Origin of the sequence: Streptomyces chartreusis, assembly GCF_008704715.1 — a bacterium.
GTDB classification, from domain to species: domain Bacteria; phylum Actinomycetota; class Actinomycetes; order Streptomycetales; family Streptomycetaceae; genus Streptomyces; species Streptomyces chartreusis.
The window spans coordinates 6,801,359-6,857,551 of record NZ_CP023689.1; the positions used below are offsets into that span (position 1 = coordinate 6,801,359).

51 protein-coding genes and 1 pseudogene (2 of these 52 only partly in view) are annotated in these 56,193 nt (G+C 70.9%); 20 read left to right on the top strand and 32 right to left on the bottom strand.

Translation table 11 applies throughout. The features are described 5' to 3' along the window. Positions 1 to 578 carry the 5' portion of a TerD family protein gene (locus CP983_RS29885; protein WP_167537904.1) on the bottom strand. Its footprint begins 1,522 nt before the window's first position, so only the first 578 of its 2,100 coding nucleotides appear in the window; its start codon is at positions 576 to 578; its stop codon lies off the left edge, out of view. Between the two features lie 259 nt (positions 579 to 837). Here CP983_RS29885 and CP983_RS29890 point away from each other — a divergent pair, with 259 nt between their 5' ends. Both CP983_RS29890 and CP983_RS29895 read left to right on the top strand, forming a co-directional pair. Then, on the top strand, positions 838 to 1,611 hold the full coding sequence (locus tag CP983_RS29890) for an IclR family transcriptional regulator (protein ID WP_030967316.1): 774 nt from the start codon (positions 838 to 840) through the stop codon (positions 1,609 to 1,611). Beyond that, positions 1,608 to 2,456: an SMP-30/gluconolactonase/LRE family protein gene (locus CP983_RS29895; protein ID WP_150502973.1), complete on the top strand. Its 849-nt coding sequence runs from the start codon at positions 1,608 to 1,610 to the stop codon at positions 2,454 to 2,456. Before CP983_RS29890 ends, CP983_RS29895 begins: the two co-directional genes overlap by 4 nt. Before the next feature lie 37 nt (positions 2,457 to 2,493). Here CP983_RS29895 and CP983_RS29900 read toward each other — a convergent pair whose 3' ends face one another. The 7 genes from CP983_RS29900 to CP983_RS29930 form a co-directional block, all read right to left on the bottom strand. Continuing rightward, positions 2,494 to 3,894, bottom strand: coding sequence for an NAD(P)/FAD-dependent oxidoreductase (locus CP983_RS29900; protein WP_150502975.1), 1,401 nt, complete (start codon positions 3,892 to 3,894; stop codon positions 2,494 to 2,496). Between the two features lie 179 nt (positions 3,895 to 4,073). Beyond that, a complete protein-coding gene (locus CP983_RS29905; RefSeq protein ID WP_107906745.1) occupies positions 4,074 to 5,258 on the bottom strand; it encodes an MAB_1171c family putative transporter in 1,185 nt (394 codons plus the stop codon). Beyond that, on the bottom strand, positions 5,255 to 6,481 hold the full coding sequence (locus CP983_RS29910) for an MAB_1171c family putative transporter (protein WP_150502977.1): 1,227 nt from the start codon (positions 6,479 to 6,481) through the stop codon (positions 5,255 to 5,257). Before CP983_RS29910 ends, CP983_RS29905 begins: the two co-directional genes overlap by 4 nt. Continuing rightward, on the bottom strand, positions 6,478 to 6,978 hold the full coding sequence (locus CP983_RS29915) for a toxin (RefSeq protein ID WP_150502979.1): 501 nt from the start codon (positions 6,976 to 6,978) through the stop codon (positions 6,478 to 6,480). Before CP983_RS29915 ends, CP983_RS29910 begins: the two co-directional genes overlap by 4 nt. A gap of 133 nt (positions 6,979 to 7,111) precedes the next feature. Beyond that, positions 7,112 to 7,702: a helix-turn-helix domain-containing protein gene (locus tag CP983_RS29920; RefSeq protein ID WP_150502981.1), complete on the bottom strand. Its 591-nt coding sequence runs from the start codon at positions 7,700 to 7,702 to the stop codon at positions 7,112 to 7,114. A 385-nt stretch (positions 7,703 to 8,087) separates the two neighbouring features. Then, positions 8,088 to 9,323 (bottom strand): DUF6545 domain-containing protein, encoded by a 1,236-nt coding sequence (locus tag CP983_RS29925; RefSeq protein WP_107906749.1) that lies wholly within the window; start codon positions 9,321 to 9,323, stop codon positions 8,088 to 8,090. Then, positions 9,320 to 9,937, bottom strand: a complete 618-nt coding sequence (locus CP983_RS29930) for a toxin-antitoxin system, toxin component family protein (protein ID WP_107906750.1) — start codon at positions 9,935 to 9,937, stop codon at positions 9,320 to 9,322. Before CP983_RS29930 ends, CP983_RS29925 begins: the two co-directional genes overlap by 4 nt. A 214-nt stretch (positions 9,938 to 10,151) precedes the next feature. On the opposite strand from CP983_RS29930, the gene CP983_RS29935 reads away from it, so the two are divergent. From CP983_RS29935 to CP983_RS29960, 6 genes and pseudogenes are all read left to right on the top strand, one after another. After that, positions 10,152 to 11,507 carry an extracellular solute-binding protein gene (locus CP983_RS29935; protein ID WP_150502983.1) on the top strand — a complete coding sequence of 452 codons (1,356 nt, stop codon included), beginning with the start codon at positions 10,152 to 10,154 and terminating at the stop codon, positions 11,505 to 11,507. Then, positions 11,504 to 12,439: pseudogene (locus CP983_RS29940) on the top strand (carbohydrate ABC transporter permease). Before CP983_RS29935 ends, CP983_RS29940 begins: the two are co-directional and overlap by 4 nt. After that, entirely contained in the window at positions 12,436 to 13,284 is an 849-nt protein-coding gene (locus tag CP983_RS29945; protein WP_150502985.1) for a carbohydrate ABC transporter permease, read from the top strand. Before CP983_RS29940 ends, CP983_RS29945 begins: the two are co-directional and overlap by 4 nt. 114 nt (positions 13,285 to 13,398) lie before the next feature. Then, complete coding sequence (arfA, locus tag CP983_RS29950) at positions 13,399 to 14,913, top strand: arabinosylfuranosidase ArfA (protein ID WP_150502987.1); 1,515 nt, start codon at positions 13,399 to 13,401, stop codon at positions 14,911 to 14,913. A 91-nt stretch (positions 14,914 to 15,004) separates the two neighbouring features. After that, positions 15,005 to 15,889, top strand: coding sequence for a sulfite exporter TauE/SafE family protein (locus CP983_RS29955; RefSeq protein ID WP_150502989.1), 885 nt, complete (start codon positions 15,005 to 15,007; stop codon positions 15,887 to 15,889). A gap of 489 nt (positions 15,890 to 16,378) precedes the next feature. Further along, positions 16,379 to 17,038: a DUF4360 domain-containing protein gene (locus tag CP983_RS29960; RefSeq protein ID WP_107906756.1), complete on the top strand. Its 660-nt coding sequence runs from the start codon at positions 16,379 to 16,381 to the stop codon at positions 17,036 to 17,038. Between the two features lie 65 nt (positions 17,039 to 17,103). On the opposite strand, the gene CP983_RS29965 is transcribed toward CP983_RS29960, so the two are convergent. Both CP983_RS29965 and CP983_RS29970 read right to left on the bottom strand, forming a co-directional pair. Continuing rightward, the gene (locus CP983_RS29965) at positions 17,104 to 17,862 is read right to left on the bottom strand and encodes an intradiol ring-cleavage dioxygenase (RefSeq protein ID WP_107906757.1); all 759 of its coding nucleotides are present in this window, start codon (positions 17,860 to 17,862) and stop codon (positions 17,104 to 17,106) included. A 101-nt stretch (positions 17,863 to 17,963) separates the two neighbouring features. After that, on the bottom strand, positions 17,964 to 18,926 hold the full coding sequence (locus CP983_RS29970) for an alpha/beta hydrolase family protein (RefSeq protein WP_150502991.1): 963 nt from the start codon (positions 18,924 to 18,926) through the stop codon (positions 17,964 to 17,966). A gap of 174 nt (positions 18,927 to 19,100) precedes the next feature. On the opposite strand from CP983_RS29970, the gene CP983_RS29975 reads away from it, so the two are divergent. Further along, on the top strand, positions 19,101 to 19,691 hold the full coding sequence (locus CP983_RS29975; RefSeq protein WP_150502993.1) for a TetR/AcrR family transcriptional regulator: 591 nt from the start codon (positions 19,101 to 19,103) through the stop codon (positions 19,689 to 19,691). A 27-nt stretch (positions 19,692 to 19,718) separates the two neighbouring features. Here the strand turns inward: CP983_RS29975 and CP983_RS29980 are convergent, their stop codons facing one another. Beyond that, positions 19,719 to 21,743 carry a dynamin family protein gene (locus tag CP983_RS29980; protein ID WP_167537778.1) on the bottom strand — a complete coding sequence of 675 codons (2,025 nt, stop codon included), beginning with the start codon at positions 21,741 to 21,743 and terminating at the stop codon, positions 19,719 to 19,721. Positions 21,744 to 21,966: 223 nt separating this feature from the next. Here CP983_RS29980 and CP983_RS29985 point away from each other — a divergent pair, with 223 nt between their 5' ends. From CP983_RS29985 to CP983_RS45320, 3 genes are read left to right on the top strand one after another with little or no spacing between them, the layout of a single operon-like run. Then, on the top strand, positions 21,967 to 22,935 hold the full coding sequence (locus CP983_RS29985; RefSeq protein ID WP_150502997.1) for an arabinan endo-1,5-alpha-L-arabinosidase: 969 nt from the start codon (positions 21,967 to 21,969) through the stop codon (positions 22,933 to 22,935). Then, positions 22,917 to 23,084 carry a hypothetical protein gene (locus tag CP983_RS44115; RefSeq protein ID WP_167537779.1) on the top strand — a complete coding sequence of 56 codons (168 nt, stop codon included), beginning with the start codon at positions 22,917 to 22,919 and terminating at the stop codon, positions 23,082 to 23,084. The genes CP983_RS29985 and CP983_RS44115 overlap by 19 nt, the downstream gene beginning before the upstream one ends. Then, positions 23,063 to 23,122 (top strand): hypothetical protein, encoded by a 60-nt coding sequence (locus CP983_RS45320; RefSeq protein ID WP_483025213.1) that lies wholly within the window; start codon positions 23,063 to 23,065, stop codon positions 23,120 to 23,122. Before CP983_RS44115 ends, CP983_RS45320 begins: the two co-directional genes overlap by 22 nt. 90 nt (positions 23,123 to 23,212) lie before the next feature. Here the strand turns inward: CP983_RS45320 and CP983_RS29995 are convergent, their stop codons facing one another. The 8 genes from CP983_RS29995 to CP983_RS30030 form a co-directional block, all read right to left on the bottom strand. After that, positions 23,213 to 24,853, bottom strand: coding sequence for a pyridoxal phosphate-dependent aminotransferase (locus CP983_RS29995; protein ID WP_150503001.1), 1,641 nt, complete (start codon positions 24,851 to 24,853; stop codon positions 23,213 to 23,215). A gap of 204 nt (positions 24,854 to 25,057) precedes the next feature. After that, entirely contained in the window at positions 25,058 to 26,203 is a 1,146-nt protein-coding gene (locus CP983_RS30000; protein ID WP_150503003.1) for an aldose epimerase family protein, read from the bottom strand. A 63-nt stretch (positions 26,204 to 26,266) separates the two neighbouring features. After that, complete coding sequence (mmsB, locus tag CP983_RS30005; RefSeq protein ID WP_030950373.1) at positions 26,267 to 27,511, bottom strand: multiple monosaccharide ABC transporter permease; 1,245 nt, start codon at positions 27,509 to 27,511, stop codon at positions 26,267 to 26,269. Next, a complete protein-coding gene (gene mmsA, locus CP983_RS30010) occupies positions 27,508 to 29,058 on the bottom strand; it encodes a multiple monosaccharide ABC transporter ATP-binding protein (protein WP_150503005.1) in 1,551 nt (516 codons plus the stop codon). The genes mmsB and mmsA overlap by 4 nt, the downstream gene beginning before the upstream one ends. 32 nt (positions 29,059 to 29,090) lie before the next feature. After that, on the bottom strand, positions 29,091 to 30,203 hold the full coding sequence (gene chvE, locus CP983_RS30015) for a multiple monosaccharide ABC transporter substrate-binding protein (RefSeq protein WP_353957457.1): 1,113 nt from the start codon (positions 30,201 to 30,203) through the stop codon (positions 29,091 to 29,093). A 154-nt stretch (positions 30,204 to 30,357) separates the two neighbouring features. After that, entirely contained in the window at positions 30,358 to 31,320 is a 963-nt protein-coding gene (locus tag CP983_RS30020; protein WP_150503007.1) for a glycosyltransferase family protein, read from the bottom strand. A gap of 110 nt (positions 31,321 to 31,430) precedes the next feature. Beyond that, positions 31,431 to 32,435, bottom strand: coding sequence for a zinc-dependent alcohol dehydrogenase (locus CP983_RS30025; protein ID WP_150503009.1), 1,005 nt, complete (start codon positions 32,433 to 32,435; stop codon positions 31,431 to 31,433). Next, on the bottom strand, positions 32,432 to 33,595 hold the full coding sequence (locus CP983_RS30030) for a mandelate racemase/muconate lactonizing enzyme family protein (protein ID WP_107906764.1): 1,164 nt from the start codon (positions 33,593 to 33,595) through the stop codon (positions 32,432 to 32,434). The genes CP983_RS30025 and CP983_RS30030 overlap by 4 nt, the downstream gene beginning before the upstream one ends. Before the next feature lie 313 nt (positions 33,596 to 33,908). Between CP983_RS30030 and CP983_RS44120 the strand changes: the two genes are divergently transcribed. After that, positions 33,909 to 34,946, top strand: a complete 1,038-nt coding sequence (locus CP983_RS44120) for an SCO2400 family protein (protein WP_425282258.1) — start codon at positions 33,909 to 33,911, stop codon at positions 34,944 to 34,946. A 52-nt stretch (positions 34,947 to 34,998) separates the two neighbouring features. Here CP983_RS44120 and CP983_RS30045 read toward each other — a convergent pair whose 3' ends face one another. Then, on the bottom strand, positions 34,999 to 36,366 hold the full coding sequence (locus CP983_RS30045; protein ID WP_150506969.1) for a diacylglycerol/lipid kinase family protein: 1,368 nt from the start codon (positions 36,364 to 36,366) through the stop codon (positions 34,999 to 35,001). A gap of 218 nt (positions 36,367 to 36,584) precedes the next feature. Beyond that, entirely contained in the window at positions 36,585 to 37,043 is a 459-nt protein-coding gene (locus CP983_RS30050; protein ID WP_150503013.1) for a MarR family winged helix-turn-helix transcriptional regulator, read from the bottom strand. A 132-nt stretch (positions 37,044 to 37,175) separates the two neighbouring features. Between CP983_RS30050 and CP983_RS30055 the strand changes: the two genes are divergently transcribed. After that, positions 37,176 to 38,174: an NADP-dependent oxidoreductase gene (locus tag CP983_RS30055; protein ID WP_107906766.1), complete on the top strand. Its 999-nt coding sequence runs from the start codon at positions 37,176 to 37,178 to the stop codon at positions 38,172 to 38,174. Between the two features lie 97 nt (positions 38,175 to 38,271). Beyond that, on the top strand, positions 38,272 to 38,691 hold the full coding sequence (locus CP983_RS30060) for an organic hydroperoxide resistance protein (protein ID WP_107906767.1): 420 nt from the start codon (positions 38,272 to 38,274) through the stop codon (positions 38,689 to 38,691). 70 nt (positions 38,692 to 38,761) lie between these two features. Here the strand turns inward: CP983_RS30060 and CP983_RS30065 are convergent, their stop codons facing one another. Together CP983_RS30065 and CP983_RS30070 are read right to left on the bottom strand one after the other, a co-directional pair. Then, positions 38,762 to 39,913, bottom strand: a complete 1,152-nt coding sequence (locus CP983_RS30065) for a serine hydrolase domain-containing protein (RefSeq protein WP_150503015.1) — start codon at positions 39,911 to 39,913, stop codon at positions 38,762 to 38,764. Between the two features lie 9 nt (positions 39,914 to 39,922). Further along, positions 39,923 to 42,526: a M14 family zinc carboxypeptidase gene (locus tag CP983_RS30070; protein ID WP_150503017.1), complete on the bottom strand. Its 2,604-nt coding sequence runs from the start codon at positions 42,524 to 42,526 to the stop codon at positions 39,923 to 39,925. Between the two features lie 165 nt (positions 42,527 to 42,691). Between CP983_RS30070 and CP983_RS30075 the strand changes: the two genes are divergently transcribed. After that, on the top strand, positions 42,692 to 43,555 hold the full coding sequence (locus CP983_RS30075; protein WP_150503019.1) for a serine/threonine-protein kinase: 864 nt from the start codon (positions 42,692 to 42,694) through the stop codon (positions 43,553 to 43,555). Between the two features lie 69 nt (positions 43,556 to 43,624). Beyond that, positions 43,625 to 44,419: an EI24 domain-containing protein gene (locus CP983_RS30080; protein WP_150503021.1), complete on the top strand. Its 795-nt coding sequence runs from the start codon at positions 43,625 to 43,627 to the stop codon at positions 44,417 to 44,419. Here CP983_RS30080 and CP983_RS30085 read toward each other — a convergent pair. Further along, positions 44,409 to 45,671: a pyroglutamyl-peptidase I gene (locus CP983_RS30085; protein WP_150503023.1), complete on the bottom strand. Its 1,263-nt coding sequence runs from the start codon at positions 45,669 to 45,671 to the stop codon at positions 44,409 to 44,411. The two genes, CP983_RS30080 and CP983_RS30085, sit on opposite strands and share 11 nt — an antisense overlap. A gap of 83 nt (positions 45,672 to 45,754) precedes the next feature. Beyond that, on the bottom strand, positions 45,755 to 46,699 hold the full coding sequence (locus tag CP983_RS30090) for a LysR family transcriptional regulator (RefSeq protein WP_167537780.1): 945 nt from the start codon (positions 46,697 to 46,699) through the stop codon (positions 45,755 to 45,757). Positions 46,700 to 46,748: 49 nt separating this feature from the next. Here CP983_RS30090 and CP983_RS30095 point away from each other — a divergent pair, with 49 nt between their 5' ends. Beyond that, complete coding sequence (locus CP983_RS30095) at positions 46,749 to 47,159, top strand: RidA family protein (protein ID WP_150503027.1); 411 nt, start codon at positions 46,749 to 46,751, stop codon at positions 47,157 to 47,159. On the opposite strand, the gene CP983_RS30100 is transcribed toward CP983_RS30095, so the two are convergent. Continuing rightward, positions 47,122 to 47,712, bottom strand: a complete 591-nt coding sequence (locus CP983_RS30100) for a TetR/AcrR family transcriptional regulator (protein WP_125523761.1) — start codon at positions 47,710 to 47,712, stop codon at positions 47,122 to 47,124. The two genes, CP983_RS30095 and CP983_RS30100, sit on opposite strands and share 38 nt — an antisense overlap. Positions 47,713 to 47,814: 102 nt before the next feature. Between CP983_RS30100 and CP983_RS30105 the strand changes: the two genes are divergently transcribed. After that, a complete protein-coding gene (locus CP983_RS30105; protein WP_150503029.1) occupies positions 47,815 to 50,250 on the top strand; it encodes a glycoside hydrolase family 3 protein in 2,436 nt (811 codons plus the stop codon). An 80-nt stretch (positions 50,251 to 50,330) separates the two neighbouring features. Here the strand turns inward: CP983_RS30105 and CP983_RS30110 are convergent, their stop codons facing one another. Then, positions 50,331 to 51,308 (bottom strand): aldose epimerase family protein, encoded by a 978-nt coding sequence (locus tag CP983_RS30110; RefSeq protein WP_150503031.1) that lies wholly within the window; start codon positions 51,306 to 51,308, stop codon positions 50,331 to 50,333. A 10-nt stretch (positions 51,309 to 51,318) separates the two neighbouring features. Beyond that, positions 51,319 to 52,209, bottom strand: coding sequence for an SGNH/GDSL hydrolase family protein (locus CP983_RS30115; RefSeq protein ID WP_150503033.1), 891 nt, complete (start codon positions 52,207 to 52,209; stop codon positions 51,319 to 51,321). Positions 52,210 to 52,476: 267 nt separating this feature from the next. Here CP983_RS30115 and CP983_RS30120 point away from each other — a divergent pair, with 267 nt between their 5' ends. Next, positions 52,477 to 52,971 (top strand): DUF3145 domain-containing protein, encoded by a 495-nt coding sequence (locus CP983_RS30120; protein ID WP_030955030.1) that lies wholly within the window; start codon positions 52,477 to 52,479, stop codon positions 52,969 to 52,971. A 66-nt stretch (positions 52,972 to 53,037) separates the two neighbouring features. Here CP983_RS30120 and fabF read toward each other — a convergent pair whose 3' ends face one another. The 4 genes from fabF to CP983_RS30140 form a co-directional block, all read right to left on the bottom strand. Beyond that, complete coding sequence (fabF, locus tag CP983_RS30125) at positions 53,038 to 54,309, bottom strand: beta-ketoacyl-ACP synthase II (RefSeq protein WP_030955028.1); 1,272 nt, start codon at positions 54,307 to 54,309, stop codon at positions 53,038 to 53,040. A gap of 85 nt (positions 54,310 to 54,394) precedes the next feature. Next, a complete protein-coding gene (locus CP983_RS30130) occupies positions 54,395 to 54,643 on the bottom strand; it encodes an acyl carrier protein (protein ID WP_004001566.1) in 249 nt (82 codons plus the stop codon). Positions 54,644 to 54,745: 102 nt separating this feature from the next. Next, positions 54,746 to 55,747, bottom strand: coding sequence for a ketoacyl-ACP synthase III (locus CP983_RS30135; RefSeq protein ID WP_107906775.1), 1,002 nt, complete (start codon positions 55,745 to 55,747; stop codon positions 54,746 to 54,748). 15 nt (positions 55,748 to 55,762) lie between these two features. Continuing rightward, a protein-coding gene (locus CP983_RS30140; RefSeq protein ID WP_150503035.1) for an ACP S-malonyltransferase crosses the window boundary here: on the bottom strand, positions 55,763 to 56,193 show its final stretch. It continues 505 nt past the right edge of the window; 431 of the gene's 936 nt are visible here — the last part of the coding sequence; the start codon falls outside the window, past its right edge — the gene reads right to left on this strand; the stop codon is at positions 55,763 to 55,765.

Below are 56,193 nucleotides of genomic sequence, written 5' to 3' on the forward strand. Positions count from 1 at the left end.
GCCTCCACGGCGGATGCGGCCTCCGCCTCCGCCTCCGCGGCGTCGTCCTCGATATCGACACCGAAGTCCGTGGCGAGACCGGCCAGGCCGCTGTCGTAGCCCTGTCCGACGGCGCGGAACTTCCATTCCTCCCCGCGCCGGTACAGCTCCCCGAAGATGATCGCGCTCACCGCGTCGGCGTCGGCGATGGTGAACCGCAGGAGGCTCTCGCCGGCCGCGTCGGCGAGCCTCACCCGCACGTTCTCCAGCTCGCCGAAGCGGGCTCCGCCGTACCGGCTCGCGGCCACGACGATCCGCTCGACCTGTGGCGGCACCGCCGTGAGGTCGAAGCAGATGCGGTCCTCGTTGCCGTCCTCCGTCGGTGTCTTCCCCAGCAGCTGCACGCTGCCGTCGGCGGCCACGGGGTTGTTGTAGAAGTAGAAGTCGCCGTCGCTGCGGACCTTGCCGCCCGCGTCCAGCAGCAGGACGGACACGTCGGCGTCGCCCTCACCGGTCGGGCTGACCCAGCCCAGGCTGACGATCACCGTGCCGACGTCTTCGCTCAGGGCCGTCAGCGCCACGTTCGAGCCCTTGATCATTTCGCGCACAGAATCCCCCCAAATCGCTCACCCGGGGGCATGCATCAGCGATTCCCCCAGGTGCCTCCCCGTGCGGCAGATGTGACGAGCCGCACATGGGCAACGGTACTGGCCATCTATCGCGTCCGAGGAGCTTTCGGGCTCGTCCGCGCAGGGCCATTGCCGGGGTAAACGGACTTTGAGTAGCCTGTGTTCGTTATCCCGATCGGCTGTTGAAATATCGAACGCAGCCACATTGACGTAAGGGAGGGGGCCGGACGTGGGACGCCTCGTACCAGCCGTGACGCGGGCTCTGGACATTCTCGAGCTCTTCCTCGACGGGGACGGCACGCTCTCCGCCCCCGACATCGTGCGCAAGCTCCAGCTGCCGCGCACCACCGTGCACGAGCTCGTCACCACGCTCGCAGCCCGGTCGTACATCGTCCAGGTCCCCGGTCAGCCGGGACGGTACCGCCTGGGCGTACGGCCGTACCAGCTCGGGAGCCGATACGCCGAGCAGCTCGACCTCGCGGCCGAGGGCCAGCAGGTCGCGCGGTCCGTCGCCGAGACCTGCGACGAGACCGTGCACGTGGCGATCCTCGAGGGCACGGACGTCATCTACATCGCCAAGGTCGACTCCACGCACGCGGTGCGGATGGTGTCCGCCGCCGGCCGCAGGCTCCCCGCGCACTGCACGTCCGTCGGCAAGATGCTGCTGGCCTCCCTTCCCGAGCCGGAGCTCAGCTCCCGGGTCCCCGACGGGGCCGAGCTCGTCGCGATGACTCCGAACAGCATCACCGACCCGGTCGCCCTGCGCGAGGCCCTCGCCTCGATCCGGCAGCGGGGGATCGCCGTGGAGAGCCGGGAGTCCAACCCGGACGTCTCGTGTGTGGCCGCACCCGTGCGGGACCGTGCCGGGCAGGTCGTCGCCGCCCTCTCCATCTCCGTCCCCATGATCCGCTGGAGCGACGAGCGCCGTGCGGAGCTGGAGCAGCTCGCCGCCAAGGGCGCCGCCGAGCTGTCGGAGCGCCTCGGACACCGGAGCGTGGCATGAGCGCGGGCTACGAGGTCGCGGTCCTGGCGGAGGCCGAGCTCGGCGAGGGCCCGACCTGGGACGCGCGCGGCGGCCGGCTGCTCTGGATCGACATCCTCGGGGCGCGGATCCACACCTACGACCCCGTCTCCGGGCGGCGGAGCGTCCGTACGACCCCGCAGCACGTCGGCGCCGTCAAGCCCCGTGCCGGCGGTGGGCTCGTCCTCAACCTCCGTGACGGCGTCGGACTGCTCGACGCGGACGACAGCTTCCGCTGGCTGCACCACGAACCCGTCCCCGGCCGCCGTGCCAACGACGCCGCCGTCGCCCCCGACGGCTCCCTGTGGGCGGGCACCATGCGCTACGACGGGGCCCCCGGTGGCGGCAGCCTGTCCCGCATCACCGGTGACGGTTCGGTCGACCTCGTCCTCGACGACGTGGCGGTCAGCAACGGCACGGGCTGGAGCCCCGACGGCAGCCTCATGTACTACATCGACTCGCCCACGCGGCGTATCGACGTCTTCGACCACGCGGACGGGCGGGTCGGCGACCGGCGGCCGTTTGCCGAGATCGAGGACGGCGCCGGGTTCCCCGACGGGCTCACCGTGGATGCCGACGGCTGTGTGTGGGTGGCCCTGTGGGACGGCTCGGCGGTACGCCGCTACACACCGGCCGGCGAGCTGGACCGGGTCATCGAGCTCCCGGTGCCCCGGGTGACCGCGTGCGCGTTCGCCGGACCCGACCTGACCGACCTGTACATCACCACGGCCCGCGTCGGCCTGAAGTCCCCGCTCCCGCTGTCGGGCTCATTGCTCGTGGTCCCGGGCGCGGGGAAGGGGCTGACCCAGCCCGCCTTCGCCGGCTGACGGAAAGGTTGCGGACGGGTGCCCGTGGCGGTACCCGTCAGCGTCCCGTCCGGTCCAGCTCCCGCAGGATCTCCCGCTCCTCCTTCGTGAGCGGCGCGCCCACCGCCGGCGGCAGCGGCGGGCCGCTCAGCGTCGCCAGCACCGTCGACGGACGCAGCAGCCGCGTCGGCCCCGTGGTCATGCTCGTCACGTCCCACACCGCCGACGCCGCCGTGTACGAGGCGGTCGCCGTGCGGATCATGCGGCGGGTGTACGCGGTGACCAGACGGTCCGCGAACCCGGGCGAGCCGCCCCGGGTGCCGGGGAACCAGACGTCCTGGCTGACGGCCATCGTCCACGCCCCCTCCACCGACCGCGCCGCCGTCTTCTGCACCCGCCGGGCGAGGCCGTCCCCGGCCAGACCCGTGCGCCGCAGCTCCCGGCTCAGCACCTGCGCCCCCATCGCCGCCACCGACATGCCCTGCCCGTAGGCAGGGTTGAAGGTGGCCAGTGCGTCACCGAGGACGACGAAGCGCTCGGGCCAGTGCCGCGTCTTCTCCAGGTACCGCCGGTGGTTGCTGGTGCTGCGGCTGACGTGGACGTCGGTGAGCGGTTCCGCGCCTGAGATCAGCCGGCCCACGATGGGGTCCGGCAGGTCGAGGGCGTAGCGCAGGAAGTCGTCCGGGTCCGACGGGGGTTCGCCGCCGCCCCGGGTGCCGGCGAGGCTCACCATCCAGCGGTCGCCCTCGATCGGCAGCATCATCCCGCTGCGGCCGGGCAGGCCCAGGTAGGGGTTGGCCTGCACGATGGTCAGGGGGAAGCGATCGGCGCCGGCGGGCGTGCGGTAGAGACGGGTGGCGTTCACCAGACCGGCGTCCACCGTCTTCTCACGGACATCGGAAATGCCCAGTCCCGCCAGCCATTTGACGGCCCTTGAGCCGCGCCCGCTCGCGTCCACCACGAAGTCGGCCGGGAGTTCCTCGGTCCCCTCGGCGGTCGCGAGCCGTACTCCGGTGACCCGCTGCCGTGAGCCCGTCAGCTCCAGCGCCTGCGCCTTGCGGATCTCCACGCCGGTGTTGGCGAGCACCGCGACCCGTATCGCCCAGTCCAGCAGCGCCCGCGTGCTCGTCACCATCTGCGGCCCGGGATGCCGCCAGCGCCGGAACCAGCCCTCGGGGGTGAGGGCGACCATGCCGTTGGCGACCGGAACTTCGTGCGCGCCCGCGGCGAGCAGATGCTTGCGCATGCTCACGCCCGGCACCAGGTCCTCCATCGCGGCCAGGCCGCCCGCCATGAGGAGATGCGCGTGCCGTCCCTGCGGCAGGCCCTTGCGGTGCTCCGGTCCGTCGGGCAGCTCGTCCCGGTCGAGTACGACCACCTCGTCGGCGACCGTGGACAGGGCCGCCGCGGCCAACATGCCGGCCAGTCCCGCACCGATGACGACAGCTCTACGCGCCACTGCGACCCCTCGCACTCAGCGGCCACGAAGTCCGGCCGGCCCGGGCGCCCGGCTTGTCGACGGCAGTCCGGCAGCGCCCCCGAAAGGGCGCGGGGAACTGCGCGACAAGCCACGACGGCGCGGCACACGACCGACGGCAATTCGTGGCAACTCCCCTTCGCGGCGCTCCAGCGGAGCGCTCAGGCCCTCACCGTACCTTCACGCACCGTGTCCGCGGCAGGCGTTGCCCCCAGAGCCTGCGCCAACTCCACCAGACCGCCCGCACCGGACACCTCCGTGGCGTGCAGCCGGCAGGTGCTCGGCGTACGCAGCGGCTCCTCGCGGGCCGCCGCCCGACGGGCCGCCGCGGCGAGCATGGCGGCCTCCGCGGCGACACGCGCCTCGTGCGCGGAGGCACCCTCGGCCAGGGCGGCCGACCGCGCCCGCTCGCGCACCCGGTCGTCGAAGTACGGCGCCAGCGCCAGCAGGGCATCATGGATGGCCACTTCGCGCCAGTGCAGCCGCTCCGCAGGCGACTGCCACCAGGAGGACGCGGGCTTCGGGGCCGTCGACACGAACCCCACCCGCAGCCACAGCGGGTCCAGCCGCCGGTGGTCGCGCAGCCCGCGCCAGTGCCCGACGGCGGCCGGCAGCAGCCTCGGCAGCACGAACCCGGCGGAACAGATCAGCGCGGCCAGCGCGGCCATCGGCGGGGCGACCTTGGTGGACAGGAAGTCCAGGTCGTGGCCGGTCCAACGGGCCACCACGGCCGTGTACTTGGTCAGCTGGAACCCCACCAGGTCCAGCAGCGCGCCCACGCAGATCAGCCACAGCCCGGCCCGCAGCAGCCCGGTGACCTCCCGACCCCACCGCACGCACACCACCGACATCGCCACGATCGCCGCGCTGTGCCCGAGCAGATAGAGCACGATCATCTCGCGCATGCCGGGCGTGTTGGCGTAGTACGTGTCGAGGTCGTTCAGCCGCTCCACACGCGCGTCCGCGAGCGTGAACAGCACGACGACGGCCACGATCAGCGGGGCGTACACGGCGATGCAGCGCAGCACCAGCCGCCGTACCCGCTCCCGGGGCCCGCCGCGCCAGTTGATCAGCAGGATCAGCAGCGAGCAGCTGTACGCCGAGAGCAGCCCGTAGGTCAGCGGGGCGCCGAAGTTCGGGATGCCGGTGAGCTCGTTGACGGCGGCCAGCGTCATCGGCGCCGAGCACAGGAACACGACCGCGCCGAGCGCGATGGCGACGCACGTGGACACGGTCAGCGGGTTGCGCAGGGGCGACGGCTTGCCGGGTGTCGTGCGCGGGCGGCGGAACAGCACGGCGGCGGACAGCGCGAGGACGGCGGCCGCCAGATAGACGACAAGGCTCATACGGCGGAGCTCCGTTCGGCCGCGATCGCCGGCGCCCCGGCCGTGGCCCGCACGAGCGGCGAGCCGGCCAGCGCGTCCGCGATGCGCACGAGCGCGTCCGTGCCGGGTGCCCGTTCCTGGAACCACTCCGATTCACCGGCGTACCCCGGCCGCCGGACCGCCCGCCAGGGCGCCGGATCCGTGGCTCCGCCGTCGTGGTCCGTGAGGCAGACCCTGGCCGCCGCCGAGATCACCGCCGCCCACGCCGTCGCTGCGGCCCGCTCGGGGTCGCCGGTGGTCCGCAGGGCGGCCTCACGGGTCTCGTCGTACAACTCCCGGTCGACGTGGGCGTCCAGGTGGCTGAGCCCGTTGTGGATGCTGGTCTGGCGCCAGACCAGCCGGGTCGCGGGGGAGGACCAGCGCGGGCGCGGCAGGCGCAGCCGGCGGCGGGCGAGGATGTCGTCGAGTTCCCGCTCCAGCGGCGCGAGACGTACGTACGTCCGCCAGGCCCTCCGCCACTCGGCCAGCCGGGGCCCGGCCACCGGGATCAGCACGCCGGCGGCCGTCAGCAGGGCGCCGAGACCGGCGGCGGCCTGCGCGACGTCCGTGCCAAGTGAAGGCCAGTCCTGTCCGGACCAGCGGGCGGCCACGGCGACGAGCTTGGACAGGCTGTACCCGGCGCCGCACACGGCACCGGCGCCCAGGGTGATCAGCCCCGCGCGCAGCGGGCCCCGCACCTCACGGGCCCAGCGCAGCGCCGAGACGCCGGTGACGGAGACGGCGGTCAGGTGCCCGAGAAGATAGAGCAGGATCATCTCGCGCAGATACGGCGTCGTCGCGTAGTAGGTGTCCAGGTCCTCCCGGCGCTCCACCGGGGCGTCGCCCAGCAGGAACAGCACCGCGATGCACAGCACCACACCGGTGTAGGCGAGCACCCAGCGGCGGGCGGTGCGATGCACGCCGGGGCCGCCCCGCCACAGGACGACCAGGATCTGGGAGGCGGCGCTGTAGGCGGTGATCGCCGCATACGTCAGCGGGGCCGCGAGGTTGGGGATCTGACCGAGCCGGTTCACGGCGCCGACCGTGGGCGGGGCGCCCAGCAGGAAGCACAGTCCGCCCAGGCCCAGCACCGCGCAGATGGTGCGCAGATACGGGTCGTCCCGGTGCCGGACCAGATCCGGGGCCTTCACGACCAGGACGAGCCACAGCACCGCGCAGCTGACGTAGCCGAGCAGCCCGTTCATCCCCTGGTCCCGCGGTAGTTGAGCGCGGCCCCGATGCGCCCGGCGAGGTCCTGGGCGTCCCCGCCGGTGGCGAACACGGAGTCCGCCGACGCCTCCAGCCAGGTGCGCAGCCGACGGCCCATCAGCATGCCGAACCGGTCGGCCTCCTGCTCGTCGGCGAGGGTGAAGTCGGTGCGGGCGGCGGCGGGTTGCGGGCCGGTGGCGGGTCCGCGCCGCTGGTGCATGTGCCACACCTCATGGCAGAAGATCACTATCTGGTGCCATACGGCGGCACGCTTGTCGACGATGACGTCGTCGTGCGTCTCGCGCTCCAGCCACAGCCCGCTGGCGGTGTGCGGGGGAAACACCTCGCGGTGGACGACGATGGGGCGTCCGCGCCACTGGACGGCCGAGTCGACCACCGCCTGGAACAGGGTCTCCGCGTCCGCGGGGACGGGCACGCGGATGGGACCGATGAGGGCGTCGGCGAGACGACGCATCTCCCTGTTCGTACGCACGGTTCTCCCCGTGGCCGCTGGACGTTCGACCCTGTGCAATATGCCAAGTCCCGCGTCGCCTCAGCCACCTCGAGCACCGGCGGTCGGCCAGGGATGGCCGAAACCGAGCATGCACACGGCACGTACCGCGTCCTCAGAGGTCGTCGTCCTCTGCCGGGCCGCGCTCCGTGATCATCTCGGCCCACTCCGCCAGCGCCTGAAGCTTGCGCGGCGACATGTGCGGAGCACGCCTGGCCAGCCGGTAGAACCCGGGGGTGCGCAGCGGGGCCAGCGGATCGGCCTTCGCCTCCAGCTCTCCCAGCACCGGCTGGAGCGCCGCGTGCAGGGCCTCCGCCTCGTCCGCGGTGAAGAAGCCCGCGGGCAGGTCGAAGTGGCGCCGGATCCGGTCGGCGTGCTCCAGGCTGGGCAGTCCGCTGCGCCGCCACTCGCTGAGCCACTGTCTGCTCGTGCCCGCGATTTTGGCGAGTTCGTCGAGGGAGTACCGCTTGCCGTCGGGGCGGCGCCGGGTCTCGCGCAGGAAGTCCAGCCTCTGCCGTACGCGCTCGTCCAGGTTCGTCTCCGGCACGCTCCGCCCCGCCAGCAGGGCGACGACGGTCTCCGCGGGCATGCCGGTCGCGTACGACAGCTCCGCCACGTCCAGCACGTCGGCCAGCCCGCCCGGCCGGCCGGTGAGTTCCTCGAGGCGCTCGCGCAGTTCGGCGAGGGAAGCGTGGGCGTCTCTCACCGAGGTCTCCCTGTTCTCCCTGGGCTTGGCGGCCGGATCCGTGGCTAGGGCTTACGGGAGCGTATCGGGTCCCTCGTGCCGCGGCCAGCGACAGTTGGCAGCAATAACTGCATAAGATCGCAGCAATGGTTGACAGTGAAGGTCACCGCGAGCAATGATCGCGTCACTGAAAGACGTATTCCGCTTCTGCGGCTCACGACTTCCGACTGCGCGCCCGCCTCTTGACGCGGTCGGATGAGGCCGGGGCCTGCCTCGACGGGGGACGCGAGCTCTGCCGGCTCGCTGTCTGCGGGGCTGCCCCGGGCCTGTCACGGGGGTCCGGGCGCTGCCTTGGGGGAGCAGCGCCCGGGGCGCCCCTTGGTGCGCAACTGCCGTTAAATGCAACTCAGTTGGTTACTTGCACGCCGTCCGGCCGGACCTGTGCCCGGGCCCGTTCCCGTACGGCCCGGATGTCCTCCGCGTCGCGCAGCGCCCGGGACATGGCGCCGATGTCACCCAGCAGCTCCGTGGTGTCGGCCTCGCCCGCGCCGTCGCCCTCGCGGGCCGCGTTCCTCGCGTCGACGGCGTCCAGGATCGCCACCGCGGCGGCCAGGGCCTTCGCCCGCAGCGGCGGCAGGCCGAGGCCGACTGCGGCGTCGTAGGAACGCCCGCGCTGCTCCTCGTCCACGAACCGGGCCAGCGGCAGCAGCACATCGCGGATGAACGTCTCGCGGCGGATCAGCCGCAGCTCCGGGGTGGCGCGCAGGACGAACGGGATGCCGCCGCCGTTCACGGTCCTCATCAGCAGGTACAGCGGCCGCAGTTCGTGGTGCGCGAGCCGGATGCGCCAGCGGTCGTGCAGATACTGGCCGGCGTGCGGAAGGATGAAGCCCACTGCGACCAGGATGGCGGACAGACAGGCGATGGGCGGCGCCACCGCCGTGCTCAGCCAGTCCAGGTTCCGGCCGGTCCAACGGGCCACCACCGCGGTCACCTTGGCGGCGTCGAAGATCAGCTGCAGGGTGTAGCCGACCCCGAGGCACTTCAGGCCCCAGCGCAGCCAGGCGTCCAGTCCGTCGGTGCGGATCCAGTTCCAGATCAGCCAGTTGGTGACCAGGGCCGCCGTGGTGTGCGCGAGCAGATAGAGCACGATCAGCTCGCGCATGTACGGCGTGGTGGCGTAGTAGGTGTCCAGGTCCCGCAGCCGCTCCACGGGCACCTCGGCCAGCGCGAACAGCACCCACATCGCGATGATCACGCCGGAGTACGCGGCGACGACCCCGCGCATGGCGCGGCGGGTGCGCGGGGAGCGGTCGGACAGGCCGCTGCGCCAGGTGATGATCAGCAGCAGGCAGCACGCGCAGAACGCGGTGAGCAGGGAGTACACCCAGGGCCCTGAGAAGTTCGTGATGCCCGTCAGGCGGTTGACGCGGGCGATCGTCGACGGCGCCACGAACACGAACACCGAGCAGGCGAGCAGCAGCAGCCCGCCGACCGCGCGCAGCAGCGGGTCGTGCCACAGCCGGATGATGCTGGGCAGCTTGATGGCGAGGGCGGCGGCGAGGATCCCGGCGGGGATCCACCAGAACGTCGGATAGAACTCGTTGACGAACTCCGAGGGCGTCAGCGCGAGCGCCGTCATGGTGCCGTACCCCGCTTCTGCCCCCGGTAGCCCAGGGACCGCTGGACCGGTGCGAGGGGCGCGTCCGTGCCGCCTCCGCCCGACAGCAGCGGTCGGAACGCCGCCGCCAGTCGGTGTCCGAAGTCGTCGGCCTCCGCCTCGTCCCGTTGCCGCGAGCCGTTGCGCGCGGCCACCGCGAGGGCCGTGTCCTGCCAGCCGGGATTGCCCGCGAGGGCGTGTGCGGCGGCGCTGCCGTCGGTACGGTGGTGGCGGTGGCCCGCGTGCAGATGCCACAGCTCATGGCCGAGGACGACCAGCCGCTGCACCGCCTCCGCCCGCTCCTCGACGATGACCAGGTCGAAGTCCTGGAACTCCACGCACAGACCGGTCACTTCGATCTCGTCCGGGAACCGCTCGAACCGCAGCTCCACCGGCCGTCCGCCGCGCCGCGCGCTCATCTCCGCGCACAGCGCGCGGCACAACTCGCCGACGTCCGCCGGGGGGTGGGGTCTGGCACGCACGGCCGCGCTGAGATCGGAAGCCAGCTCCCGCATCCCGGCGGCGACGGGAGAACGCCGTGGCCGTAACGCCGCGGCGACCCGGGCCGCCCTCCTGCGCGCGCCCGCGATGTCCATCGCACCCCCTGTTCCCCCACCGTTCGGTCGGGCCGTTCGAGCCTACGCGGCGCGAAGTGTTCGCGTCATGCGATCCGACGACCGTCGTTCAACCGAGAACGACCGCCGGTGGTCGGAATTCGTGCACGAGGCATTGACTGGAAAGCGCTTGCACCCTACGGTCCCGTTCGAAGTTACGTGCAGAATTCGAGATCTCGAACAGTAAGGGCAGGCAATGGGACGACCTGACCTGAATCGCAGGCAACTTCTGGCCGCCGCCGGAGGATTGGCGGTGGCCGGCAGCTTCGGCTTCGCGGCGCTGGGCACCGGCGCCGACGCGCTCGCCTCCAGCGCGGACACCCGGGTGCGCTACTGGAACCTGTTCAGCGGCGGCGACGGCTCCAACATGATCGCGATGCTCGACGCCTTCCGCGCGGCGAACCCCGGCATCGACGTCAAGGACTCCACCCTCCAGTGGGGCAACCCCTTCTACACCAAGCTCGCCATGGCCGCCGCCGGCAACCGCGCACCCGACCTCGGCGTGATGCACCTCGGCCGGGTCACCGGCTTCTCGCCCGGCCGCCTCCTGGACCCCTGGGACGTCGACCTGCTCGCCCAGTACGGCGTACGGGAGGCCGACTTCAACCCCGCACTGTGGCAGCGCGGCGTCATCGACGGCAGGCTCTACGCCCTCCCGCTCGACATCCACGTCCAGCTCTGCTTCTACCGCAAGGACGTGCTGAAGAAGGCCGGCCTGCTCGGCGCCGACGGCCGGATCGTGCCCATCACCTCGGCCGACGACTGGTTCGGCGTGCTGAAGGAGGCCAGGAAGGCCACCAGGAAGGGCCTGCAGACCATCGGACTGTGGGTCAACGACCAGAACTTCCAGTGGTGGTTCTTCGTCGCCTTCTACACCCAGCTCGGCGGCACCTGGTTCGACAAGGACAACACCGAGGTCACCTTCGACACCGACAAGGCCACCCAGGTCCTCCAGTTCCTGCGCCGGCACGTCGCCGACGGGTACGCGAACCCGGGCATGGGCACCGTCGGCGCCGAACAGTTCATCAACGGCGCTCCCTTCGCCTGGGAGGGCAACTGGTCGGTGCCGGTCTACTCGGGCGCGAAGCTCGACTACGGCGCCGTCCCGCTGCCGCCCGTCTTCGGCGAACGGGCCACCCACGCCGAGTCGCACGCCTTCGTCCTGCCTCACCAGTCGGGTCGGGGCGGCGCCGCGAACGACGGGGCCCACCGGCTCGCCGCCTACATCGTCACGCACGCCCAGCAGTGGGCGGCCGGCGGCCACATCCCCGCGTACAGCCCCACCCTGTCCACCGCCTCGTACCGAAAGCTCGAACCGCAGAACGAGTACGCCTCGGCCATGGACCACCAGGCCACCGAGCCGAAGGTGTGGTTCGCGGGCTCCACCGGCATCCTCGCCCAGCGCGTCGGCCCGATCGTCGTCTCCTCGACCATGGGCTCCGCCAAGCCCGACGCCGTCGCCCGCCGCATGAAGAGCGAACTCGCCGCGCTGCTCGCCATGAAGAACCCCATGGACGGCCGGACCGCCGCGCAAGGAGGTGCGGCCGTATGACGACCGCCGAGTCCGTCCTCGCACCGCCCCGCGTGACGACCGCCGCCGCCGGCGCGACCCTCCGCCGCAAGCAGGGCTTCCAGCACGGCGGCTGGTTCGTGGCGCCGTTCCTGGTGCTGTTCACCCTGTTCGTGATCTGGCCGTTGCTGCGCGGCATCTACCTCAGCCTCACCGACGCCAACATCACCGGCGACGGCGAGAGCTTCGTCGGCCTCGACAACTACCGCGAGGCCCTCGACGACCCGCTGATGTGGGACGCGCTCGGCCACAGCGCGTACTTCACGCTCCTGGTCGTGCCCTGCATCACGGTCCTCGCCTTCCTGCTCGCGATGCTGGCCCATCACATCGAGCGCGGCAGATGGCTGTGGCGGCTGTGCTTCTTCGCGCCCTTCCTGCTGCCCTCCACCGTCGCCGGCAACCTGTGGCAGTGGCTGTTCAACCCCGGCACGGGAATGATCAACCACGTCCTCGGCATCGAGACCCCGTGGCTGACCGACAAGTCGTACGCGATGCTCGCCATCGTCATCACCACCCTGTGGTGGACGGTCGGCTTCAGCTTCCTGCTCTACCTCGCCGCGCTCCAGTCCATCCCCGACCACCTCTACGAGGCCGCCAGGCTCGACGGCGCGAACGCCTGGCACCGCATGGTCCACATCACCCTGCCGATGCTGCGCAACATCACCGGCCTGGTCGTCACGCTCCAGATCCTCGCCTCGCTCCAGGTCTTCGACCAGGCGGTCGTGATGCTGGACTTCGGCCCCGGACCGGAGAACTCGACCCGCACCTTCGTGTAGTACACCCTCGAAGAGGGCTTCACCAGCTATCGCGTGGGCTACGCCTCGGCGATCTCCGTCATCTTCTTCGTGATCATCGCGGTCGTCGCCCTCGCCAGGATGTGGCTGCTGCGCAACCGTGAGGAGGCCACCCGATGAGTACGGCCGCACAGCCCCGCAGGCCCTGGACCCCGAGCCAGATCGTCCTCACCTTCCTCGGCACGGCGGTCTCCGTCGTCTTCCTCGCGCCCTTCGCCTGGGGCCTGTTCACCTCCCTGAAGTCCGAGACCGAGGCGGTGGAGGTGCCCCCGCACTGGCTGCCGAAGGACTGGACGGGCCAGGCGTGGACGGCCCTGTTCGAGACCGGCAACATCACCGACTGGTTCGTGAACTCGCTGGTCGTCTCGGTCTGCGTGACGTCCGTCGTCCTGGCGGTGAGCGCACTGGCCGGATACGGCTTCGCCCGCACGGAGTTCCGCGGCAAGGGCGTGCTGATGGGCGTCGTGATGGCGGGCCTGATGATCTCCCCGGCGGTCCTCGGCGTCCCGCTGTTCACCACGGTCCAGCAGATGGGGATGGTCGACACCTACTGGGGCATGATCCTGCCGCAGTGCGCGCCCGCCGCGATGGTCTACATCCTCTACAAGTTCTTCCAGGGCGTCCCGCGCGAGCTGGAGGAGGCCGCGTTCATCGACGGCGCGGGCCGCTGGCGGGTCTTCTTCACCATCGTCGTACCGCTCGCCCGCCCCTCCCTCGCGGCGGTCGGCATCTTCACCTTCATCGCGTCGTGGAACAACTTCCTGTGGCCCTACATGGTCACCAACAACCCCGACCTGATGACCATGCCGAACGGCATCGCGACCGTCATGAACTCCTACGGCATCCAGTGGGCCCAGCTCATGGCCGGCGGCCTCATGGCGGGCCTGCCACTGATCGTCGTCTTCGTCTTCTTCCAACGGCAGATCGTCGCTGGAGTGGCCCATACGGGTCTGGCAGGCCAGTAACCCGACGAGAACGGTCGGCCCAACGCCCTTCAGGGGCGCGGGGAACTGCGCGACCGGCCACACACGACCCGCAGCCGCCCACGAAACAGGAACCACCCACCCCGAAAGGCGACCATGCACACCGCCCGCTTCACCCTCGACCCCGCCTTCGTCGTCGGCGAGGTCAACCCCCGCCTCTTCGGCAGCTTCGTCGAACACCTCGGCCGCTGCGTCTACACCGGCATCTTCGAACCCGGCCACCCCACGGCCGACGACAAGGGCCTGCGCCAGGACGTCCTCGACCTCGTCCGCGAACTCGGTGTCACGGCCGTGCGCTACCCCGGCGGCAACTTCGTGTCGGGCTACAAGTGGGAGGACTCCGTCGGCCCCGCCGAGGAACGCCCCCGCCGCCTCGACCTCGCCTGGCACTCGACGGAGTCCAACCGCTTCGGCCTCTCCGAGTACATCGACTTCCTGCGCAAGATCGGCCCGCAGGCCGAGCCCATGATGGCCGTCAACCTCGGCACCCGCGGCGTCGCCGAAGCCCTCGAACTCCAGGAGTACGCCAACCACCCCGAGGGCACCGCCCTGTCCGACCTGCGTGTCGCCCACGGGGACAAGGACCCCTTCGGCATCCGGCTGTGGTGCCTGGGCAACGAGATGGACGGCCCCTGGCAGACCGGCCACAAGACGGCGGAGGAGTACGGCCGCGTCGCCGCCGAGACCGCCCGCGCCATGCGCCAGATCGACCCGCGCGTCGAACTCGTCGCCTGCGGCTCCTCGAGCCAGTCCATGCCGACCTTCGCCGAGTGGGAGGCGACGGTCCTGGAGGAGACGTACGACCTCGTCGACCACATCTCGCTGCACGCCTACTACTGGCCCGAGAACGGCGACATCGACTCCTTCCTCGCGTCCGCCGTGGACATGGAGTCCTTCATCGACAACGTCGTCGCCACCGCCGACCACGTGGGCGCCCGGCTGAAGTCGAAGAAGCGGATCAACCTCTCCTTCGACGAGTGGAACGTCTGGTACCTGCCCGAGTGGGAGGCGCACGCCAAGACCTTCGAGCAGCACGACTGGCCGGAGGCCCCGCGCCTGCTGGAGGACAACTACAGCGTCACCGACGCCGTCGTCTTCGGCTCGCTCCTCATCGCCCTGCTGCGCCACGCCGACCGCGTCACCGTCGCCTGCCTCGCGCAGCTCGTGAACGTCATCGCCCCGATCATGACCGAACCGGGCGGCCCCGCCTGGCGGCAGACGACGTTCTTCCCCTTCGCGCAGGCCGCCGCGCACGGCCGCGGCCGGGTCCTCGACGTCCGGGTCGACTCCCCGACCTACGAGACGAAGAAGTACGGCGAGGCCGACCTGCTGCACGCCACCGCCGTGCGCGCCGACGACGGCTCGGTCACCGTCTTCGCCGTCAACCGCAGCCGCACCGAGGCCCTGCCCCTCGACGTCACCCTGAACGGCCTCGACGTCACGCGCGTCGTCGAGCACAGCGCCCTCGCGGACGCCGATCCGGACGCCCGCAACACCGTCGACGACCCCGAGCGGGTCGCCCCGCACCGGGTCGAGGGCACGGCGCTGAAGGACGGACGGCTCACCGCCGTACTGGAACCGCTGTCGTGGAATGTGATCCGGCTGGGCTGACCGAGCCACCTGAGAAATCCTCATGGGGCCCCAAGACTGCGCTCAGCTTCCCTAAGGCTGCGCTCAGCTCGGGGCCCTACCGTCACCCCTCATGCGCACGCTGATCCTGCTCGCCCTCGCGGGCCTCGGTGCCCAGCTCGTGGACGGCAGCCTCGGCATGGCCTACGGGGTGACCTCGACCACGCTGCTGCTGGCCCTGGGCACCAATCCCGCCGCCGCCTCCGCGACCGTCCATCTCGCCGAGATCGGCACGACCCTGATGTCCGGGGCCGCGCACTGGCGCTTCGGCAACGTCGACTGGAAGGTCGTCACGCGGATCGGGGTGCCGGGCGCGGTGGGCGCGTTCCTCGGGGCGACGGTGCTGTCCCGGCTGTCGACCGGGGTCGCGAAGCCGGTGATGTCCCTGATCCTGCTCGGGCTCGGCGTGTACGTCATGGCCCGGTTCACCTTCCGGGGCCTGCCGGAGGACCGCCTCGGCAAGCCGCTCAGGCGCCGGTTCCTGGCTCCGCTCGGGCTGCTCGCCGGCTTCCTGGACGCCACCGGGGGAGGGGGCTGGGGGCCGGTCGGCACACCGGCGCTGCTGGCCGGCGGCCGGATGGAACCCCGCAGGGTGATCGGTTCCATCGACACCAGCGAGTTCCTGGTGGCGGTCGCCGCCAGCCTCGGGTTCCTGTTCTCGCTGGGCTCCCAGGGCATCGACGTCGTATGGGTCGCCGCGTTCCTGCTGGGCGGACTGGTGGCCGCGCCGATCGCCGCGTGGCTGGTGCGGCTGCTGCCGCCGCGGGTGCTGGGCTCCGCGGTCGGCGGAGTGATCGTCGTGACCAACGCCCGCACCCTGCTGCCGAACGACATGCTCTACGTCGCCCTGTACGGGCTGTGGGCCGCCGCCCTGGCGTACTCGGTACGCGCCCATCTGAGGGAACGGAGGGCGGCCGGAACCGAGCCCGTGGACGAACGGCAGCCCGTCGGAACCTGACCGATCCGGGCAGTGCGGCACCGGCACCCGCTGTCAAGGTCGCCTTGTGGCCGTCCGCCACCGTGTCACCACGTGCCGTGAGGACCGGCGGACCGCAGGGCCCGCCCCGTCGCCGCAGCACAGCTGCCGGATGTGAATGACCTCGCGCCCTGTGTACGAGCCATCGGTGACCGCCACGTCCGTGTGCACTCGCACACGAAAGTGCGCCGTGCGGGCGGTGAGCCCTGCGATTCGCGTCATGTGGGGGGAGTTGCGAGCGTTGCCGGTGACGGATGGGTGTGCTGGTGCGAACGGCTCAATAGCGCGCAGCTCAACTGCGGTGTAAATGGCCGGAGTTGGCCCCTGTCGGCCACATCCGTGGCTCCTACGATGCGGTACGCCTTCGACCTTCACAGGAACCTCACTGTTTCTTCAAAGATTCAACGAAGACTCGGCGGGGCCGAAAGGGGTCGGGGGCGCAGCCACCCCCCATTCCCCGAGGAGAGATCCATGGCACGTGGACTCCTGAGATTTCTGCTGAGCGGCGCCTCGCTGGCCGCTCTTCTCGTCGCTGCGCTGCCCGCGCAGGCGTCGCCGGCGTTCGAGGACCCGCCGCCGGACAAGATCGTCATCAAGGTCGCCACGGTGAACGGCTCCGGCTGCCCCCAGGGCACCACGGCGGTCGCCGTCTCCGAGGACAACACCGCGTTCACGGTGACGTACAGCGACTACCTCGCCCAGGTCGGCGGCAACTCCGACCCCACGGCGTTCCGTAAGAACTGCCAGCTCAGCCTGGTCGTGCACGTCCCCGGTGGCTTCACCTACGCCATCGCCAGCGCCGACTACCGCGGCTTCGCCGCCCTGCAGTCCGGCTCGAACGCCATGCAGAGAGCGTCGTACTACTTCCAGGGCTCGCCGAGCACGCAGTTCCGCAGCCACCCGTTCAGCGGCCCCCTCAACGACAACTGGCAGGCCACCGACGAGACCGACTGGGCCCAACTGGTCTGGGCGCCCTGCGGGGTTCAGCGCAACTTCAACATCAACACCGAGCTGCGGGTGAACCTCGGTTCGTCCTCGCCGAGCAAGGTCAGCTTCATGACCATGGACTCGACCGACGGCGACATCAGCACGGTGTACCACCTCGCCTGGAAGCAGTGCCCGGGCAAGTAGTGCGCACATAGGGCCGCGCCCGCCGGAAGTGGCGGGCGCGGCCCGGTCGCAGGGGTCGGGTTCGGCTAGCTCTCCACGCCCAGGGTCAGCGTCCCCGCGTAGCCGGCGGAGGTCGAGCTGCCGAGCGCGGTCAGGGTCAGCAGGCCGGACGCGGCGCCTCCGTCGTCGTAGATGCCGTCCTGGGCGAGGGTGGTGCGCGGGACGGTGTTGGCTGCGTAGGCGGCCAGGGCCGCGACCCGCGTGGTGATCGTCTCGCTGAAGAAGAGCTGGCCGGTGTGGAGTTCCTGGCCGCCGGTGAACGAGCCGTCGGCGGTGAGCGTGACGTCGGTGTGCACCTTGACGTGGATGTGGACGCAGCGGCCGCGGTACCAGCCGGGGTACACGGTCGTGATGCGGGCGACGCCGTCCGGGCCGGTGAGCACGCCGCCGCGCAGGAAGGTGCCGTTGTCGGGCTCGTCGTGGCCGTTGTTGCCGACGAAGCCGGAGTACTCGCCGAGCGCGTCGCAGTGCCAGATCTCCACCAGGGCCTTGTTCAGGGGCGCGCAGGTGCTGTCGTCGACGACGGTGAGGGTGAGCTCCAGCGGGATGCCGGTCTTGTCCTCGCTCACGTCGGCGCGGACGAGCTGTCCGTCGAGGTAGTAGGGGCCTTCGGTCATCTCCTTCGTGAGGGTGCAGACGGCCGCGGCGGCGACGGGTGCCTGGGCGGCTGTGGGGGCTTCGGGCGCTGCGGCGCCCACGGTCAGTGCCGCGGCCGTGGCGCCGGTGGCGATCAGTACGGTGCGGCGTCCGATCGCGGTGGGGGGTGCCTTCGAGGTGTCTGTCATGGACACGGCACCGTAGAAAGCGTTGCTGTTGATGGGCTGTCAGTTGGGCAAAGTGAGTGCCCGTCAAGTTCCTTGCCGGTCTTTCGGCGGGACCGTCCCGGCTACTTGGACTCCACCCGTCCGACGGCGTCCGGGCCGGTCGTCAGCGCGTCGCTCGTCGTGCGCCAGGCGTCGTCGGCGGGGTCGAACCGGGTGCGGAGGTAGGCCGGGACGAGGCGGCCGAGGGCGGCCACGAGCGCGGGGTTCTCGTCGGTGGTCTCGGCGGCGTCGTAGCCGGCGATGCCGCCGAGGCCGTGCTCGGCGCCGAACAGGGTGAGCAGGGTCTTGGGGCCGGGCGCGAGGGTGTAGGGGTCGGTGTGCCACTCCGGCCCGGCGTCCGTGAAGTGCCGGGATTCGTCCTTGTCGCCGGCGACGACCAGGGCGGCGGTGGTCATGGTGGAGAAGTCGGACGAGTGGACGAACGAGATGGCCTCCGCCATCGGGCCGTTCAGGACGTCGCCGCCGCCCCTGCCGGGCGCCGCGAGCAGCACGCCCGCGGTGATGCGGGGTTCGAGCAGGTCCACCGCTTCCCCCGTGTCGGGGTCGGAGTTGCGGGCGCCCAGCAGGAGGCCGGCGGTGTGGCCGCCGAGCGAGTGTCCGGCGACGGCGACCCGGGTGCGGTCCACGCGTCCGGCGAGCTGCGGCACTGCGGCCTCGATCGCGTCGAACCGGTCGAGCAAGTGCGTCATGTCCTCGGCGCGGGCCCGCCAGAAGAAGGGCGCCCCGGGGGCGTCGGTGACCAGGTGGCTCAGGGTCCTGGAGCTGAGATGGGTGGGCTGGACGACGACGAAGCCCTGCGCGGCCCAGCGGTCGGTGAGCGGCGCGTAGCCGTGCAGCGAGGAGAGGTGGTTCGAGGGGCCGTGCCCGTGCGAGAGAAGGATGACGGGCAGGTCGCCGCCGGTCGCGGGGGCGGTGACGCGCAGGTGCAGATCGACGGGGCGGCCGGGGATCGGCAGCACCACCGGGCCGTACGACATCACGGGTACCGGCGGGTCGGTGACGGTGCTCTGGGTGGATGCGGACATGACGCGATTCCCTTCTGGGGTCCTGGCCGCACCTCGGCCGCTGCGGGCGGAAGGCGGGCAGGGGCGGGCAGGGTGGTAGGAAGCGCACGGCTCGACTAACCTGAACCGGAACGCTGCTCCATTTAGTATCCGGAGCGCTGTTCCGTTTTGTCAACGGCGCCGGAGGAATGCCTGATGTCCACCGAGAATCCGGCCGGGAAGACGCCGGCCCGAACCAAGCGGGCCGACGCGCAGCGCAACCAGCAGACGCTGCTCGCCGCGGCCGCCGAGGTCTTCGTCACCTCGGGCGTCGACGCGCCGATCCGCCAGATCGCGGCCAGGGCGGGCGTCGGGATGGGCACGATCTACCGCCACTTCCCGACCCGGGCGGACCTCGTGACCGCCGTCTACCGCCATCAGATCGAGGAGTGCGCCGAGGCCGGCCCGCGGCTGCTGGCCGCCGCCGACTCCCCGTTCACCGCACTGCGCGAGTGGATCGACCTCTTCGTCGACTTCCTGGTCACCAAGCACGGCCTCGCGGGCGTGCTGCACTCCGACAGCGCGGGCTTCGAGACCCTGCACACCTACTTCCTCGACCGCCTGCTCCCCGTCTGCACCGACCTGCTTCAAGCCGCCGCCCACGCCGGCGAGATCCGCTCCGACATCGAGGCCTACGAACTCATGCGCGCCGTCGGCAACCTCTGCATCGGCGCGGACAACGACCCCCGCTACGACGCCCGCCGACTGGTGGAACTCCTCATCACGGGGCTGCGCGGGCCGGTCTGACGGGTCGGTGCGTGATGCGGTGAGCCGTCAGACCGTCCGGTTGCGGTCGAGCAGGTCCTGCACGTCGGCGGCGATGGCACGGCCCTGCTCCTCGACCGGCGTCAGGCGCCTGACGATCTCGCGGCTGCCTTCGGTGTCCTCGGCGCGCATCCGTTGCACTATCTCGTCCAGCGTCGCGCGCAGCCGGGCCCGGTGCCGGTGGTGGTACTCCGCGGCCGCGTCGATCACGCGCCGGCCGTCGCTCCGCACCATCTCCTCGAAGCCGGTGCGGGCCTCCTTGGCCTGCTCGTCGATCATGTCCTTGCGTTCCTGACGGGCCTGCTGGATCTTGGACTCCCGCTCCCGGAGGAAGTCCGTGATCCTGGCGATACCGATGGCGGCGAGGACGGCCGCTCCCACCGGTACCGCGATGGTGGCGAGACTGAGGCTCGTCGTCAGCCAGACCGCGCCGCCGGCGAGCGGGCTCGCGACACCGAGCACGTTGGCCGCGTCCTGGACCACGCCGTACGCCCGCCAGGGGTTGTCCCCGTCGTTCGCCACCGGGATGGAGTCGAGGTCGAGCGGCTCGGGTCCGACCAGCCGGGACCCGGTGTCCTCGCCGAACAGGGACCGCAGGAACAGCCGGGCGCTGTCGTCGAGTGCCGCGCGTTCGCGCTCCCAGAGCGTGCCCGGTCCGTCGGGGCCCGTCATCCACTCGTTGAAGAGCTGGACGTGACGGACGCCGATCTCGTTCACGTGCTCGGCGCTCAGGTTGCCGGCGTCGATCAAGCCGTCCAGCCCCCGGTGCAGTTCGCTCGCCAGACCGTTGAACGGCCGCTGGGTCTTGCGGATCCTGCGGTCGAGTTCGTCGTTCAGCTCCGTCAGCATCCGCTGCAGGGACTCGTCCATGCCTTCCAGCTCCTGCCGGAGGCCGTCCCGCTGGACCTCCAGCTGGTCCACGGCCACCCGGTGGGCATCCAGCACATCGGCGATGGTCCGCCGTCTGCGCCGTACGACCCAGCCCGCCTCGTCCCCGATCAGCTTCAGATGCTTGTGCCCGGCGCCGGACTCCAGCAGGCCCTGGAGGCGGTCGCGCAGTTCCCCCATCCGGCCACGCCTGCGAAGCGCGCTGCCGTCCCTGCCCTTGCCCTCCTCGAACTCCGCCTGGGCCTCCAGGGCCGCCGACACGGGAAGGAAGCCCTCCCCGATGAACCGCTCGGAGCTGGGGTAACGATCGCGCAGATACTGGTTGTTGGTCGCCAGTACGTTCTTCCAGGCCGCCTGGTTGTGCTCGCGCTGCGCCGCCCGGTCGATCCCGGAGAGGACCCACAGCACCCGCTTCCTGGCCGGTACGGCGTGCGAGTACAGATCGCGGATCAGGCGCAGTTCGTTCGAGGTGAGGGCCTCGGTGGCCTGGCTGACGTAGATGAAGCAGTCTGCCTCCTTCCAGGCCTCGTACATGATCTCGTCGCGCTCCTCGTCCTCGGACTCCGAGCCCGGCAGGTCGAAGAGCTTGATCGGCAGTCGCGCCTTGGAGATGAGGAGTTCGATCCGCTCGACGTGATCGTTGACGTGCTCCGAGCGGCGATCGGCCCTGTTGCCGTCCGCCGCCGCGTAGGCGGCCACTTCGGCGCGATGCAGATCCGTGCCGACCTCCACCCAGTCGGCCCGCCCCCTGAACTTGACCCGCAGCAGCCCCCGCCCGTACGCGTCGACGGTGGGGTCGTCCCCGACGGGGATGACCGTCGAGGGGCAGGCGGTGGTCGGACTCGCCGACGACGGCAGGATCCCGACGTATTCGTCCGACTGCTCGCCGTCCTCGTCGATGAACGGGAGGTATTCCAGGCCGCCTTGAAGGCCGCTGATGAGGAAGCTCTTGCCCGAGGACTGCCGTCCGAGGAGCGCCACCTTGAGCATGGTCGACAGGGCGCGGGTGCGCAGGGCCTCCATGCGCTCGACGTCCGAGCCCAGGTCGCGGGCGTCGGGGAGAAGCTCCGACACCTCGTCGACCGCCCGTAACCACCGTTCGCAGCGGACCAGCAGATGCTTCAGCTCGTCCTGTGCTTCCTCCAAGGGCATCATGCGTCCACAACTACCCCAGCGGGTCGAGCGCGGACCGGGAAACGACCGATGCTGTTCGGAATCCACACCTGCGTGCTACCTGGTTCACGCGCGGGGCATTGACGCGCAAGCGCTTCGATTCTACGGTCCCGTTCGAACTTGCGAGCACTGTTCGGTATGTCGACCAGACTGTCACCCCCACCGCTCTGTCACCCCCACCGCAAGGAGGACCCGCATGAGCCGCAAGCGCACCACCCTCCTCGCTCTTCCCGTCGCCGCGCTCCTCGCCCTGATCCCGTCCTCGGCGTCGGCCTATCCCAACCCCGGCCGGGTCACCGGGTCCGTCGTCACCCACGACCCGTCGATGATCCGCACCTCCTCCGGCCAGTACCTGCTGTACGCCACCGGCGGCGGCATCGCGAGCAAGACGTCGTCCGACCGCACCGCCTTCAGCGCGGGCGCCGACGCCTTCGGCAGCCGCCCCGGCTGGTGGTCGGCGTACTCCTCCGTCCCGGAGGCGTGGGCGCCGGACATCTCGTTCCACGGCGGCAAGTACCTGATGTACTACTCCGTCTCGAAGTTCGGCTCGAACACCTCCGCCATCGGCCTGGCGGGCTCCACGACCGGGCAGCCGGGCAGCTGGACCGACTACGGCACCGTCTACACCTCCGGCTCCTCAAGCGACTACAACGCCATCGACCCGAACCTCTTCGTCGACGACGACGGCAAGTGGTGGCTGTCCTTCGGCAGTTGGTGGACCGGGATCAAGATGATCCGGATCGACCCCGCCACCGGCAAACAGCTCTCCTCGAACACCACCCGCCACTCACTCGCCTCCCGCCCGACCGGCACCAAGGCCGTGGAGGCCCCCTTCGTCGTCAAGCGGGGCGGCTACTACTACCTCTTCGCCTCCTACGACACCTGCTGCGCCGGCACCAGCAGCACCTACAAGGTGAAGGTCGGCCGCGCCACGAGCGTCACCGGCCCGTACCGCGACCGCAACGGTGTCTCGATGCTCAACAACGGCGGGACGCCCGTGCTGGAGTCACACGGCAGCGTCATCGGCCCCGGCGGCCAGTCGATCATGAACGACGTCGACGGCGACCTGATCGTCTACCACTACTACGACGGCACCGACAACGGCACGCCCAAGCTGGGCATCAACCTTCTGAACTGGAGCAGCGGATGGCCGGTCGCCTACTGACCCTGCTCGCGGCACTGCTGCTCGCGCTGAGCCTCGGCCAGTCGTCCGCGAGCGCCGCCTCGTTCGGCAACCCCGTCAAGTCGTGGTCCTCGACACCGAGAACTGCTCCAGCACGGACGGCGCCGACCTGCGTCAGTGGTCGTGGCTGAACAACACCTGCCAACAGTGGCGTTTGATGCCGGTGTAGCTCAACGCCGCCAGGGGCGCGGGGAACTGCGCGACCAACCACGACGGCCCCGCAGTCGCCCACGCGCCACATCCCTACGGCGAGAGGGCGCTACCCGACCTGCCCCATCCCCGCCGCATTGGGCCAGCTCTGGCTGTTCGGCCACCCGGTCGCCGGCGCCGGAGTCAACCCCGGCCCTGTAGTACCGCGCACCTGCGCGGCCGTAAGCCCCCCACGCGCCGGCACTCCCGGCGGCGTGGGTCCGGCCGGCGGCACCACCGCCGCGGCGGGCGCCACGGGCGACGGGAACGACATCGGGGCAGGGGCGGGCGCGGGCGCGGGAGCGGGCGTCGCCACGGGAACCGGCGCCGGCATCGGCGCGGGCATGGGCGTCGGAGCGGGAGCCGGCGCAGGGGCCGCCGCGGCCGGGGCCACCGGAACCGGCGCAGGCATCGGCATGCCGCCCCCCTGCGGCACCGCCTGCGGCTGAGGCACCGCAGGCATCGGCGCCGCCATGGCCTGCGCGGCAAGACCCGGCACTCCCGCGCCGTTGGTGGAGCTGACCAACCGGTCCACGGCCGCCGTACCCGAGCTGTAGTTGGTCCCTGTACCCAGCTCGGGTACGGCGGCTCCCCTCCTGGACCCGTAGAGCACCTGCTCCAGGCCGGACACCAGGCGACGCACGTCCACCTGGGGGCGCACCACGAGTCGCAGGAAGCGGCTGGACGAACCGATCTTGTTGCCGCACTCGCGGACCAGGATCCGGTGCTCGGTGAGCAGCCGGTCGCGGACCACGGTGCCCTCGGCGCCCACGGGGAGGCGCACGAAGAGGAAGTTGCCCTGCGACGGGTAGACCGTCAGGCCGGGCAGCTGGGCCAGGTGGCTCGCCATGTCGAGGCGGTCGCGGCGCACCTGGTGCAGGCTCTGCGCGTACTCGGCGCCGTGATTCTTGAGCATGAACACCACGTGCTCGGCGAACGCGTTGAGGTTCCACTTCGGCAGCATCGAGCGGACCATGCCGGCCAGGGCCGGGTTGGCGACGAGGTAGCCGAAGCGGATGCCGTGCAGGCCGAAGTTCTTGCCGAGGCTGCGCAGCACGATCACGTTCGGGCGCAGCATCGCCTCCTGGACGACCGACGGCTCCTGCTCGGCGTCGGCGAACTCCAGGAAGGACTCGTCGATGATGACCAGGTCGAGGTCGGCCATGGCGTCCATGAACTGCACGAGCGCGTGCTTGTGAAGGTAGCCGCCGTCGGGGTTGTTGGGGTTGCAGATGACCGCCACCCGGGTCCCCCTGGCCCGGATGAACTCGGCGTACTGAGCGAGGTCCAGGGCGAAGCCGCTGGACTCCTGGAGCGGGAACATGTCGACCCGCTTGCCGGTCTCCATGGGCTGGTCGGTCCAGCGGCCGAACGTGGGGACGGGGATGGCGAGGGACTCCCGGACCATCAGGTGGTCGATCCAGGTGATCAGCTCCGTGGAGCCGTTGCCCATCGCCACGCACTGCGGCGGAAGCTGGAGCAGGCTGCACAGTTCGGCCGTGATCGTGTCGGCGCTGCTCGGGTAGTACGTGATGATGTCCCGCAGCCTGGCCCCCATGTCCTCGAACATCTCCGGCGTCGGGAAGTACGGGTTGCAGGGAATGCAGAAGTCGACCGGACCGGCCCCGTCGCCGCCCTCACGCGTCAGCGCCGCCATCGACGGGCTGTGTGCCGCGGTGCTGCGGAACAGCGAGGTGACGTTGTCGGCCATGGAACCTCCGTATGGGGCGGGCCCGGTGGGGACGACCGGGCCCGTCGTCTTTGGGTGGCCCGCGCGGGGGAGCACGGGCCGCCCTTACATACGGATACTGGGGTGGCGCTGTTCAACCACTGAGAAGTCGGTGAGAAGTTGTGCGCCACCTGTGAAGAACCGTCACAACGGACGGATCAGCCGGGCTCAGCGGCTGATCCGCACTCAGCGGCTGAACGAGTGGATCGTCGTCGACCGGTACGTCTGCCCCGGTCGCAGCACCGTCGACGGGAACGACGGCTTGTTCGGCGAGTCCGGGAAGTGCTGTGTCTCCAGGCACAGCGCGTCCCCTTGCCGGTAGGTGCGGCCGCCGGTGCCGACCAGGGTGCCGTCGAGGAAGTTGCCGGAGTAGAACTGCAGGCCCGGCTCGGTGGACGCCATCCGCAGGGTGCGGCCGAAGGAGGGGTCCTTCAGGGTCGCGATCCACTCGGGACGCGGCGAGATGCCCTTGTCGAGCACCCAGTTGTGGTCGATGCCCTTGCCGTACAGCAGCTGCTGGTGCGGCTCGCGCAGGTCCTCGCCTATGCGCTTGCTGCGGCGGAAGTCGAAGGGGGTGCCGGCGACGGGGGCCAGCTCACCGGTGGGGATGAGGCCCGAGTCGACGGGGGTGTAGCGGGAGGCGTCGATCTTCAGCTCGTGGTTCTCGATCGTGCCGCTGCCCTCGCCCGCGAGGTTCCAGTAGACGTGGCTGGTGAGGTTGACGACGGTGGCCTTGTCGGTGGTGGCCGCGTAGTCGATGCGCCAGTCGCCGTACTTGGTGAGGGTGTACGTCACCTTCACCTTGAGCGTGCCCGGGTAGCCCATCTCGCCGTCGACGGACGTGTAGTACAGGTGCAGGCCGACGTCGGAGCCCTTGGTGAACGGCTCGACGTCCCACACCCGCTTGTCGAAGCCCTTGGCACCGCCGTGCAGGCTGTTCGCGCCGTCGTTGACGTTGACCTGGTAGGCCTTGCCGTCGAGGGTGAACTGCCCCTTGCCGATCCGGTTGCCGTAGCGGCCGATCAGCGCGCCGAAGTACGGGCTCCCCGCGACGTAGTCCTCGATGTTGTCGAAGCCGAGGGAGACGTTGGCGTAGTGGCCGCGCCGGTCCGGGATCTCCAGGGACTGCACGACGCCGCCGTAGGAGAGGACCTTCATCCGCGTGCCGCCGTTGGCCAGCGACCAGCTGTACACCTTCGTGCCGTCGGCGAGCCTGCCGAAGAGCGACTTCACCGGCGTCCGGTCTCCCGTGGCGTGCGCGCTGCCGATGGTCGCGGCGGTGATCCCCGCCGCCGCGGCACCGGCGATGACCGTACGTCTGCTCATGTCCATGTGCGGCTCCTGTTCAGGAATTTGAAAGGGCCCCGCCGTTCCGGCGGGGCCCCTTGCGTGGACTTACGAACCGACCTTGCGCTTGTTCCACACGTCGAATCCGACCGCCGCCAGCAGTACCAGGCCCTTGATGACCTGCTGCCAGTCGGTGCCGATGCCGACGAGGTTCATGCCGTTGTTCAGCACGCCCAGGACCAGGCCACCGATGATCGCGCCGAGGACCGTGCCGACGCCGCCGCTCATCGACGCACCGCCGATGAACGAGGCCGCGATGGCCTCCAGCTCGAAGTTGAGGCCGGCCTTGGGAGAGGCCGCGTTGAAGCGGGCGGCGAAGACCAGACCCGCCAGGGCCGCGAGCATGCCCATGTTCAGGAAGACCAGGAAGGTGACCTTCTTGTCCTTCACACCCGACAGCTTGGCCGCGGGCAGGTTGCCGCCGATCGCGTAGATGTGGCGGCCGATGATCGCGTTGCGCATGACGTAGCCGAAGCCGACGAGCAGCACACCCAGGATGAGCAGCACGATCGGGGCGCCCTTGTAGCTGGCGAGCAGCATCGTCAGCGTGAGGATGGCGGCGCCGAGCGCGACCAGCTTCAGCAGGAACAGCTTGAAGGGCGGGACGTCCAGGGAGAACTCCTGCTGCCTGCGGCGGTCCCGGAACTCCTGGAAGACCACGAACGCGATCATCGCGAAGCCGAGCAGCAGAGTGAGGTTGTGGTAGTTCGTGTTCGGTCCGACCTCGGGCAGGAAGCCGTTGGCGACCTTCTGCAGGCCCTCCGGGAACGGGCCGAGGGTCTGGCCCTCCAGGAAGATCTCGGTGAGACCGCGGAAGATCAGCATGCCCGCGAGGGTCACGATGAAGGATGGTATTCCGCCGTACGCGATGAAGAACCCTTGTGCCGCGCCGGCGAGCGCGCCCATGGCGAGGCAGAGGATGACCGCGACGGGCCATGGCAGGTCGTTCTTGACCATGAAAACGGCGGCCATCGAGCCGATGAACGCCGTCAGCGATCCCACCGACAGGTCGATGTGGCCCGCGATGATCACCAGCATCATGCCGATCGCGAGGATCAGGATGTAGCTGTTCTGGAGCACCAGGTTGGAGACGTTGCGCGGCAGCAGCAGGTCGCCGTCGGTCCACACCGCGAACAGCACCACGATCAGGCCGAGCGCGATCAGCATGCCGTACTGCCGCATGTTGCGGCGCAGGCCCTCCAGCACCAGTTGGAGCAGGCCGTCGCCCGCGGCCCCTCCGCTCTTGCCCGGCGGCGCGGGGGCCGGGGTCTTGGCGGTCACATCCGTGCTCATCGGGTTACCTCTTTGTCCTTAGTCATCTGACGCATCAGCGATTCCTGCGAGGCCTCGGCCCGCGAGAACTCGCCGGTCAGCCGCCCCGCGGCCATCGTGTAGATGCGGTCACACATGCCGAGCAGCTCCGGCAGCTCGGAGGAGATGAAGACGACCGCCTTGCCCTGGGCGGCCAGCTGGTCGATGACCGTGTAGATCTCGTACTTGGCACCGACGTCGATACCGCGCGTCGGCTCGTCCAGGATCAGCACATCGGGACCGGCGAAGATCCACTTGCTGAGGACGACCTTCTGCTGGTTGCCGCCGGACAGCTTGCCCACCGGCTCGAAGACCGTCGGCGCCTTGATGTTCATGGACTTGCGGAAGCCCTCGGCGACCTGCCGCTCCCCGTGCTCGTCGACCACGCCCCGCTTGGCGACCTTGCCCAGCGCGCTGAGCGAGATGTTGCGGTTGATGGTGTCGATGAGGTTCAGGCCGTAGTGCTTGCGGTCCTCGGTGACATAGGCGATGCCGTTCTTCACCGCCTCGGGGACGGACTTCGTACGGATCTCCTTGCCGTCCTTGAGGACCGTGCCGCCGTGGTAGCGGCCGTAGGTCCGCCCGAACACGCTCATCGCGAGCTCGGTGCGGCCGGCGCCCATCAGGCCCGCGATACCGACGATCTCCCCGCGCCGCACCTCGATCGACACGTCGTCGACGACCTTGCGCTGCTGGTCGATCGGGTGGTGCACGGTCCAGTTGCGGATCTCAAGGGCGGGGGCCGCGCCCTCCTCCGGCTCGTGCGGGGTGCGGTCGGGGAAGCGGTGCTCCAGGTCCCGGCCGACCATGCCGCTGATGATCCGGTCCTCGCTGGTCTCCGGTGCCTTCACATCGAGGGTCTCGATGGTCTGGCCGTCGCGCAGGATCGTCACCGAGTCGGCGACCTTGCGGATCTCGTTGAGCTTGTGGGAGATGATGATCGAGGTGATGCCCTGCTTCTTCAACTCCAGGATCAGGTCCAGGAGTTTGCCGCTGTCCTCGTCGTTCAGAGCCGCGGTCGGCTCGTCGAGGATGAGCAGCTTCACCTTCTTCGACAGCGCCTTCGCGATCTCCACGAGCTGCTGCTTGCCCACGCCGATGTCGGCGACCCGGGTGTCGGGGTGGTCGGAGAGGCCGACCCGGCGCAGCAGTTCGGTGGCGTGCTTGAGGGTCTCGGTCCAGCTGATGATCCCGCGCGTGGCGTGCTCGTTGCCGAGGAAGATGTTCTCCGCGATGGAGAGGTAGGGGATCAGGGCCAGTTCCTGGTGGATGATCACGATGCCGTGATGCTCACTGGCCCTGATGTCCTTGAACTCGCAGACCTCCCCCTCGAAGAGGATGTCGCCCTCGTAGGTGCCGTGCGGGTGGACGCCGGAGAGGACCTTCATGAGGGTCGACTTGCCGGCGCCGTTCTCCCCGCAGATGGCGTGGACCTCGCCCTGCCGGACGGTCAGCGTGACGTCCGACAGCGCCTTGACGCCGGGAAAGGTCTTGACGATCGAGCGCATTTCCAGGACGGGTCCCGCCATGGTCGTGCCTTCCAATCAGTAGGAGCTGGCGGTTACTTGAGGTCGCTTTCCTTGATGTAGCCGGAGTCGACGACCTCCTTCTGGTAGTTGGTCTTGTCGACCGCGACCGGCTCCAGCAGGTACGCCGGGACGACCTTCGAGCCGTTGTCATACGTCTTGGTGTCGTTGACCTCGGGCTTCTTGTCGTTGAGCAGGGAATCGACCATGCCCGAGGCGACCTTGGCGAGCTCGCGGGTGTCCTTGTAGACGGTCATCGACTGCTCGTCGGCGATGATCGACTTCACCGACGCGACCTCGGCGTCCTGACCGGTGACGACCGGCAGCGGCTTGCTCTTGGAGCCGTAGTCGTCCGACTTCAGGGCCGACAGGATGCCGATGGAGATGCCGTCGTAGGGCGAGAGGACCGCGTCCACGCGCTCGCTCTTGTAGGCCGAGGTCAGGATGTCGTCCATGCGCTTCTGGGCGGTGCCGCCGTCCCAGCGCAGGGTGGTGACCTGGGTCAGCTTGGTCTGGCCGGAGCGGACGACGAGCTGCTTCTTGTCGATGTAGGGCTGCAGCACCTTCATCGCCCCGCCGAAGAAGTAGCGGGTGTTGTTGTCGTCGTTCGAGCCGGCGAACAGCTCGATGTTGAAGGGGCCCTTCTTCGAGCCGTCCTTCAGTCCGAGCTTCTCGACCATGTAGTTGGCCTGGAGCTCGCCGACCTTCTCGTTGTCGAACGACGCGTAGTAGTCGACGTTCTCGGTGCCGAGGATGAGGCGGTCGTAGGAGATCACCGGGATGTCGGCGTCCTTGGCCTGCTGGAGCACGTTGTTCATCGACTTGTTGTCGATGGCCGCGACGATCAGCGCCTTGACGCCCTGCGTGATCAGGTTCTCGATCTGTGAGACCTGCTGGTCCGGGTCGTCCTCGCCGTAGACCAACTTGGTCTTGTAGCCCTTGGACTCCAGGTCCGCGACGACGTTCTTGCCGTCGGCTATCCAGCGCTCGGAGGACTTGGTCGGCATCGCGATGCCGATGGTCGCGCCCTTGGTGTCCCCGCCTTCCTCCTTGCTGCCGCCCTCGCCGCTCTGGCCACAGGCGGTCAGGGTCAGCGCGAGGGACGCGGCGGAGGCGATGGCGGCGAGTGCGGCTCTGCGTGTACGCATGATCATCATCCTTGATGTGGGTGAGCAGGGCTCGGTCTGGGCGATTGCGAGGACGCGTGTCGAGGGCTGTTCGGCCAGCGGTGAGAGTAGACCGAGGGTGTGTGGGATTGTGTTCGACTGCGTCTTCTTCTGTGAAGGGGGTTTGTCCGGAACGTTATGCGGGAGTTTCGAATCGCTTCAGAGTTCCGGGCAGCCGTGAACCGAGAGGCGCCATGTCGCCGTCAGCTCCGTGCCGTGCCAGCAGGTCCAGGGCCAGCCGGCCGCGCCGTACGCGTTCCCGGGCGGTGGCCAGCGTCAGGTCCCGCATGTGGTGTCCGTAGGGGTAGATGCCGGGGGCCTTGGAGAGCCCGAACTTCAGATAGAGCGGTGCGCCGCGCCGGATCAGCTCGGCGACCTCGTACATCCGGACATAGCCGCCGAGATCGTCGGGGGCCTCGATGTACATGTCCATGGGGGCGGCGGAGACCCGCCGGATCTCGGTGAGGTGATCGAGCGTGAGATCGCTGGGCACGTTGATCGAGTCGGCGCCGAGGTTCTCGTAGACCGCGTAGGCGGCCGGGTTGACCGGGCCTATCAGCGCGCTCACCTTGAGGGTGGTGTCGGCCGGGATGATCCCGGCGGCCCGCGCCCGGTGCAGCGTCCACAGCACGCCCTCGTCGGCGACGAGCAGGCACTTCACGCCCAGCTCCGTGGCCCGTACGGCGTCCTCGACGCAGCCGGCGACGGCGTCGTGGCCCCGGGCGCGCAGTCCGGCCCCCCGCGAGTCGGTGCGCGTGGAGCCGCCGATGTCCCAGGTGCCGCGCGGGCCGGTGAACAGGCAGAGCTCGATGTCGCGTTCGTTCGTCGCGTCGACCATCTCGGCGATCTCGGCGTCGGTCAGCATCCATACGCCGCTGCCCTGGCTGATCCGGTGGATCGGCACGTCCAGCAGCGAGGCTTCCTTGAGGACGACGGCGAGCGCTTCGGGACCCTCGCACGAGGGGATCTCGGTGCGCCAGCGGCCGCCGCCCGGGAAGGTGTGGGGCGAGGCGTCGGCGGGGGAGAGGTCGGGCGCGCCCAGGCCGAGTGCGGAGAGCGCCTGCTCACCGGGTCGACGGGCTGCGGAAGCGTCGGTCACAAGCTGTCCTTCTGGTTCGAAATATCGGACGAGGTTCGCGGCTCAAGGCGTGCGGGTCTTGGTGTACGCCGGTACGGGGACCGTCAGGTTGCCCCCGTACCGGCGTACGGCTAGGGACGGAGGAGGACCTTGCCCACCTTTGGATCGCCGGATCCGACGAGCTCGATCGCCTCCGGGAACTCCTGGAGAGGCAGCTCGTGCGTGACGAGCGGCAGCGGATCGAGCAGCCCGGCCGCGAACACGCGCACCGTGTGTGCCCAGGCGTCCGGCGGTGCCCCGAACACGGTGTGCACCTCCAGCTGCCGTACGACGAGATCGGTCGGGTCGAGTCCCTGCGCGCCCGGCGCCGGGATCCCGGTGAGGACCAGCCGCCCGCCGCGCCGCAGCAGGGCGGCGGAGACCCGCGCCGCGTCCGCGGACCCGGCGGTCTCGATGACGACGTCGAAGTCGTCCGGGAGCTCCTGGTCCTTGGTGCGGAAGTCGGTCGCGCCGTACTGCCGCGACAGCGCCTCCCGGTCGCGCCGCGTGCCCACCACGAGCAGCTCGCCCGGCGAACCCGCCTTGAGGAACTGGACGGCGAACATCCCGAGCGTCCCGGTGCCCACCACGGCCACCCGCTCACCCGGCAGCGCGTGCGCCTTGATCGCCGCGGCGGCGATGCAGGCGGCCGGCTCCAGCAGGGCCGCGGCGGTCAGGTCGCAGTCGTCCGGCAGGACGTGCAGCAGCCGGGCGGGGAGCGTCAGCGTGCCCGCCATGGCGCCGGGCTGGGTGAACCCGGTCTCCTCGTAGCCCGCACCGCACAGCGTCGTCTCACCGGCGTGACAGCGGTCGCAGACCTGGCAGTTGCGGAACCCCTCGCCGACGACCTTGCGGCCGACGAGACCCGACGGCACCCCGGCCCCGACCGCCTGCACGGTCCCGGACCACTCGTGCCCCGGCGTGAGCGGGTAACGGACGTACCCCTCGGGCCTGTTGCCCTGGTACACCTCCCGGTCGCTGCCGCAGATCCCGACCGCGTGGACCCGCACCAGCGCCTCGCCGGCCTCCGGCGCACGCGGCGTGTGCTCGGTGAGCCGGTGCTCGCCGGGCGCGTCGACGACGACGGCGGTGCTCACTGCGAGCCCTTGGGCTTGCGCTGCTCCCAGCCCTCGGCCCACAGGTCGAAGCGGGCCTGCTGCTGCGGGAACTCGGCGGCGGCGTCGGCGTCGAACTCCACCCCGAGGCCGGGGGCGTCGGAGAGGTGGAAGCAGCCGTCCTCCGGGTTCACCTGCGGCGCGCCCTTGACGACCTTCTTGATCTCCGCGTCGGCGAAGTCGTTGAAGTGCTCCAGGATCTTGAAGTTCGGGGAGGTGAAGCCGACCTGGAGGGAGGCGGCGGTCAGGACCGAGCCGCCGACGTTGTGCGGGGCGACCAGCACGTAGTGGGTCTCGGCGGTCGCGGCCAGTTTGCGGGTCTCCCAGATGCCGCCGATGTGGCCGACGTCGGGCTGGATGATGTCGACGGCCTGGCTCTCGAAGAGCTCGCGGAACTCGATGCGGTCGTGGATCCGCTCGCCGGTGGCGACCGGGATGTCGACCTTGGCGGCGACCTTCTCCAGCGCCTTCAGGTTCTCCGGCGGGCAGGGCTCCTCCAGCCACGCCGGCTTGAAGGGCGCCAGCTCCTTGGCGAGCCGTACGGCGGTGGCGGGGGAGAAGCGGCCGTGCATCTCCAGCATCAGCTCGGCGTCGGGGCCGATGGCGTCCCGCACGGCCTCGATGAGCGAGACGGCGTACAGGGACTGCTCGTGGTCGAGCTCGAAGTGCCCGGTGCCGAAGGGGTCGATCTTGAGCGCCTTGTACCCGCGCTCCATGACGCCCTGGGCGGCCTTGTGGTACGCCTCCGGGGTCCGCTCCGTGGTGTACCAGCCGTTGGCGTACGCCTTGACCTTGTCGGTGACCTTGCCGCCCAGGAGCTGCCAGACCGGTACCCCGAGGGCCTTGCCCTTGATGTCCCAGCAGGCCATCTCGATCACGGCGATACCGGACATCACGATCTCGCCGGCCCGGCCGTAGTCGCCGTACTTCATGCGGCGGACGAGGTCCTCGACAGCGAACGGGTCCGAACCGAGAATGTGGTTGGCCTCGGCCTCCCGCAGGTAGCCGATCAGCGCGTCGGTGTGGCCCAGCATCCGGGTCTCGCCGACTCCGGTGACCCCCTCGTCGGTGTGCACCTGGACGTAGGTCAGGTTGCGCCACGGCGTCCCGACCACGTGTGTGCTGATTCCGGTGATGCGCACGGCAGTTGCCCCTTGCTGCGTCGTCGGCTCATTTGGCGTCGCATTCGAGTGTGTTCGAGATTTCGTCACACGTTCGAAATGCTGACGTGACAGTAGGGAGAGGGCGGTCGGAGTGTCAATGGGTCGAACACATAACGGTTTCGACACCGCTTTCGATACGGATTTCGGGCAGTCCGTCGCGCAGCGTGGAGGGCGTCTCTGGCGTGTCCGCGCATATCCGTCAACTCGCCATGCACGAACGGCTTGTTTCATACAGAACTTTCACAGCTGTGACTATGAACCGTGCGTCTGCGGAACCTAGTCTTCCCGCGTCATGGACTACTGCCACCCGTGCCGACGGCACCTGAATGGCGCCCTCGCCTGCCCGGGGTGCGGCGCCACGGTCGAACAACCCCGGGTGTACGCGGGTGCTCCGGACCAGGCGTACCCGCAGATGGCCGAACGACCCGCGGGTGCCGCGGGCCAGGGCGCGTACGACGGGTACGCGGGCGCGGGGCAGTACGGCGGCGGGTACGGCACGGACCAGTACGGCGGACAGCCCTACGACGCCGGGTACGGCGAGCGTCACCACGAACCCGGCGTTCAGCAGGCCGAGTCGGCCGCGGACACCGAGGACGCCCAGGAGGCCGAGCCGGTCGCCGCGGACGCGCCGGTCGGCGGGCGTGCCGCACGACGGGCGGCGCAGCGGCGCGGCCGTGGACGCAGGCGCGGTCACGAAGAGCCCGACGAGTACACCGAGAGCGACGAGTACGCGGAGAACGACGAAGCCGCCGGGTACGACGAGTCCGCCGAGTACGACGACGAGGACGACGCGGACCTGGACGAGGAGTCCGGGGCGGGCGGCGGGAGCCGTCGCGATCGCAAGGCCGCCGCGCACCGGCGCCGCCGTCGCCGGGTCCTGCTGATCACGGCCGGGTTCGTGCTCGCGGCCGGCGGCCTCAGCCTCGCGGAACTCGGCATGGACGCCCCCGGCAGGAGCGCCAAGCCGGCCGCCGCCGGGGACGAGTCGGCGGAGGGCGCCGCGGAGTCGGAGGTGTCGCCCTCGCCGGACGCGACGGACGGTAGCGGCGGAGCGGGCGCGGACAAGGCGTCGGACGACCCCTCGGCCTCCCCTTCGGTCTCCAAGTCCCCCAAGGACAAGGACAAGAAGGACGAGGACGACAAGACCCCGTCGAAGGACCCCCAGTCCTCTTCGACGGGCGGCGGCTCCGGGCCGTCCACCCAGGACCCGGCTCCCGCCCCCACCTCGGCGGAGGACCCGGCGCCGACGACCGAGCCGCCCGCCTCGGACCCGACCCCGGACCCGTCGCCGTCGGAGACGTGCAACCGGTTCCTGTGGTGGTGCACCTGAGCGGTCGGCGTTCGCCTCGGTGAACGTCACGCGGTGGTGCCCCCAGTTGATGTCACCCGCTGGTACCCCCGTTCCGGTGTGCGAACGCCAGGCGGCGCAGGGCCCGCCAGTCGACCGGCGGCTTCGCGTCGGGCACGCCCGGCCGGTCGCGCGGTACGCGCACACGCAGCGCGCCCGGCACGACGCGGCACACGACGGGAGCGGGCAGCAGCAGGGCCTCGCCGTCGACGCCCACCGGGACGTCGGGCGCGTCGGAGCGGACCACCACCTCCTCCGCGGCCAGTGAGATCAGTCCGCGTGCCTGCTGGCCGCGCAGCAGCCCGGCCGCCTGCGCGGCGTTGTCGACGCTGACCCCGAGGACGCCGAGGGCGCCGGAGTCCAGCCGGGGCCGCCGGCCCAGACCGGCCGCGTCCCCGAGGCCGTAGGGGTTGTTGCTGATCAGCACACCCTGGGGAGCGTCGATGGCCACCTGCCCCGCCCGCACGGTCAGCCGCGGACCGGTGTGATGGGTCAGCAGGTCCGGGAGCTCCCGCAGGATGGTGCGCACCTTGTCGTCGCGGTACGCGGGGCTCTGCACCACCGTCGCGTACGCCCCGAAGGACGCGGTGTTCACGAACACGCGCTCACCGATCCGGCCGAGGTCGACGCGGAGTTCGACGCCGTCGGTCAGCGCGTCGAGGCACTTCGAGGGGTCGTCCCGGTCCAGGCCGAGGTCCATGGCGAAGTGGTTGCGGGTGCCGGCGGAGATCACCATGAACGGCAGGCCGTGCCCGGCGGCCACCCCCGCCACCAGCGCCTGGGTGCCGTCGCCGCCCGCGACCCCCAGCAGATCGGCTCCCTCGGCGACGGCCCGGCGGGCGAGTGCCTCGACGTCCTGGGGATGCGCCGGGTCCAGCACGACGACCTCGGCGCCCCGGGCCCGCGCCTTGGCGACGAGGTCGAACCTGCCGACCTTTCCGCCGCCGGAGCGGGGGTTCATGATGAGGAACGGTGCCTTGGGCGGGGGCGTCGAACGGGTCCGTTCCTTCGCGTGCCCGGCGTCCGCCGCGAGGGCGGACCGCCCGATCAACGCCGCGACGGCCCACAGCGCGAGGGCCGACAGCACGGCCCACAGCAGCCCCACCGCCGAGTACGCCAGCAGCACCGCACCCGGCGTCAGCAACGCGAGCACGGCGGCCAGCGCCCGCACCAGCCCGCGCCGCGAGAGCGTCCACCACAGCGCGGCAGCGGTGACGGCGAGCCCCGCCAGCCCGACCGCCAACAGGCCGAGACTGTCGATCCCGGCCGCGGTCAGCACCAGCACGAGCGCCCCGGCGGCGACGAGCAACGCCAGACGCGCCGCCCACCGCGGCCCCGCGCCGGCATGTCTGCGCTCACCAAACACAGACACATCCCACCGCGCACACCCCGGCCCCCGCATCACCTGCACGGGGTGATCCGCCGGGGGATGTGCCACGACAGGTCGTCTCGCGTCTGCGGGCGCGTCGTGGCCGGTCGCGCAGTTCCCCGCGCCCCTGGGGACACTGCAGAACCGCCGCGCAAAGCCCGGCCGTCCTCGTCAGCCGCGGTGCGGCAACGCCGCAAGGGGCGCGGGGAACTGCGCGACCAGCCACCGCGGACCGGCAGACAACCGACTACCTAGCGCGGCACATCCTCCTGCCGCACCCCCAGCATGCGGCGCAACAGATCCCGCAGCGCCAACCGCTCCTCCTCCGCCAGCCCCGCAAGCGGCTCCCGAGCGAACCGCAGCGACTCACGCAGCCCCCGGGCCACCGTCCGCCCCTCTTCCGTCACCGCCGCCAGCTTCACCCGCCGGTCCGCCGGATCCGGCCGCCGTTCCACCAGCCCCCGCGCCTCCAGCCGGTCCACGATCCCGGTCACGTTCGACGGCTCGCAACGCAACCGCTGCGCCAGCTTCCGCATCGGCAACGGCTCCAGCGACAGCAGGCTCAGCAGCCGCGCCTGCGCCCCGGTCAGCGCGTGCTCGGCGGCGGCCTCCTCGTACTCCTCGTGGTACCGGGCCACGACCGAACCGATGAGGTCGACGACTTCAAGGGTCAGTTCATCCGGACGGCGGGTCTTGTGTGGAGTGGCCATGCTCTCAGGGTAACCCTGTTACTTGACATCCTGAAATATTCAGGAGCATGGTTGTTTCAGATACTGAAGTAAATTTCGCAGCAGAAGACACCAGAACCAGCAGAAGCAGTGGACCAGGAAAGGCACACCCCCATGACCAACCGCGAATGGCACCTCATCTCCCGCCCCGTCGGCTGGCCCAAGCCCGAGGACTTCGCCCTGGTCGAGACCGAGATCCGCACGCCCCGCGAGGGCCAGGTGCTGGTGAAGAACAAGTACCTCTCCGTCGACCCGTACATGCGCGGCCGCATGTCGGACGCCAAGTCCTACGCCGCGCCGTTCGAGCTCGGCAAGGTCATGCAGGGCGGTGCCGTCGGCGAGGTCGTCGCCTCCAACGCCGAGGGCATCGCGGTCGGCGACCACGTCCTGCACTTCTTCGGCTGGCGCGAGTACGCCGTCATGGACGCGACGGCCGCGGTCAAGGTCGACCCCGAGGCCGCGCCCCTGTCCACGTACCTCGGTGTCCTCGGCATGACCGGGCTGACCGCGTACGCGGGCCTGCTGCGGGTCGGTGCCTTCAAGGAGGGCGACGCGGTCTTCGTGTCCGGCGCCGCGGGTGCCGTCGGCAGCCAGGTCGGCCAGATCGCCAAGCTCAAGGGCGCCTCGCGGGTCATCGGCTCCGCCGGCTCCGACGAGAAGGTCAAGCTGCTCGTCGAGGAGTACGGCTTCGACGCCGCCTTCAACTACAAGAACGGACCGGTCCGGGAGCAGCTCGCGGAGGCCGCGCCGGACGGGATCGACGTCTACTTCGACAACGTCGGCGGCGAGCACCTGGAGGCCGCGATCGGCGCGCTCAACCTCAGGGGCCGGGCCGTGATCTGCGGCATGATCTCGCAGTACAACGCGACCGAGCCGACCCCCGGCCCGCGCAACATGGTCAAGATCCTCCAGAACCGGCTGCGCGTCGAGGGCGTTCTGGTCGGCGACCACTACGACCTCCAGCAGCAGTTCGTCCAGGAGGTCGGTCCCTGGGTCGCCTCCGGGCAGCTCAAGTACCGCGAGACGGTCGTCGAGGGCATCGAGAACAACCTGGAGGCGTTCCTCGGGGTTCTGCGTGGCGACAACACCGGAAAGATGATCGTCAAGCTCTGACGCCTTCTGTGGATTTCCGGTATGCGGTAACTTCTTTCCGAAACCGTCGTCGATCGTGGGCGCGAGTCGCGGCGGACCGAGAAGGAGAAGACACCGCATGACCATCCAGCAGTCCGACGTCCTGTACACGGCCGTCGCCACCGCCGAGAACGGTCGCGACGGCCGGGTCGCCACCGACGACGGCAAGCTCGACGTCGTGGTGAACCCGCCGAAGGAGATGGGCGGCAGCGGCACCGGCACCAACCCGGAGCAGCTGTTCGCCGCCGGCTACAGCGCCTGCTTCCAGGGCGCCCTCGGCGTCGTCGCGCGCCAGGAGAAGGCCGACATCTCCGGCTCGACCGTCACCGCGAAGGTCGGCATAGGCAAGAACGACGACGGCTTCGGGATCATCGTCGAGATCTCGGCGGCCATCCCGAACGTCGACGCCGCGACGGCCCGGGACCTGCTTGAGAAGGCCCACCAGGTCTGCCCGTACTCGAAGGCGACGCGCGGCAACATCAGCGTGACGCTGCTCTGAGGCCGCACGCCGCACAAGCGGAGGCCGCACCCCTGGACGTGGGGTGCGGCCTCTGTGCTGCCGTCCGACGTCAGCTCGCCAGTGCTGCCCTGTGCGCCGCGTGCACCAGCCGGTCGTTCTCCGGTGCCGCGCCGCCCGGGTAGGCGAACCGGCGGCGGGTGTAGCCGTAGGCGAGCCCGCTGCGGGGGTCGGCGAAGGCCTGGGAGCCGCCCGCGCCGCTGTGACCGAAGGAGCCCGCGCCCAGGAACGGGTAGACGTAGTCGGAGACCGCCTGGAAGCCGAGGCCGAAGGACTTGTGGACCCGGGCCACCAGGTCGTACCCGGTGGAGTGGATCTGGCCCACCTCGGCGATCGTGTCCGGCTTCAGCAGCGGCGGGCGCTCGTCGATCTCGCTGATCGCTGCCGCGTACATCCCGGCGAGCCCGCGCGCGGACGCCACACCCCCCGCCGAGGCCGGCCCGCTCGCCCGCACGGCACGGGAGTTGGGGTAGTCCACCAGCTCGCCGGCCCCCGGCACATGCGTGTTGAACGCGATCGAGGCCAGGGTGTGCGGCCCCGTCGGCGTCGCGTCCAGCACCGCCTGCTGCTCCGGCGTCGGCGCCATCGGCTGCACCGATCGGTAGCGCGGCTCCAGCTCCTCGGGGAGTCCGAGGTGGAAGTCCAGGCCGTACGGCGCCCGGATCCGCTCCTCGTACACCTCCTGGAGGGTGCGGCCGGTGGCTCGGCGCACGACCTCGCCGACGAGCGCGCCGATGACGAACGCGTGGTAGCCGAAGGCCGCGCCCGGCCGCCAGAACGGCCGCTGGTCGGCGAGCCGCTCGGCGATCACGCGGTCGTCGGCCAGCTCCGCCCCGGTGAACCCGGCGTCCAGTCCGACCACCCCGGCCCGGTGCGAGAGCAGTTCGCGCAGGGTCAGCCCGCCCTTGCCCTCGGCCCCGAACTCCGGCCAGTAGTACGTCACCTTCCGGTCCGGCTCCAGCGTGCCCTCCTGGATGAGCAGCGCGACCACGAGGTACGCGGCACCCTTGGTGGAGGAGAACACGCCGTGCAGGGAGTCGGCCTCGCAGCCGTCACCCGCCCACAGGTCGACGACCTTCCGGCCGTGCACATAGGCGCACAACTGCCCTTCGTAGTCGGGGAGTTCACCCGCGACGAATGCGGCGAACTCCTCGCGCACCGGCTCGAAGCCGTCCGCGACGGTGCCGTGGATTCCCTGCGTCATCCGCTCTCCTCATCTGGTGCCGGTGGCGTCCGCCATGCTGAACAACGCCCTTCCGACCTGGGCGAATTCTCCCTTGGGATGATCCCGGAACATCGGCTCGGTGCCGAACAGGACCGCCTGCGGCCCGCTGACCACCGCGGCCCGCCCCGCCGCGTCCGCGGGCCCGCCGGTGCCGTCCTGCGACGGCCGCCAGTGCCCGGAGACGAGCGGATCGCCGGTGGCGTACGACTGCTCCACCCGGACGCCCGGGCCGAGGTCGGTGAACCACACGGGCGCGTAGACGAAGCCGTGCGAGGGGGCGCCGTTCATCAGGGCGCTGCCCGAGTTCGCCACGCGCACCACACCGTTGGCGTCCCCGTTGCCCTCGACCGGCTTCACGGCGAGCAGCCCGGCCGCCGCGTTGAGCTCGGCGCCCGTGGCACCCCGCCCGACCAGGCCGTGCCCGTCCAGGAACGCGTCGAGGGCGCTGCGGGCGCCGTCGTTCAGATCGCCGTGGTCCAGCCCCGCCGACACGAACAGCACGTCCACCGACGACCAGTCGAACCCGGCGTTCAGCACGCCCGGCGAGACCGGAGTGACCTCGAAGTTCATCTCCCGCAGCGCCAGGAGCTCACCCGGCGTGACGGCGGCCGCGACGCGTGTGCGGTGCAGCGGGGCCGTGCCCTTGACCTTCGTCGCGTCGAAGGCGACGTCGTACGTCCGTGCCGCCGCCTCGGCCCTCGCGCGGGCGGACGCCGGGACGATCGCACTGCCGTCGGCCGCCCGGCGGGCCGGAACACCCTGCTGGAGCAGCGAGTTCAGGGCCGCGACCTCGCGCGGGTCGTCCAGCCGCAGCCGCAGGTCGCCGCGCGGGGCGACGTACCCGACCCGGGCGGCGGCCGACACCGGCCGCAGCGGGGCGCCGGCCAGGCTGCCGCGGGTCACGGGCTCGACCGTCGCGCCCCACAGCCGGCCCAGACTCCAGCCCGAGATGTCGTACATCACCGACACCTTGTCGCTGATGTCCCGCCCGTCCGCGAGCAGCGCGTTCGCCAGGCCGCGCTTGGACTGGCGCAGGTCGACGACGTACGAGCCCTTCGCGTACGTCCGTGAGCCGAGCCGGAAGTCGTGCAGTGCCCGGGTGACGCGGACGTCGTTGGCGAGGAGATGGTCCACCAGGCGGGCGGCGGCCGTCGCCGAGCGCTGGGCGGCCCGGCCGGCCGGGATGACGTAGGCGCGCGGGAACGTCGTTGTGTAGACGTCCTCGGGGCCGATGCCGGGGACGCCCGGGACCGTCTCCTCGGACACCGGGACCTGGGCGGCGCCCGTGGCCCCGCGCCGGAAGACCTCGATCTGGTCGGCGACGAGCGAGGCGCGCCGGGTCCGCACGAAGTCGAGGGTGGCGCGCAGGGCGGCCCCGGCGACGTCGACGTTGACGGCGGAGCGGCGGCGCAGCTCGGTGACGGGGAGATTGGCGTAGTCGGCGTTGTTCACCCGCATCGGGATCTCCACCGTGTGCGCGGCGACCGTGCCGTGGTAGGCCGCGTACTGCGGGGTGAAGATCGGCGGCCAGTCGTCCCAGCCCTCCTGCTGGTCCCGGAACGGGATCTGCGCGGGCTGCACACCGTCCTTCTCGGCCGTGTAGCCGAGGCCGTTGACGGCGGCCTCCATGCCGAGGGCGTTGGCGTAGGTGTTCTTCAGGAACAGGTCGTACTCGTAGTTCTCGCCGTGCGGGGGAGTGGTCGGCTCGATGAGGGTGCCGTTGACGTAGCCGTGCAGGTCGAGCATGACGGCCGGCTGCTTGTCGATCATGATGCGCCGCATCGCCCGCACCTCGGGCTGCGAGGCGGTGACGAAGTCCCGGTTCAGGTCGAAGCCGCCCGCGTTCGCGCGGGTCCCGGCGATCCGGCCGTCGGGGTTGGCCGTGATGTTGAAGTAGAGCCGGCTGTGCGCGAGGAGGTCGCGCGTGGTGCTGTCGTCGGCGGTGGCGAGCCGCTCGATGAGCTTCAGGGAGGCGTCGGTGCCCTCCCACTCGTTGCCGTGGATGTTGTTGTTGAGGAAGACCGGCGCCTTGTAGTCCCGCTTGATCCCGGGTGACTTGGCCGCGAGCGCGGGCGCGTTCTCGATGAGCTCGCGCATGCCGGCCTGGGCGCGGGCCTGACGGGCGCTCTCCGGGGCGGTGACGGTGACGAGGTACAGCCGGTGCCCGCCGGCCGACCGCCCCGCGACCTCCACGCTCACCCGGTCGCCCAGGGCCTGGAGGGCGTTCAGCTTCGGCGCGATGGCGTGGTACGGGGCGAGACCGAGCTTGATGGACCTGTCGGCCGGGTTCTCGGGGTCGGGGGCGAGGACCTGGCGACGGGGGTAGCCCCGGCTGTCGTCGCCGAGCACGGCGGCGGAGGCGGACTCCGCGGCGGCCTCGGTGGTGGACTCGGATTTCGCCGCGGCCAGGGCCCGCCGGGCCGCGCTCAGGGGCGTCTGTGCGGCGGGCCCCTCCGGCGCGGTCTCGCGGTGGACCGGCGGCCGGGGCTCGGCGACGGCGGTCTGCGGGGTGAGCAGCAGTGAGCCGGCCGTGGCCAGGACCAGGGCGGTGATCGGAACGGGTCTCGCAGGAACGGTTCTCGTGATGCGCACGCGTACCTCCTCCGGGAACTTCCTGTGATCGGTACGGCGAGGTGTACCTGTTCGACTCAACCGCAACAAGAGGGAGTTGGTGTCACCGATGCCCCGGACGGCCCATGCCGGGGCACCCGGACCGGGCATGCTGAGGGCTCCGGGTGTGCAACGCGAGGAGGCATCATGGCAACGATCCCCACGCTCCCCAGCAGGGACGACGTACTCCGTATGGCGCGCAGCACGACCGACATCACCGGCCAGCTGCTGGACACGGCCGGGAACCTCACCCGGATCGCCCTCAACACCTTCGATCCCAGGGACGGGTCGGGCGCCGAGGTCCTGCGGGTACTGCGGCAGACCACCGCCGAACTGGCCGAGGCCAGCGCCTCCCCGCAGGCCCAGGAGGCCTTCTACCGCATCGTCGAGACCCTCACCCGTCTCGGCACCAGCGGGGCGCCCCTCGCCGTCCACCCGGTGAGCGAACCGGCGCAGGCCCTGCTCGCGGCCCTCGGCGACAGCCTGCTGCCGGTGCTGGACGCGGTGGAACCGGCGATCGAGGAGTTCGCGGCGGCGCTCGGCGAACTCGTCGAGGCGACCTCGCCCCTGCTGCCGGCGACGGCGGGTGTCGCCGCGGGTGCCCTGCTCGCCGTGACCCCGCTGCTGCGCGCCGCCGCGGAGGTCCTGCGCGAGTCGTCCCCCGAACTGCGCCGCATCGCGGACGCGTCGACGGCCGCGCTGGCCCCGCTGATGCCGCTCCAGGTCGCCCTCGCCGAGCGGACGGCCGCCGCCGGCGCGAACGTCGTCCGCGCCGCTCTCCCGCCGCTCGCCGACCTCACGGAGGCAGCGGCGGCCACGGCCAAGGCCGCCCGTCCCGCCCTGATCGCCGGCGAGGAACTCCTCGTGGCCGGACTGGAACGCCTCCAGCCGGTCCTGCTCGCCGGGGCCTCGCGCACCGGACGCGTGGCACGCGGGGTCGCGGTACGGGTGTCGGCGGCGGTCAGTCCGGCGGCCGAACCGGGGGTCGTGGTGGCCGTCAGCCCCGTGTAGAGGTCATGGTGACCCGGCCTCGAAACGGCTGTGACTCCGGTGTGACACGCCCCGACTAGAGTTCTTGCCATGCGCGATCTTGGTGCCGGATTCAGGTATTTCCTCAAGGGCCAGCGATGGGTGGCCCGGCACGGCAAGCAGTACGGCTTCGGGCTGATCCCGGGCCTGATCACCCTGGTGCTCTACGCGGGCGCGCTCGTCGCGCTCGCGCTGTGGGGCGAGGACTTCGTGTCCTGGTCGACGCCGTTCGCCGACGACTGGTCGAGCCCCTGGCAGGGCCTGTTCCGCGGCTTCCTCACCGCCGTGCTGTTCATCCTGGGCCTGCTCCTGTCGGTCGTCACCTTCACCGCCGTGACGCTCCTGATCGGCCAGCCCTTCTACGAGAACCTCTCCGAGAAGGTCGACCGGGACGTCTCCCCGGACGGCAGCGCGCCCGAGTCCGGCCTGCCGCTCTGGCGCGAACTGTGGATCTCGGGCCGCGACAGCCTGCGGATCGTGCTGCGCGCCGCCCTGTGGGGCGTGCTGCTCTTCGCCCTTGGCTTCACCCCGGTCGTCGGCCAGACGGTCGTACCGGTGCTCGGCGTCGTGGTCACGGGCTTCTTCCTCACCGAGGAACTCACCGCCGTCGCTCTCCAGCGCCGCCGCGTCGAACTCCGCGACCGCCTCACCCTCCTGCGCTCCCGCAAGACCCTGATCTGGAGCTTCGGCACGCCCCTCGCCGCCGCCTTCCTGGTCCCGTTCGTCGCGGTGTTCCTGATGCCGGGCGCGGTGGCGGGGGCGACGCTGATGGCGCGGGAGCTGCTGGGTGAGGAGACCCAGGAGGACGGGGCGCCCGCGCCCGACCAGGAGAGCGTCAGCCGGTGACCGGGCTGCCGGCCGCCACCTTCAGGATCGTCCGGACCTGGGCGATGATGTCCAGCCGGTTCGTCACGAACTCCGGGTCGGTCACCGAGCCCGTCGCCGGGTCGGTGTTGCCCGCCCCGAACTGCAGCACCGGCGTGTGCACATGCCCGCCCGGCAGCGTGTCGTGCAGGCCGAGCCGGTCCCGCAGCAGCGTCGCCCGGTAGGCGATCTCGTTGGACAGGTAGTCCCCGCCGCCCCCGGCCCGCGCGCTCGAGCCGGGCGTCGGCCCGTCCGGCCGGACCACGGCCTGCGTCCCGCCCGCCGGGATCTCGGTCACGCTCGTGTTGTCGTACACCGGGAACCGGCCCGTGCTCGCGGCGACGATCTTCGCGTACGGCAGGGTCGTCGTCGTCCACTGCGGCTGCGAGGCCGGGTCGGTGACCGGCACGGTCTCGGTGCGGGAGACGTTGTCGTTGTCCGGGAAGCCGCCCCGCCAGGCCCCGTTGGTCCGCTCGACGTCGAACCGCCCGACCCGGCCCTGGCTCACGGTCGTGAACAGGTCGACCTGCTTCAGGTACGGCCGCAGCGTCCGCTCCACCGTGCCCTCGGCGAAGTCCTGCCAGCGCACCGGGAACACGGCGGTCTCCACGCGCGCCGGCCCGTCCGCCGTCTCGATCACCGTGCCGTCGAGGGCGAGCGCGGTGGCCCCGGACGGATTGGAGATACGGATGTCACGGTCGAGCGTGAACGGGTCGAAGCCGGTGACCAGGATCCGCCCGATCCCCTTGCCCTGCGGCAGCCGGATGTCGGTCTGACCACGTGAGGTCCGCTCCAGCGCGTCCAGCAGCGCGCCCCGCTGCCCGTCGCTCAGCCCGAAGCCCGGCTCCCAGGTCCGCACCTCGCGCGTCATCGACAACCGCGCCCAGTACAATGGCCGGTCGTCGTCCCGGCTGAGGTCACCCCCGGCCGGCCCCCGCCCCTGCGCCCGGTCGACGGCCCTGCGCCACAGCGCCGACCCCGTCCGCTCGACGACATGGCGGGCCTGCGCGTACGAGTGCGCCGCCGCGAGGTCGCGGGCGAACCGCGCGGCCGGGGCGTCGAATCCGGAGCGGCGCAGTATCTCCTGGGGCACAGCCCTGTCGAGGCGTTGCTCCTCGACGGTCGGCGGCGCCGCTTGGGTTCCGGCGGCGGCAGCGGTGCCCGCCGTCGGGGCCGAGAGTCCGGCCAGCAGGGCCAGTCCGAGGACGCCGATCCGAACACGTATGGAATTCAAAGGACTTCCGGTCCTTCCGTCACGGTGGGGGCGCATCAAGTGCGTCGTGCGGGACGCCGGAAGTATCGCGTGACGGGAGTGGTCTACGCCATGGCACCGGACATCTTCACCGCCGCTTCCCCCAGCACTTTCAGGAACTCGCGCACGGCCGGCGGCAGTGACCGCCCCCGTGCCGTCGCCGCGTACACCGCCCGCGCCGGGCCGCCCTCGTCCAGCACCGGCACCAGCCGGACGTCGGGGCGCACGGACGCGGCGGCCAGCGCCGGGACCAGGGCCACGCCGAGGCCGGCGGCGACGTACCCCTGCTTGGCGGTCCACTCGCCGACGACATGCGCGACACGCGGCCGGAAGCCCTGCCGCAGTGCCGCGTCGAGGAGGGTGCCCTCCGGGTGGGAACTGCCGGAGATCCAGTCGGCGTCGGCGAACCGGCCCAGCCGTACGGGGCCTTCGTGGCCGGCCAGGGGATGGCAGGCGGGTACGGCGACGTACAGGGACTCGTCGAGGAGGTGGTGGAGCGCGTACGCCTCCAGCGGGGCGCGGCCCGTGGTGGAGACGACGGCGAGGTCGAGATGGCCGGCGCTCAGGCGGTCGAGGAGCACCGGGGTGAAGCCCTCCTCGCGTGTCACGTGGACGCGGGGGTGCCGGGCGCGGAAGCCGGCCAGGGCCCGCGGCACCAGTCCCGCGTCGGCCGTGGCGAAGGCGCCGAACCGCAGCCGCCCGCCGGCCACCTCCCGCAGCGCGGCCAGCTCCCGCACGGCGCCGTGCAGCGACTCCCCGACGGTCTCCGCGTACGGCACGAGAACCCGCCCGGCCTCGGTGAGCCGCACCCCGCGCGGCAGCCGGTCGAACAGCGGCGCGCCGCCCAACGCCCCCTCCAGCGTGGAGATCTGACGGGATACCGCCGACTGCGTCCACCCGAGGGTGCGTGCGGCGCCGGTGAAGGAGCCCTGCCGGGCGACTTCGAGGAACGCCCGCAGCCACACGGTGGAGACCTCGGGAATGCCATGCTGATCCGTCATGGCAGCCATGCTGGACATTCGCTTGTCGCATCGCAAGGGCGAACCTAGCGTCGAGGGCATGCAGATCACCATCGGCAACCCGGCCTCCGCGCCCCAGCCGCTCAGCCCGTACTACTCCCAGGTCGCCCGCGTCGAACACGCAGACGGCAGCGCCCTGTTGTTCCTCTCCGGGCAGATCGCCGGGGGCGAGACGGTCGCCGAGCAGACCCGGGGCATCTTCGAGACGATCGCGGCGCTGCTCGCGGCGCACGGAGCGACCCTCGCGGACGTCGTCAACATCCGCACCTGCCTCACCGACATCGGCACCCTGGAGGAGTACGGCACCGTGCGGCGGCAGTTCCTCACCGGCACCCCGCCCACCAGCATGACCTTCGAGGTGCCGAGGCTGTTCCGGCCGGAGGCCCGCGTGGAGGTCGAGGTCGTCGCCGCGGTCAGTCCGTCTCTTCCCGCCTCTCGCCCAGCAGGCTGAGGAAGTCCCGGAACGCGCCCGGCATGTCCACCGACTCGGGGTCCAGGAGCCACTGGTACTGGAGGCCGTCCATCACGGCGACCAGCAGTGGAGCCGTGCGCTCCGGGGTCAGTCCGTTCGGCAGCCGGTCGCCGTACTCGGCGCGCAGCATCTCCGCCATGTTCGCGCGGACCTGGACATAGCGCTCCGTGAAGTACTCGCGCGCCGGGTGACCCTCCGTCACGCTCTCGCCGAGCAGGGCGGAGAAGGTCTGGATGATGCCGGGCCGCATCGCGTTGTACTCGACCAGCGAGGCCAGCAGGTCCATGCGCCAGCGGGTGTTGGGCACCGCGTCCCACTGGTCCCGCTCCTGGAGCACGGCGACGAGCAGCGCGTCCTTGGTCGGGAAGTAGTGCAGCAGCCCCTGCTGGGTGAGCCCGACCCGCTCCGCGACCGCGCCCAGGCTCGCGCCCCGGTAACCGCGCTCGGCGATCACTTCCAGTGCCGCCCGCACGATCTCGGCGCGGCGCTCCTCGCTCCTGACCCTCGCGTTCATGGCGTCACCGTACGGCATCGACGTACCCCAAATGTAACAGCAGAATAACGAAACCTACCAGTCTACAGGTGACCGATGCAGGATGGAGGCACACCAGGCACTCAACGAGGAGGCACCGCCATGGCGGCAAGGCGCACCCAGGCCGATGAAGCGCGCGAGGCGGTCGTCGAGACGGCCCTCGCCCGGCTCGACCTCGACGCGAAGGCGCGGCTGCTCTCCGGCCAGGACATGTGGACCCTGCCCGCGCTCCCCGGGATCGGCCTGAAGTCCCTCGTCATGTCCGACGGCCCGATCGGCGTCCGCGGCGTGCGCTGGACCTCCGACGACCCGTCCGTCGCGCTGCCCTCGCCCACCGCCCTCGCCGCGACCTGGGACCCGGCACTCGCCCGCCGCGCCGGCACCCTCCTCGCCCAGGAGGCCCGCCGCAAGGGCGTCCACGTGCTCCTCGCCCCCACCGTCAACCTCCACCGGTCCCCGCTGGGCGGGCGCCACTTCGAGGCGTACAGCGAGGACCCGTATCTGACGGGGACGATCGGCGCGGCCTATGTGAGCGGCGTCCAGGCAGGCGGCGTCGGCACCACCGTGAAGCACTTCGTCGCCAACGACGCCGAGACCGACCGCTTCACCGTCGACAACACCGTGAGCGAACGCGCCCTGCGCGAGCTGTACCTGGCGCCCTTCGAGATCATCGTCGAGAACGCCCACCCCTGGGGCATCATGACCGCCTACAACACGGTCAACGGCACGACGATGACCGAGCACCACCACCTCGTGAACGAGGTCCTGCGCGGCGAATGGGGCTTCGACGGCTTCAACGTCTCCGACTGGATGGCCGCCCGGTCCACCGCCGGCGCGATCGAGGGCGGCCTCGACGTCGCCATGCCGGGGCCCCGGACGGTGTACGGCGAGCCCCTCGCCCGGGCCGTGCGGAACGGCGAGGTCGCCGAGGACAAGGTCGACGACGCCGTGCGCAACGTCCTGCGCCTCGCTGCCCGCGTCGGCATCCTCGACGGCGCCGAGCCCGCGGTCACCGACCTCCCCGAGACCGTCGACGGCCGTGACCTGGCCCGCGAGATCGCCCGCCGCTCCTTCGTCCTGGTCCGCAACGACGGCGCCCTCCCGCTGCGCCCGAACGGCACGGTCGCCCTCATCGGCGCCGCCGCCCGCGACGCCCGTGTCCTCGGCGGCGGCTCCGCCACGGTCTTCCCCGCCGGCGTCGTCTCCCCGCTCGCCGGCCTCACCGCCGCGCTCCCCGAGGGCACCCTCACCTACGCCGTCGGAGCCGACCCGAACACCGAACTCGCCGTCGCCGACAAGGGCTTCGAGCTACGGGCGGTGTGCCGGGACGCGGCCGGCGACGTCATCGGCACGGGCTCCGCGCCAAGCGGCCACATCCAGTGGATGGGCTCCGACCTCCCCGAGGGCGTCACCCACGAGGCGCTGCACTCCGTCGAGCTGACCGGCACCTTCACCCCGCGCGACACCGGCGCGCACACCTTCGGCATCAAGGGCATCGGCGGCTTCCGGCTCGTCATCGACGGCACCACCTACTACGACGACGTCCAGCGCCCCGCCAAGGACGACCCCTTCATCACCTTCTTCGGCGCCCCCGTCCCGCGCGCCCAGCCCGAACTCACCGCCGGCACACCGGTGGAGGTCTCCCTCACCCACCTCGTGGAGTTCCCCGAGGACGTCCCGATGAAGGTCGTCGGCTTCACCCTCGCCCACCAGGAGCCGCAGCGCGCCCCCGACGAGCTGATCGCCGAGGCCGTCGAGGCGGCCCGGACCGCCGACACGGCCGTCGTCGTGGTCGCCACCACCGACCGCGTCGAGTCCGAGGGCTTCGACCGCACGGACCTCCGCCTCCCCGGCCGCCAGGACGAGCTGGTGCGCGCCGTCGCCGCCGCCAACCCGAACACCGTCGTGGTCGTCAACTCCGGCTCCCCGGTGGAACTGCCGTGGCGCGCGGACGTCGCCGCGGTGCTGCTGAGCTGGTTCCCCGGCCAGGAGGGCGGCGCCGCCCTGGCCGACGTCCTCACGGGCACCCACGAGCCGGGCGGCCGGCTGCCCACCACCTGGGGCTCCCTGGCCGACGCCCCGGTCACCGAGGTCGTCCCCACCTCCGGCGCGCTGTCGTACACCGAGGGCGTCTTCATCGGCTACCGCGCCTGGGAGAAGCACGGCAGGGCCCCGTCGTACCCCTTCGGGCACGGCCTCGGCTACACCGACTGGACCTACGAGTCCGCCGAGGTCAAGGGCAGCACCGTCACCGTCCGCGTCCGCAACTCCGGCGAGCGCGCCGGGCGCGAGGTCGTGCAGGTCTACCTGGCGCCGAGCGAGCCGGACGCCGAGCGGCCGGCGCGGTGGCTCGCCGGGTTCGCCGCCGTGGAGGCGGGACCGGGGGAGCGGGGCGAGGCCGTGGTCGAACTGCCCCGCCGGGCGTTCGAGGTCTGGGACGAGAAGACCAATGCGTGGACCTTTGTGAAGGGTTCGTACGAGATCCAGGTGGGGCGCTCGATCGCGGACCGTCGGGTCACGGCGACGATTAACGTCTGACGCGGGAGAAGTACCCAGGAACAGCCCCGGTCCAGGACCCTGACAACACCTGGACCGGGGCTCGTGGGTTCGCCGCCTGCTCAGCGCGCCGAGAAGCCGTACACCGTCTCCGAGCGGAACACCTCGCCCGGCCGCAGCACCGTGCTCGGGAACTCCGGCCGGTTCGGGGAGTCCGGGAAGTGCTGGGTCTCCAGCGCGATGCCGTCGCCCGGAGCGAACGGCTCGGGCAGATGGTCGCCGGTGTAGAGCTGGAGGCCGGGCTCGGTCGTCGCCACCGTCAGCACCCGCCCGCTCGACGGGTCGTACAGCTCGGCGACCTCCTGCGCGGTCGCCGTCACACCCTTGTCGAGCACGAAGTTGTGGTCGTACCCGGCACCGACCTTGCGCGCCTGACGGAAGTCGAAGCGGGTCTCCGTCACGTCGTCCAGGGCGCCCGTCGGAATGAGGTCCCCGTCGACCGGCGTGAACCGGGAGGCCGCCAGCCGCAGTTCGTGCCCGCCCGCGCTGCCGGAACCGGCCCCGGCGAGGTTGAAGTAGCTGTGATTGGTCAGGTTCACCACGGTCGGCGCGTCCGTCACCGCCTCGTACGCGATCCGCAGCGCCCCGTCGGCGTCCAGCGTGTAGGTCACCGTGACCTCCAGCCGGCCCGGGAAGCCCTCCTCGCCGTACGGGCTGACCCGCTCCAGCCGCAGCCCGTGCTCGACGGGCGTCACGTCCCACACCCGCTTGTCGAAGCCCCGCTCGCCGCCGTGCAGGGAGTTGGGCGGCGTGTTGGGCTCCAGCGCGTACGTAAGGTCGTCCAGCGGGAAGCGGCCGCCGGCGATCCGGTTGGCGTACCGCCCGATGAGGGCGCCGAGATAGGGCCCCGGGTGGGTCAGGTAGTCGTCGAGGCCGGCGAACCCCAGCACCACGTCCGCCCGGTGCCCGTCCCGGTCCGGCACCTCGAGCGACTGCACGATCCCGCCGTACGACAGCACTCGTACCCGCACGCCGGCGCGCTCCAGGGTCCATCGGTGGACCTCGGTGCCGTCGGAAAGTGTGCCGAAGTGTTCGCTCATGAGCGGAACACTAGTTCGTGACTGTCCGGTAGGCGATCTCGGCCAGCTGTGCCTGGCCGTCGACACTCGGATGGAACCAGTCCCACTGGCTCAGCTGCTCGGTGCCGAACCGGAAGTCGTACACCGCGCCGTCGTCGAAACGGCACCGGCGGTCCTTCCTGCAGACCTCCTTCAGCACCTTGTTGTACGCCTCGACACGCCCCTGCACCGTCTCGCGCCGCTGGTTGGACTGCGTGGTGAGGGAGTCGGGGTCGCTCAGCATCGACGGGCAGATGCCGAGCTTCCACACCTGCTTGCCCAGCGGGTTGGTACGGCCCTGCTCCCACAGCCGCATCAGATTCGGCACGCTCGCCACGAACACCTGTGTCTTCGGCAGCGACTCGCGCAGCGTGCTCATCGCGTCCTCGAACTGCGCCCGGAAGTCGGCCACCGGGGTCATCGCGTCGGTCGACGCACGGCAGGCGTCGTTCGCCCCCGCCATCACCGCCACCAACTCGGGCCTGCGTGTCGCCGCCTGGGCCATCTGCCCGGGCACGTCCGCCATCCGGGCCCCGGTCACCGCGTAGTTCCAGCTCTGCCGGGCCGCCTTCGTCTTCCCCAGCAGCCGTACGGCCAGGCTGTCGACCTGCGGGCTGCTGCCGGTCGCCCAGGACACCTCGGGGCAGTCCGACAGGACCGAGCAGGCGTCGAAACCACGGGTGATGGAGTCGCCGACGGCGGCGACGGAGGCGGGGCTGCGGTCCCAGGTGGGCGTCGGCTTCGGCGACGGGCGGGCGCTGCGCGCGTCGGTGCCGGAGGGGGCCGGCGAGTCGCCGCCGACGGCGTCACAGCCGGCGGCACCAAGGACCGCCGCGGTCACGGCGGCCAGGACGGTGCGCGAAAGGTGCCGTCGCTTCGGCATGCCCTGGTCCATCCCCTCGTCCGTCCCGGTCGGCCACCCACTGATGTGTCCAACCAATAACAACGCACGAGGGTTCCCGCCCGGCCGATGCAACGGCTCACACCCGTACAAGCGTCCCCCCGGGTGAATGGCGGGCGTTTGACGGCACCTGGACCGACGGTACGTCACACTCCTTGCGCCGCCGCACGGTAGCCTCGCCATCAACGTGGCCGCCCGGCCACGATCGTCCGCCAGTTCGCAAGATGTCCGCTCTGCCCGGAGGTCCCGGTGACGACACGTGGAGTTCTGTACGTGCACTCCGCGCCGCGCGCGCTGTGCCCGCACGTCGAGTGGGCCGTCGCCGGGGTGCTCGGCACGCGCGTCAACCTCGACTGGATCCGGCAGCCCGCCGCGCCCGGCACCTGGCGCTCGGAGTTCTCCTGGCAGGCCGAGGCGGGCACCGCCTCCAAGCTTGCCTCCGCCCTGCGCGGCTGGCACCTGCTGCGCTTCGAGGTCACGGCCGAGCCCTGCCCCACCGCCGAGGGCGAGCGCTACAGCTGCACGCCCGAACTCGGCATCTTCCACGCCGTGACCGGCATCCACGGCGACATCCTCATCCCGGAGGACCGCCTGCGTGCCGCCCTCGCCCGCTCCCAGCGCGACGAGACGGACCTGGAGGCCGAGATCGCCAAGCTCCTCGGCAAGCCGTGGGACGACGAGTTGGAGCCCTTCAGATACGCGGGTGAGGGCGCGCCGGTGCGCTGGTTGCACCAAGTGGTCTGAGTCCTGGACATGTGAAGGGCCCCCACCTCGAGAGGTGGGGGCCCTTCACGTACGTACAGAGGTCGCTCAGACCGTCCGGAACGCCAGCACCACGTTGTGCCCGCCGAAGCCGAACGAGTCGTTCAGCGCGGCGATGCGGCCCTCCACGGGCAGCTTGCGGGCCTCGCCACGGACGACGTCGGCGTTCGCCTCGGCCTCCGGGTCCAGGTTCTCGACGTTGATGGTCGGCGGAGCCACCCGGTGGTACAGCGCGAGCACCGTCGCCACGGTCTCCACACCACCGGCGCCGCCCAGCAGATGCCCCGTCATCGACTTGGTGGCCGACACGGCCATGTGGTCGGCGTCGTCACCGAACACCTTCCGCAGCGCCTTCAGCTCGGCGATGTCACCGGCCGGCGTCGACGTCGCGTGCGCGTTGACGTGCACGATCTCCGCCGGGTCCAGGTCGTTGCGCTCCAGCAGGTTCTGCAGGGCCTGCGAGATGCCCCGCCCCTCCGGCTCCGGTTGCACGATGTCGTGCGCGTCGGCGGAGATGCCCTGCCCGACCGCCTCGGCGTACACCCGGGCCCCGCGCTTCGCGGCATGCTCGGCGGACTCCAGGACGACCACGCCGGCGCCCTCACCGAGGACGAAGCCGTCGCGGGCGACGTCGTAGGGACGCGACGCGCCCTGCGGGTCGTCGTTGTTCTTGGACATCGCCATCATGTTGCCGAACGCGGCGATCGGCAGCGGGTGGATCGCCGCCTCCGTGCCACCCGCGACGACGATGTCGGCGCGGCCGGTGCGGATCATCTCGATGGCGTAGCCGATGGCCTCGGCGCCCGAGGCGCACGCGGAGACCGGCGTGTGCACGCCCGCACGGGCGCCCACGGCCAGACCCACGTTCGCGGAGGGGCTGTTCGGCATCAGCATGGGGACGGTGTGCGGCGAGACACGGCGAACGCCCTTGTCCTTGAGCACGTCGTACTGGTCGAGCAGGGTCGTCACGCCACCGATGCCGGAGGCGATGACGGCACCGAGGCGGTCGGGGTCGACCTTCGGGTCCTCACCGGCCTTGGCCTCGAAACCGGCGTCGGCCCAGGCCTCCTTGGCCGCGATCAGCGCGAACTGCGCCGAGCGGTCCAGGCGGCGGGCCTGCGGCCGCGGGATGACCTCGGTCGGCTCCACGGCGACCGGCGCGGCGATGCGGACCGCCTGCTCGGCGGCCCATTCCTGCTCCAGGGGCTTGACGCCGGACTTGCCGGCGATCAGGCCCTCCCAGGTAGAGGCTGCGTCGCCACCCAGCGGTGTGGTTGCGCCGATACCGGTGACGACCACGGTGCGATTGGTCGAGCTCACGGGAATTCTTTCTCCAACGGATACGAGGATTCAGCGGCGCCACCGCCGGGTGGCGGGGCAGGCAGCCCCAGGGTGGATCGGAGGATCAGCCCTGGTGCTTGAGGATGTAGTCGGTCGCGTCGCCCACGGTCTTGAGGTTCTTGACGTCCTCGTCCGGGATCTTGACGTCGAAGCGCTCTTCGGCGGCGACGACGACCTCGACCATGGACAGCGAGTCGACGTCCAGGTCGTCGGTGAAGGACTTGTCCAGCTGGACGTCCTCAACCGGGATGCCGGCGATCTCGTTCACGATGTCGGCGAGACCGGCGACGATCTCTTCCTGAGTGGCGGCCATCTTGGCGCTCCTTCGTAGATATCTCAGAGGGTTTGGCGTCCGCCGCGTGAGCGGCAGGTGGTGCGTTTCCCGTGCCGGCTCACATGATCCGGCACGGAGTGCCTAGGGGAGAGTAACGACCGTCGCGGCGTATACGAGACCCGCCCCGAATCCGATGACGAGCGCGGTGTCGCCGCTCTTCGCCTCGCCGGTCGCCAGGAGCCGCTCCATCGCGAGCGGGATCGAGGCGGCCGAGGTGTTGCCGGTGGTGCGCACGTCACGGGCGACCGTGACGTGTTCCGGCAGCTTGAGTGTCTTCACCATCGAGTCGATGATCCGCTCGTTGGCCTGGTGCGGGATGAAGACGTCCAGGTCGTCCGAGGTGATCCCGGCCGCGTCCAGCGCCTGCTGGGCGACCTTCGCCATCTCGAACACGGCCCAGCGGAAGACCGCCTGGCCCTCCTGCGTGATCGCGGGGAACTTGTCGACCTCGCCGGCGCGGTAGTCCGTCCACGGCACGGTCTGCTTGATCGTCTCGGACTTGTCGCCCTCGGAGCCCCAGACGGTCGGGCCGATGGCGGGCTCCTTGGCGGGGCCCACGACGACCGCCCCGGCGCCGTCGCCGAACAGGAAGGCCGTCGCACGGTCCTCCAGGTCGGTGAGGTCGGACAGCCGCTCGACGCCGATGACCAGGACGTACTCGGCGGAACCCTCGACGATCATGCCCTTGGCGAGGGTGAGGCCGTAGCCGAAGCCCGCGCAGCCGGCCGAGATGTCGAAGGCGGCGGCCTTGTTCGTGCCGAGCTTGTCGGCGATCTCGGTGGCGACGGCCGGGGTCTGCTTGAAGTGCGAGACGGTCGAGACGATCACGCCGCCGATCTGCTCGGCGGAGATCCCGGCGTCGGCGATGGCCTTGCCGGACGCCTCGATCGACATCGCGGCGACGGTCTCCTCGTCGCTCGCCCAGTGCCGCGTCTCGATGCCGGAGCGCGAACGGATCCACTCGTCGGACGAGTCGATCTTCTCCAGGATCACCTCGTTGGGCACCACACGCGTGGGCCGGTAACCGCCCACGCCGAGGATGCGCGCGTACGGGGCGCCCTTGCTGGGCTTCAGCTTCGCCATGCTCCGGGCTCCTTGTCAGGCGTGCTCTGCGATGAGCTCGCGAGCAGCGTCCAGGTCGTCGGGGGTCTTGAGAGCCAGGGTCTTCACACCCGGCAGCGCGCGCTTGGCCAGACCGGTCAGCGTGCCGCCCGGGCACGCCTCGATCAGGGCCGTGACGCCGAGCTCCTTGAAGGTCTCCATGCACAGGTCCCAGCGGACCGGGTTGGCGACCTGCCCGACGAGCCGCTCCAGCACCTCGGCGCCGGTGGCGACCGTGTGGCCGTCCTTGTTGGAGACGTAGGTGACCTTGGGGTCGCCGGGGACGAGCTCCTTGGCCGCCTCGGCCAGCTTGTCGACGGCCGGGCCCATGTGGTGCGTGTGGAACGCGCCGGCGACCTTCAGCGGGACGACCTTGCGCACGCCCTCCGGCTTGTCCTCGTTCAGCGCGGCGAGCTGCTCCATGGTGC

Excerpts from the sequence above, each read along its gene's own strand:
- CP983_RS29895 (WP_150502973.1), top strand. The coding sequence starts at position 1,608 with ATGAGCGCGGGCTACGAGGTCGCGGTCCTGGCGGAGGCCGAGCTCGGC.
- CP983_RS29905 (WP_107906745.1), bottom strand. The coding sequence starts at position 5,258 with ATGAGCCTTGTCGTCTATCTGGCGGCCGCCGTCCTCGCGCTGTCCGCC.
- CP983_RS29910 (WP_150502977.1), bottom strand. The coding sequence starts at position 6,481 with ATGAACGGGCTGCTCGGCTACGTCAGCTGCGCGGTGCTGTGGCTCGTC.
- CP983_RS29925 (WP_107906749.1), bottom strand. The coding sequence starts at position 9,323 with ATGACGGCGCTCGCGCTGACGCCCTCGGAGTTCGTCAACGAGTTCTAT.
- CP983_RS29930 (WP_107906750.1), bottom strand. The coding sequence starts at position 9,937 with ATGGACATCGCGGGCGCGCGCAGGAGGGCGGCCCGGGTCGCCGCGGCG.
- CP983_RS29935 (WP_150502983.1), top strand. The coding sequence starts at position 10,152 with ATGGGACGACCTGACCTGAATCGCAGGCAACTTCTGGCCGCCGCCGGA.
- CP983_RS29945 (WP_150502985.1), top strand. The coding sequence starts at position 12,436 with ATGAGTACGGCCGCACAGCCCCGCAGGCCCTGGACCCCGAGCCAGATC.
- arfA (WP_150502987.1), top strand. The coding sequence starts at position 13,399 with ATGCACACCGCCCGCTTCACCCTCGACCCCGCCTTCGTCGTCGGCGAG.
- CP983_RS29955 (WP_150502989.1), top strand. The coding sequence starts at position 15,005 with ATGCGCACGCTGATCCTGCTCGCCCTCGCGGGCCTCGGTGCCCAGCTC.
- CP983_RS29960 (WP_107906756.1), top strand. The coding sequence starts at position 16,379 with ATGGCACGTGGACTCCTGAGATTTCTGCTGAGCGGCGCCTCGCTGGCC.
- CP983_RS29965 (WP_107906757.1), bottom strand. The coding sequence starts at position 17,862 with ATGACAGACACCTCGAAGGCACCCCCCACCGCGATCGGACGCCGCACC.
- CP983_RS29970 (WP_150502991.1), bottom strand. The coding sequence starts at position 18,926 with ATGTCCGCATCCACCCAGAGCACCGTCACCGACCCGCCGGTACCCGTG.
- CP983_RS29975 (WP_150502993.1), top strand. The coding sequence starts at position 19,101 with ATGTCCACCGAGAATCCGGCCGGGAAGACGCCGGCCCGAACCAAGCGG.
- CP983_RS29985 (WP_150502997.1), top strand. The coding sequence starts at position 21,967 with ATGAGCCGCAAGCGCACCACCCTCCTCGCTCTTCCCGTCGCCGCGCTC.
- CP983_RS44115 (WP_167537779.1), top strand. The coding sequence starts at position 22,917 with ATGGCCGGTCGCCTACTGACCCTGCTCGCGGCACTGCTGCTCGCGCTG.
- CP983_RS29995 (WP_150503001.1), bottom strand. The coding sequence starts at position 24,853 with ATGGCCGACAACGTCACCTCGCTGTTCCGCAGCACCGCGGCACACAGC.
- CP983_RS30000 (WP_150503003.1), bottom strand. The coding sequence starts at position 26,203 with ATGGACATGAGCAGACGTACGGTCATCGCCGGTGCCGCGGCGGCGGGG.
- mmsB (WP_030950373.1), bottom strand. The coding sequence starts at position 27,511 with ATGAGCACGGATGTGACCGCCAAGACCCCGGCCCCCGCGCCGCCGGGC.
- mmsA (WP_150503005.1), bottom strand. The coding sequence starts at position 29,058 with ATGGCGGGACCCGTCCTGGAAATGCGCTCGATCGTCAAGACCTTTCCC.
- chvE (WP_353957457.1), bottom strand. The coding sequence starts at position 30,203 with ATGCGTACACGCAGAGCCGCACTCGCCGCCATCGCCTCCGCCGCGTCC.
- CP983_RS44120 (WP_425282258.1), top strand. The coding sequence starts at position 33,909 with ATGGACTACTGCCACCCGTGCCGACGGCACCTGAATGGCGCCCTCGCC.
- CP983_RS30045 (WP_150506969.1), bottom strand. The coding sequence starts at position 36,366 with ATGCGGGGGCCGGGGTGTGCGCGGTGGGATGTGTCTGTGTTTGGTGAG.
- CP983_RS30050 (WP_150503013.1), bottom strand. The coding sequence starts at position 37,043 with ATGGCCACTCCACACAAGACCCGCCGTCCGGATGAACTGACCCTTGAA.
- CP983_RS30055 (WP_107906766.1), top strand. The coding sequence starts at position 37,176 with ATGACCAACCGCGAATGGCACCTCATCTCCCGCCCCGTCGGCTGGCCC.
- CP983_RS30060 (WP_107906767.1), top strand. The coding sequence starts at position 38,272 with ATGACCATCCAGCAGTCCGACGTCCTGTACACGGCCGTCGCCACCGCC.
- CP983_RS30065 (WP_150503015.1), bottom strand. The coding sequence starts at position 39,913 with ATGACGCAGGGAATCCACGGCACCGTCGCGGACGGCTTCGAGCCGGTG.
- CP983_RS30075 (WP_150503019.1), top strand. The coding sequence starts at position 42,692 with ATGGCAACGATCCCCACGCTCCCCAGCAGGGACGACGTACTCCGTATG.
- CP983_RS30080 (WP_150503021.1), top strand. The coding sequence starts at position 43,625 with ATGCGCGATCTTGGTGCCGGATTCAGGTATTTCCTCAAGGGCCAGCGA.
- CP983_RS30090 (WP_167537780.1), bottom strand. The coding sequence starts at position 46,699 with ATGGCTGCCATGACGGATCAGCATGGCATTCCCGAGGTCTCCACCGTG.
- CP983_RS30095 (WP_150503027.1), top strand. The coding sequence starts at position 46,749 with ATGCAGATCACCATCGGCAACCCGGCCTCCGCGCCCCAGCCGCTCAGC.
- CP983_RS30100 (WP_125523761.1), bottom strand. The coding sequence starts at position 47,712 with ATGCCGTACGGTGACGCCATGAACGCGAGGGTCAGGAGCGAGGAGCGC.
- CP983_RS30105 (WP_150503029.1), top strand. The coding sequence starts at position 47,815 with ATGGCGGCAAGGCGCACCCAGGCCGATGAAGCGCGCGAGGCGGTCGTC.
- CP983_RS30110 (WP_150503031.1), bottom strand. The coding sequence starts at position 51,308 with ATGAGCGAACACTTCGGCACACTTTCCGACGGCACCGAGGTCCACCGA.
- CP983_RS30115 (WP_150503033.1), bottom strand. The coding sequence starts at position 52,209 with ATGCCGAAGCGACGGCACCTTTCGCGCACCGTCCTGGCCGCCGTGACC.
- CP983_RS30130 (WP_004001566.1), bottom strand. The coding sequence starts at position 54,643 with ATGGCCGCCACTCAGGAAGAGATCGTCGCCGGTCTCGCCGACATCGTG.
- CP983_RS30135 (WP_107906775.1), bottom strand. The coding sequence starts at position 55,747 with ATGGCGAAGCTGAAGCCCAGCAAGGGCGCCCCGTACGCGCGCATCCTC.